Source organism: Streptomyces sp. NPDC107575 (assembly GCF_055657265.1).
This window is the reverse complement of sequence record NZ_JBVKBG010000004.1, coordinates 55,112-108,029: the sequence shown is the minus strand read 5'-3', so window position 1 is coordinate 108,029 and position 52,918 is coordinate 55,112. Positions and strand designations below refer to the sequence as shown.

The 52,918-nt window shown below is 71.4% G+C and carries 60 protein-coding genes and 1 tRNA gene (2 of these 61 cut by a window edge); 23 read left to right on the top strand and 38 right to left on the bottom strand.

The window, feature by feature from the left end:
- From ACZ7L4_RS20045 to ACZ7L4_RS20035, 3 genes are all read left to right on the top strand, one after another.
- Positions 1-812: the 3' portion of a sensor histidine kinase gene (locus ACZ7L4_RS20045; protein WP_472105593.1), read on the top strand. 463 nt of this gene lie to the left of the window's left edge; 812 of the gene's 1,275 nt are visible here — the last part of the coding sequence; the start codon falls outside the window, past its left edge; its stop codon occupies positions 810-812.
- The gene (locus ACZ7L4_RS20040; RefSeq protein ID WP_472104248.1) at positions 809-1,441 is read left to right on the top strand and encodes a response regulator; all 633 of its coding nucleotides are present in this window, start codon (positions 809-811) and stop codon (positions 1,439-1,441) included. Before ACZ7L4_RS20045 ends, ACZ7L4_RS20040 begins: the two co-directional genes overlap by 4 nt.
- An 80-nt stretch (positions 1,442-1,521) precedes the next feature.
- Positions 1,522-2,022, top strand: coding sequence for a hypothetical protein (locus ACZ7L4_RS20035; protein ID WP_422408638.1), 501 nt, complete (start codon positions 1,522-1,524; stop codon positions 2,020-2,022).
- A 24-nt stretch (positions 2,023-2,046) separates the two neighbouring features.
- Here ACZ7L4_RS20035 and ACZ7L4_RS20030 read toward each other — a convergent pair whose 3' ends face one another.
- Positions 2,047-2,757, bottom strand: coding sequence for a pentapeptide repeat-containing protein (locus tag ACZ7L4_RS20030; RefSeq protein ID WP_472104246.1), 711 nt, complete (start codon positions 2,755-2,757; stop codon positions 2,047-2,049).
- A gap of 145 nt (positions 2,758-2,902) precedes the next feature.
- Here ACZ7L4_RS20030 and ACZ7L4_RS20025 point away from each other — a divergent pair, with 145 nt between their 5' ends.
- Together ACZ7L4_RS20025 and ACZ7L4_RS20020 are read left to right on the top strand one after the other, a co-directional pair.
- Positions 2,903-4,087 (top strand): NAD(P)-binding protein, encoded by a 1,185-nt coding sequence (locus tag ACZ7L4_RS20025; RefSeq protein ID WP_472104244.1) that lies wholly within the window; start codon positions 2,903-2,905, stop codon positions 4,085-4,087.
- A 69-nt stretch (positions 4,088-4,156) separates the two neighbouring features.
- A complete protein-coding gene (locus ACZ7L4_RS20020) occupies positions 4,157-5,164 on the top strand; it encodes a zinc-binding dehydrogenase (protein ID WP_472104242.1) in 1,008 nt (335 codons plus the stop codon).
- Between the two features lie 7 nt (positions 5,165-5,171).
- Here ACZ7L4_RS20020 and ACZ7L4_RS20015 read toward each other — a convergent pair whose 3' ends face one another.
- The 4 genes from ACZ7L4_RS20015 to ACZ7L4_RS20000 form a co-directional block, all read right to left on the bottom strand.
- Positions 5,172-6,089, bottom strand: a complete 918-nt coding sequence (locus ACZ7L4_RS20015; RefSeq protein WP_472104240.1) for a bifunctional helix-turn-helix transcriptional regulator/GNAT family N-acetyltransferase — start codon at positions 6,087-6,089, stop codon at positions 5,172-5,174.
- A 38-nt stretch (positions 6,090-6,127) separates the two neighbouring features.
- Positions 6,128-6,604: a GNAT family N-acetyltransferase gene (locus ACZ7L4_RS20010; protein ID WP_472104238.1), complete on the bottom strand. Its 477-nt coding sequence runs from the start codon at positions 6,602-6,604 to the stop codon at positions 6,128-6,130.
- A 65-nt stretch (positions 6,605-6,669) separates the two neighbouring features.
- Positions 6,670-7,545, bottom strand: a complete 876-nt coding sequence (locus tag ACZ7L4_RS20005) for an aminoglycoside phosphotransferase family protein (protein ID WP_472104236.1) — start codon at positions 7,543-7,545, stop codon at positions 6,670-6,672.
- Between the two features lie 10 nt (positions 7,546-7,555).
- Complete coding sequence (locus tag ACZ7L4_RS20000; protein WP_472104234.1) at positions 7,556-7,921, bottom strand: thioredoxin domain-containing protein; 366 nt, start codon at positions 7,919-7,921, stop codon at positions 7,556-7,558.
- Between the two features lie 29 nt (positions 7,922-7,950).
- Between ACZ7L4_RS20000 and ACZ7L4_RS19995 the strand changes: the two genes are divergently transcribed.
- Positions 7,951-9,381: an NAD(P)/FAD-dependent oxidoreductase gene (locus tag ACZ7L4_RS19995; protein ID WP_472104232.1), complete on the top strand. Its 1,431-nt coding sequence runs from the start codon at positions 7,951-7,953 to the stop codon at positions 9,379-9,381.
- Here ACZ7L4_RS19995 and ACZ7L4_RS19990 read toward each other — a convergent pair.
- Together ACZ7L4_RS19990 and ACZ7L4_RS19985 are read right to left on the bottom strand one after the other, a co-directional pair.
- Positions 9,378-9,662 carry a hypothetical protein gene (locus tag ACZ7L4_RS19990; protein WP_472104230.1) on the bottom strand — a complete coding sequence of 95 codons (285 nt, stop codon included), beginning with the start codon at positions 9,660-9,662 and terminating at the stop codon, positions 9,378-9,380. The genes ACZ7L4_RS19995 and ACZ7L4_RS19990 overlap by 4 nt on opposite strands.
- A gap of 72 nt (positions 9,663-9,734) precedes the next feature.
- Positions 9,735-9,808, bottom strand: a tRNA-Thr gene (locus tag ACZ7L4_RS19985).
- 228 nt (positions 9,809-10,036) lie between these two features.
- Here ACZ7L4_RS19985 and ACZ7L4_RS19980 point away from each other — a divergent pair.
- The 3 genes from ACZ7L4_RS19980 (at position 10,037) to ACZ7L4_RS19970 (ending at position 12,701) form a co-directional block, all read left to right on the top strand.
- Positions 10,037-11,173 carry an ABC transporter ATP-binding protein gene (locus ACZ7L4_RS19980; RefSeq protein ID WP_472104228.1) on the top strand — a complete coding sequence of 379 codons (1,137 nt, stop codon included), beginning with the start codon at positions 10,037-10,039 and terminating at the stop codon, positions 11,171-11,173.
- Between the two features lie 215 nt (positions 11,174-11,388).
- Positions 11,389-11,847, top strand: coding sequence for a hypothetical protein (locus ACZ7L4_RS19975; RefSeq protein WP_399234097.1), 459 nt, complete (start codon positions 11,389-11,391; stop codon positions 11,845-11,847).
- A 98-nt stretch (positions 11,848-11,945) separates the two neighbouring features.
- A complete protein-coding gene (locus ACZ7L4_RS19970; protein ID WP_472104226.1) occupies positions 11,946-12,701 on the top strand; it encodes a nucleotidyltransferase family protein in 756 nt (251 codons plus the stop codon).
- A 79-nt stretch (positions 12,702-12,780) separates the two neighbouring features.
- Here ACZ7L4_RS19970 and ACZ7L4_RS19965 read toward each other — a convergent pair whose 3' ends face one another.
- From ACZ7L4_RS19965 to ACZ7L4_RS19915, 11 genes are all read right to left on the bottom strand, one after another.
- Positions 12,781-14,442, bottom strand: a complete 1,662-nt coding sequence (locus ACZ7L4_RS19965; protein WP_472105591.1) for a DoxX family protein — start codon at positions 14,440-14,442, stop codon at positions 12,781-12,783.
- Between the two features lie 100 nt (positions 14,443-14,542).
- Positions 14,543-15,493, bottom strand: coding sequence for a 23S rRNA (guanosine(2251)-2'-O)-methyltransferase RlmB (rlmB, locus tag ACZ7L4_RS19960; RefSeq protein WP_399234094.1), 951 nt, complete (start codon positions 15,491-15,493; stop codon positions 14,543-14,545).
- Between the two features lie 101 nt (positions 15,494-15,594).
- A complete protein-coding gene (cysS, locus tag ACZ7L4_RS19955) occupies positions 15,595-16,992 on the bottom strand; it encodes a cysteine--tRNA ligase (protein ID WP_472104224.1) in 1,398 nt (465 codons plus the stop codon).
- 123 nt (positions 16,993-17,115) lie between these two features.
- Entirely contained in the window at positions 17,116-17,520 is a 405-nt protein-coding gene (locus tag ACZ7L4_RS19950) for a PPOX class F420-dependent oxidoreductase (RefSeq protein WP_472104222.1), read from the bottom strand.
- A 4-nt stretch (positions 17,521-17,524) separates the two neighbouring features.
- The gene (locus tag ACZ7L4_RS19945) at positions 17,525-18,796 is read right to left on the bottom strand and encodes an MDR family MFS transporter (protein ID WP_472104220.1); all 1,272 of its coding nucleotides are present in this window, start codon (positions 18,794-18,796) and stop codon (positions 17,525-17,527) included.
- Between the two features lie 50 nt (positions 18,797-18,846).
- Positions 18,847-20,565, bottom strand: a complete 1,719-nt coding sequence (locus tag ACZ7L4_RS19940; protein WP_472104218.1) for an ABC transporter permease subunit — start codon at positions 20,563-20,565, stop codon at positions 18,847-18,849.
- Positions 20,565-22,040 (bottom strand): ABC transporter substrate-binding protein, encoded by a 1,476-nt coding sequence (locus ACZ7L4_RS19935; RefSeq protein WP_472104217.1) that lies wholly within the window; start codon positions 22,038-22,040, stop codon positions 20,565-20,567. The genes ACZ7L4_RS19940 and ACZ7L4_RS19935 overlap by 1 nt, the downstream gene beginning before the upstream one ends.
- Complete coding sequence (locus ACZ7L4_RS19930; protein ID WP_472104215.1) at positions 22,040-22,603, bottom strand: GNAT family N-acetyltransferase; 564 nt, start codon at positions 22,601-22,603, stop codon at positions 22,040-22,042. Before ACZ7L4_RS19930 ends, ACZ7L4_RS19935 begins: the two co-directional genes overlap by 1 nt.
- Positions 22,604-22,738: 135 nt before the next feature.
- Positions 22,739-23,248 (bottom strand): 2-C-methyl-D-erythritol 2,4-cyclodiphosphate synthase, encoded by a 510-nt coding sequence (gene ispF, locus ACZ7L4_RS19925; protein WP_472104213.1) that lies wholly within the window; start codon positions 23,246-23,248, stop codon positions 22,739-22,741.
- Positions 23,238-23,987, bottom strand: coding sequence for a 2-C-methyl-D-erythritol 4-phosphate cytidylyltransferase (gene ispD / locus ACZ7L4_RS19920; RefSeq protein WP_472104211.1), 750 nt, complete (start codon positions 23,985-23,987; stop codon positions 23,238-23,240). Before ispD ends, ispF begins: the two co-directional genes overlap by 11 nt.
- Positions 23,988-24,259: 272 nt before the next feature.
- Positions 24,260-24,742, bottom strand: coding sequence for a CarD family transcriptional regulator (locus ACZ7L4_RS19915; RefSeq protein ID WP_266712542.1), 483 nt, complete (start codon positions 24,740-24,742; stop codon positions 24,260-24,262).
- 620 nt (positions 24,743-25,362) lie between these two features.
- On the opposite strand from ACZ7L4_RS19915, the gene ACZ7L4_RS19910 reads away from it, so the two are divergent.
- Entirely contained in the window at positions 25,363-26,016 is a 654-nt protein-coding gene (locus ACZ7L4_RS19910) for a copper chaperone PCu(A)C domain-containing protein (RefSeq protein WP_472104209.1), read from the top strand.
- A 67-nt stretch (positions 26,017-26,083) separates the two neighbouring features.
- Here the strand turns inward: ACZ7L4_RS19910 and phoP are convergent, their stop codons facing one another.
- Positions 26,084-26,764, bottom strand: a complete 681-nt coding sequence (phoP, locus tag ACZ7L4_RS19905) for a two-component system response regulator PhoP (protein WP_306321454.1) — start codon at positions 26,762-26,764, stop codon at positions 26,084-26,086.
- On the bottom strand, positions 26,761-28,044 hold the full coding sequence (gene phoR, locus ACZ7L4_RS19900) for a two-component system sensor histidine kinase PhoR (RefSeq protein ID WP_472104207.1): 1,284 nt from the start codon (positions 28,042-28,044) through the stop codon (positions 26,761-26,763). Before phoR ends, phoP begins: the two co-directional genes overlap by 4 nt.
- 196 nt (positions 28,045-28,240) lie before the next feature.
- Here phoR and phoU point away from each other — a divergent pair, with 196 nt between their 5' ends.
- A complete protein-coding gene (phoU, locus tag ACZ7L4_RS19895) occupies positions 28,241-28,927 on the top strand; it encodes a phosphate signaling complex protein PhoU (protein WP_422475176.1) in 687 nt (228 codons plus the stop codon).
- A 360-nt stretch (positions 28,928-29,287) separates the two neighbouring features.
- Here phoU and ACZ7L4_RS19890 read toward each other — a convergent pair whose 3' ends face one another.
- Positions 29,288-29,560 (bottom strand): hypothetical protein, encoded by a 273-nt coding sequence (locus ACZ7L4_RS19890; protein WP_472104205.1) that lies wholly within the window; start codon positions 29,558-29,560, stop codon positions 29,288-29,290.
- A gap of 22 nt (positions 29,561-29,582) precedes the next feature.
- On the bottom strand, positions 29,583-30,128 hold the full coding sequence (locus ACZ7L4_RS19885; protein WP_472104203.1) for a GNAT family N-acetyltransferase: 546 nt from the start codon (positions 30,126-30,128) through the stop codon (positions 29,583-29,585).
- A 98-nt stretch (positions 30,129-30,226) separates the two neighbouring features.
- Here ACZ7L4_RS19885 and ACZ7L4_RS19880 point away from each other — a divergent pair, with 98 nt between their 5' ends.
- A complete protein-coding gene (locus tag ACZ7L4_RS19880) occupies positions 30,227-30,775 on the top strand; it encodes a GNAT family N-acetyltransferase (RefSeq protein ID WP_472104201.1) in 549 nt (182 codons plus the stop codon).
- Between the two features lie 19 nt (positions 30,776-30,794).
- Here the strand turns inward: ACZ7L4_RS19880 and ACZ7L4_RS19875 are convergent, their stop codons facing one another.
- A complete protein-coding gene (locus tag ACZ7L4_RS19875) occupies positions 30,795-31,556 on the bottom strand; it encodes a phosphoglyceromutase (RefSeq protein ID WP_422475182.1) in 762 nt (253 codons plus the stop codon).
- A gap of 135 nt (positions 31,557-31,691) precedes the next feature.
- Here ACZ7L4_RS19875 and ACZ7L4_RS19870 point away from each other — a divergent pair, with 135 nt between their 5' ends.
- The 3 genes from ACZ7L4_RS19870 (at position 31,692) to ACZ7L4_RS19860 (ending at position 33,523) form a co-directional block, all read left to right on the top strand.
- On the top strand, positions 31,692-32,954 hold the full coding sequence (locus ACZ7L4_RS19870; RefSeq protein ID WP_472104199.1) for an MDR family MFS transporter: 1,263 nt from the start codon (positions 31,692-31,694) through the stop codon (positions 32,952-32,954).
- 30 nt (positions 32,955-32,984) lie between these two features.
- On the top strand, positions 32,985-33,263 hold the full coding sequence (locus tag ACZ7L4_RS19865; RefSeq protein ID WP_385766360.1) for a hypothetical protein: 279 nt from the start codon (positions 32,985-32,987) through the stop codon (positions 33,261-33,263).
- 68 nt (positions 33,264-33,331) lie between these two features.
- On the top strand, positions 33,332-33,523 hold the full coding sequence (locus tag ACZ7L4_RS19860; protein ID WP_422482723.1) for a hypothetical protein: 192 nt from the start codon (positions 33,332-33,334) through the stop codon (positions 33,521-33,523).
- A 24-nt stretch (positions 33,524-33,547) separates the two neighbouring features.
- On the opposite strand, the gene ACZ7L4_RS19855 is transcribed toward ACZ7L4_RS19860, so the two are convergent.
- Both ACZ7L4_RS19855 and mshA read right to left on the bottom strand, forming a co-directional pair.
- Complete coding sequence (locus ACZ7L4_RS19855) at positions 33,548-34,048, bottom strand: type III secretion system chaperone family protein (protein ID WP_472104197.1); 501 nt, start codon at positions 34,046-34,048, stop codon at positions 33,548-33,550.
- Positions 34,041-35,384: a D-inositol-3-phosphate glycosyltransferase gene (gene mshA, locus ACZ7L4_RS19850; protein WP_472104195.1), complete on the bottom strand. Its 1,344-nt coding sequence runs from the start codon at positions 35,382-35,384 to the stop codon at positions 34,041-34,043. Before mshA ends, ACZ7L4_RS19855 begins: the two co-directional genes overlap by 8 nt.
- A gap of 169 nt (positions 35,385-35,553) precedes the next feature.
- Here mshA and ACZ7L4_RS19845 point away from each other — a divergent pair, with 169 nt between their 5' ends.
- The 3 genes from ACZ7L4_RS19845 to ACZ7L4_RS19835 all read left to right on the top strand — a co-directional run bounded on the left by ACZ7L4_RS19845 (position 35,554) and on the right by ACZ7L4_RS19835 (position 39,271).
- Positions 35,554-36,354, top strand: a complete 801-nt coding sequence (locus ACZ7L4_RS19845) for a class I SAM-dependent methyltransferase (protein WP_472104193.1) — start codon at positions 35,554-35,556, stop codon at positions 36,352-36,354.
- A 165-nt stretch (positions 36,355-36,519) separates the two neighbouring features.
- Complete coding sequence (locus ACZ7L4_RS19840; protein WP_472104191.1) at positions 36,520-37,581, top strand: C40 family peptidase; 1,062 nt, start codon at positions 36,520-36,522, stop codon at positions 37,579-37,581.
- Positions 37,582-37,882: 301 nt separating this feature from the next.
- Positions 37,883-39,271, top strand: a complete 1,389-nt coding sequence (locus ACZ7L4_RS19835) for a PP2C family protein-serine/threonine phosphatase (protein WP_472104189.1) — start codon at positions 37,883-37,885, stop codon at positions 39,269-39,271.
- A gap of 22 nt (positions 39,272-39,293) precedes the next feature.
- Here ACZ7L4_RS19835 and ACZ7L4_RS19830 read toward each other — a convergent pair whose 3' ends face one another.
- From ACZ7L4_RS19830 to ACZ7L4_RS19815, 4 genes are all read right to left on the bottom strand, one after another.
- Complete coding sequence (locus ACZ7L4_RS19830) at positions 39,294-39,632, bottom strand: DUF2516 family protein (RefSeq protein WP_472105589.1); 339 nt, start codon at positions 39,630-39,632, stop codon at positions 39,294-39,296.
- 113 nt (positions 39,633-39,745) lie between these two features.
- Positions 39,746-40,375: a hypothetical protein gene (locus ACZ7L4_RS19825; protein WP_472104187.1), complete on the bottom strand. Its 630-nt coding sequence runs from the start codon at positions 40,373-40,375 to the stop codon at positions 39,746-39,748.
- Positions 40,376-40,397: 22 nt separating this feature from the next.
- Entirely contained in the window at positions 40,398-40,811 is a 414-nt protein-coding gene (locus ACZ7L4_RS19820; protein WP_472104185.1) for a helix-turn-helix domain-containing protein, read from the bottom strand.
- Between the two features lie 79 nt (positions 40,812-40,890).
- Positions 40,891-42,375 (bottom strand): MFS transporter, encoded by a 1,485-nt coding sequence (locus ACZ7L4_RS19815; RefSeq protein ID WP_472104183.1) that lies wholly within the window; start codon positions 42,373-42,375, stop codon positions 40,891-40,893.
- Positions 42,376-42,493: 118 nt separating this feature from the next.
- Between ACZ7L4_RS19815 and ACZ7L4_RS19810 the strand changes: the two genes are divergently transcribed.
- A complete protein-coding gene (locus ACZ7L4_RS19810; RefSeq protein WP_472104181.1) occupies positions 42,494-42,985 on the top strand; it encodes a MarR family winged helix-turn-helix transcriptional regulator in 492 nt (163 codons plus the stop codon).
- Between the two features lie 9 nt (positions 42,986-42,994).
- On the opposite strand, the gene ACZ7L4_RS19805 is transcribed toward ACZ7L4_RS19810, so the two are convergent.
- From ACZ7L4_RS19805 to ACZ7L4_RS19795, 3 genes are all read right to left on the bottom strand, one after another.
- Positions 42,995-43,621, bottom strand: coding sequence for a TetR/AcrR family transcriptional regulator (locus ACZ7L4_RS19805; protein WP_472104179.1), 627 nt, complete (start codon positions 43,619-43,621; stop codon positions 42,995-42,997).
- Positions 43,622-43,660: 39 nt separating this feature from the next.
- Positions 43,661-44,593 (bottom strand): hypothetical protein, encoded by a 933-nt coding sequence (locus tag ACZ7L4_RS19800; protein ID WP_472104177.1) that lies wholly within the window; start codon positions 44,591-44,593, stop codon positions 43,661-43,663.
- A gap of 80 nt (positions 44,594-44,673) precedes the next feature.
- Entirely contained in the window at positions 44,674-45,759 is a 1,086-nt protein-coding gene (locus tag ACZ7L4_RS19795; protein WP_472104176.1) for a phosphotransferase, read from the bottom strand.
- 174 nt (positions 45,760-45,933) lie between these two features.
- On the opposite strand from ACZ7L4_RS19795, the gene ACZ7L4_RS19790 reads away from it, so the two are divergent.
- Positions 45,934-46,647 (top strand): HAD family hydrolase, encoded by a 714-nt coding sequence (locus tag ACZ7L4_RS19790; RefSeq protein WP_472104174.1) that lies wholly within the window; start codon positions 45,934-45,936, stop codon positions 46,645-46,647.
- A gap of 6 nt (positions 46,648-46,653) precedes the next feature.
- Here the strand turns inward: ACZ7L4_RS19790 and ACZ7L4_RS19785 are convergent, their stop codons facing one another.
- On the bottom strand, positions 46,654-47,532 hold the full coding sequence (locus ACZ7L4_RS19785) for a GntR family transcriptional regulator (RefSeq protein ID WP_472104172.1): 879 nt from the start codon (positions 47,530-47,532) through the stop codon (positions 46,654-46,656).
- 161 nt (positions 47,533-47,693) lie between these two features.
- On the opposite strand from ACZ7L4_RS19785, the gene ACZ7L4_RS19780 reads away from it, so the two are divergent.
- Complete coding sequence (locus ACZ7L4_RS19780) at positions 47,694-47,885, top strand: hypothetical protein (protein WP_472104170.1); 192 nt, start codon at positions 47,694-47,696, stop codon at positions 47,883-47,885.
- Here ACZ7L4_RS19780 and ACZ7L4_RS19775 read toward each other — a convergent pair.
- The 3 genes from ACZ7L4_RS19775 to ACZ7L4_RS19765 all read right to left on the bottom strand — a co-directional run bounded on the left by ACZ7L4_RS19775 (position 47,876) and on the right by ACZ7L4_RS19765 (position 50,534).
- Positions 47,876-48,763, bottom strand: a complete 888-nt coding sequence (locus ACZ7L4_RS19775; protein ID WP_472104168.1) for a winged helix-turn-helix domain-containing protein — start codon at positions 48,761-48,763, stop codon at positions 47,876-47,878. The genes ACZ7L4_RS19780 and ACZ7L4_RS19775 overlap by 10 nt on opposite strands.
- A 98-nt stretch (positions 48,764-48,861) precedes the next feature.
- Positions 48,862-49,698, bottom strand: a complete 837-nt coding sequence (locus ACZ7L4_RS19770) for an HAD family hydrolase (RefSeq protein ID WP_472104166.1) — start codon at positions 49,696-49,698, stop codon at positions 48,862-48,864.
- Positions 49,647-50,534 (bottom strand): GntR family transcriptional regulator, encoded by an 888-nt coding sequence (locus ACZ7L4_RS19765; RefSeq protein WP_472105587.1) that lies wholly within the window; start codon positions 50,532-50,534, stop codon positions 49,647-49,649. Before ACZ7L4_RS19765 ends, ACZ7L4_RS19770 begins: the two co-directional genes overlap by 52 nt.
- Positions 50,535-50,756: 222 nt before the next feature.
- On the opposite strand from ACZ7L4_RS19765, the gene ACZ7L4_RS19760 reads away from it, so the two are divergent.
- Positions 50,757-50,951: a hypothetical protein gene (locus ACZ7L4_RS19760; protein WP_422408600.1), complete on the top strand. Its 195-nt coding sequence runs from the start codon at positions 50,757-50,759 to the stop codon at positions 50,949-50,951.
- Here ACZ7L4_RS19760 and ACZ7L4_RS19755 read toward each other — a convergent pair.
- The gene (locus tag ACZ7L4_RS19755; RefSeq protein ID WP_472104164.1) at positions 50,941-51,900 is read right to left on the bottom strand and encodes a winged helix-turn-helix domain-containing protein; all 960 of its coding nucleotides are present in this window, start codon (positions 51,898-51,900) and stop codon (positions 50,941-50,943) included. The two genes, ACZ7L4_RS19760 and ACZ7L4_RS19755, sit on opposite strands and share 11 nt — an antisense overlap.
- A 165-nt stretch (positions 51,901-52,065) precedes the next feature.
- On the opposite strand from ACZ7L4_RS19755, the gene ACZ7L4_RS19750 reads away from it, so the two are divergent.
- A complete protein-coding gene (locus tag ACZ7L4_RS19750; RefSeq protein WP_356375748.1) occupies positions 52,066-52,251 on the top strand; it encodes a hypothetical protein in 186 nt (61 codons plus the stop codon).
- A gap of 71 nt (positions 52,252-52,322) precedes the next feature.
- Here the strand turns inward: ACZ7L4_RS19750 and ACZ7L4_RS19745 are convergent, their stop codons facing one another.
- On the bottom strand, positions 52,323-52,918 hold the 3' end of the coding sequence (locus tag ACZ7L4_RS19745) for a GNAT family N-acetyltransferase (protein WP_472104162.1). The gene runs 688 nt beyond the window's last position; 596 of the gene's 1,284 nt are visible here — the last part of the coding sequence; the start codon falls outside the window, past its right edge — the gene reads right to left on this strand; it ends in the stop codon at positions 52,323-52,325.

The window sequence follows — 52,918 nt, the reverse complement described above, 5'->3', positions numbered from 1 at the left end:
TGATCCGCACGCGCCGCGAACTGGCCGCCTCCGAGCGCCGCGAGGGCACGCTCGCCGAGCGGCAGCGGCTCTCCATGGAGATCCACGACACCCTCGCGCAGGGCCTGTCCAGCCAGCAGATGCTGCTGCAGGCGGCGCAGCGGGTGTGGGAGGCCGACCCCGGCAAGGCCCGCGCGCACGTCGGCACGGCCGCGTCGATCGCCGAGCACAACCTCACGGAGGCGCGCCGCTTCGTGCACGATCTGGCCCCCGCCGATCTGGCCCACGGCCTGACGGAGGCGCTGCGGGCGGTGGCCGCGCGGGAGTCGGGAGACCGGCTCGACGTGCGGGTCCGCGTCGACGACGACGGGCGCGCGGACCGGCTGCCCGACCGGGTGCAGTCGGCGCTGCTGCGGATCGCGCAGGGGGCGCTGGCGAATGTGCGGGAGCACTCGGGGGCGGGCAGTGCGGTGATCACGCTGACGTTGCTCGACGACCAGGTGGTGCTTGACGTCGCCGACGACGGGTGCGGGTTCGATCCGTCAGCCCTGCCCGCGGGGGCCTCCGGGGTGCGGGGGCACGGGATTCCGGCGATCCGGGCGCGGGTGCGGCAGCTTGGTGGCAGGTTGTCGCTCGAGTCGGCGCCGGGTGAGGGAGCGGTGGTCTCCGCCTCGATTCCGCTGTCACCTGCGACGGGGTTGCGCTCGCGGGGCTCCGCCCCGGACCCCGCGCCTCAATCGCCGGCGGGGCTTGAATTGCCCACCCGTCCCGGCACGGAGGCAGACGCGCCCAACCGGCACCGACGCTTGAATGATGAAACGGAGTCGTCATGACCCAGCCCATCCGCATCCTCCTCTGTGACGATCACGTCGTCGTGCGGGCCGGGTTGCTCGCGTTGTTGGACAGTGCCGCGGACATCGAGGTCGTCGGGGAGGCCGGGGCCGGGGAGGAGGCGCTGGCGCTGGTCGCGAAGCTCCGGCCCGACGTCGTCCTCATGGACCTCCAGCTGGGCGAGGGCATGGACGGCGTGGAGACGACCCGCCGCCTCACATCGGGTCCCGGACCCACCCCGCACGTCCTGGTGCTGACCACGTACGACACCGACGCCGACATCACCCGCGCCATCGAGGCGGGCGCGACGGGGTATCTGCTCAAGGCGGAGCGGCCCGAGGAGCTGTTCGCCGCGATCCATGCCGCCGCGGAGGGCCGCACCGCGCTGTCCGCCCCGGTGGCGAGCCGCGTCATGGCCAATATGCGCAAGCCGCGGCCCACGCTCACCGACCGCGAGCGCGACATCCTCGCCCAGCTCGCGCACGGCCTCGGCAACCGGGAGATCGCCAAGGCCCTGTTCATCAGCGAGGCCACGGTCAAGACCCACCTGGGCCGGATCTACGACAAGCTCGGCGTGGACACCCGGGCCGGTGCCGTCTCGGTGGCGAAGGAGCAGCGGCTGCTCCCGTGAGGCCCCGGGGACCGCGTCCGTGCCAGACCAGGGCCGGCTCTCGTGCGGGCCATGGCCCCCGCCCGTGACACCATCTCTACGTGCTCGACATCGGTTACGCCCTCTCCCGCCGCTTCCCGGACCCGCCGCAGACGGACTACCGGCGCGCGGACGTCCACGCGCTGCGCCACGACCTGTTCTGCGGCGACGTGTACCTGGCCGACACCAAGGCCGACCAGGAAGTGTCCACAGCCTGGGGATGGGTGCCGGTGCTCGACTTCGCGTGGGCGCTGTGCGACATCGTCGAGCAGCTGGACCGGGATCCGCGCGGCAGCCGCTCCGCCACCCCGCAGCTCGCCGAGCTGGACTTCACGGAGTCGAGCGACCGCATGCTGTTCGAGCGCCGCTTCGGCTGGGTGGACATCGAGGCCGACTGGATGCCGGCCGAGGAGCCCGCGCTGACCTTCTCCCACTCCGCGCTGCGCCGCGAGGCCCGCGACTTTCTGCACGACCTGCTCGCCGACCTCACGGACATGCACGAGGACCTGGCGGACAACCCGGCCCTGTGGGACCTGCAGGCCCGCTTCCCCCGCCTCCCGTAACCGGCTGCTCCCCCAGAGAAACGCCTACTCCACCCGCACCCCCAGCTCCGCCGCGAACACCCCGGCCAGATCCATGAGTTGGGCCGGTGAGATCACCGCGCCGCCCAGCCGGTCCACGCCCCGTGCGATCCCCAGCTCCGCCGCGTCCCGCAGGTCGACGTCCGTCAGGGTCGCCGCCGAGAAGTCGGCGCCCTTCAGCGCGCAGCCCGCGAACTCCACCCGCTCCAGGCGAGCGCCCCCGAAGTCCGGCTCCACCAGCACGCAGCCCTCGAACACGACGTCCTTGAGGCGCGCCTTCCGCAGGTTCAGGTAGTCGATCTTCCCGCCCCTGATCACCACCCGCTCCAGGGCCGCCCCGTGCAGCTGCACGCCGCCGAGCCGGGCGTCGACCACCTCCACGTCCCGCAGCGTCGCCTCCGCCAGGTTCGTCCCCACGCCCCGTACGTCGGTGAGCACGGAGTCGATGAATCTGGCCCGCGCGAGCCCCGCCTCGTCGAGCGCGCACGCCGCCAGCGCGCAGTCCATGAACCGCGCCCCGATCCCCTCCTGCCCGGCGAAGTCGACGTCCCGGAACTCCACCCCGTCGTAGTCCCCGTCGGGTTCGAGGCCGCGCCCCGTCCACGGCGCCAGCGGAGGCAGCCGCACCTGGGGCCGCCGCGCCTTCTTCACCTTCGCCGGAGCCCGGCCCGCCGTCTGCCCCGCGGACCGCCCCGCACCACCACGCCTGTCGCTCATGACCCCATGCTGCACGCCACCACTGACAATCCCCGCCCGACCCCAAGTGACCTGCGCGAACGGCGCGATGTCACATCCGCGCCCGCCCCGCACGTCGTATCCGTGAAGGCCGCCCGTACGCCCGACCACGCACCCAGGAGCGCCCATGCGTCACCCCACCCCCGCCCTCACCGTCATCGGCGGAGGTCTCGCCGGTCTCACCGCCGCGATCACCGCGGCGGAGGCGGGCGCGCGCGTCACCCTGCACGAAGCGCACCACACGCTCGGCGGCCGGGCCCGCACCGCCGAGGGCCCCCACCTCACCCACGAGGGCCCGCACGCCCTCTACAACGGCGGCCCACACTGGACCTGGCTGAAGCAACGCGAGCTGCTCGGGCCGCTCGCCCCGATCCCGCCGCTCGAAGGCGCCCGGCTGCGCTTCCACCGCGACGGCGCGCTGCGCCGCACCCCGCCCGCGGGGCTCCTCCGGCTCCTGCGCCACAAGCCCGAACGCGCGCCCGTGGACGAGGACTTCACCACCTGGGCCACCCGCCAGGCCGGCCCCGAAGCGGCCCGCGCCGCCGCCCACTACACGGCCGTCGCCCTGTTCCACCACGACCCCGGAGCGCTCTCGGCCCGCTTCGTCCAGGAGCGCCTGCGCCGCACCGCCAAGATGCCGCCCGAGGCGCAGTACCCGGTCGGCGGCTGGTCCTCGGTCGTCGACCGGATGGCGTCCCGCGCCTGGAACCTCGGCGTGCGCATGGAGACCCTGAGCCGGATCGACGCCGTGCCCACCGACACCCCCGTCGTCGTCGCGACCTCGCTCGACGCGGCCCGCAGACTCCTGAGGGACCCGTCCCTGACCTGGGGCAGCGGCCGTACGACGCTGATCGACCTGGCCGTCCGCAGCCGCCGCGGCGACGCCTTCGCGGTGTCGGGCCTCGACTTCCCCGCCTGGATCGAACGGTTCACCGCCCAGGACAAGTCCCTCGCCCCGCACGGCGAGAGCCTGATCCAGGGTCAGGTGCCGGTCGCGCCCGACGAGTCGAAGGCGGACGGTTCGGCGCGCGCCGACAGCCTGCTCGACCTCGCGTTCCCCGGTTGGCGCGAGCGCACGACGTGGCGGCGCGACGCCCTCGCCCAGGGGCGCACGGGAGCCCTCGACCGCCCCGGCACGACCTGGCGCGACCGCCCCGCGATCGACCGCGGCGAGGGCGTCTACCTGGCGGGCGACATGGTGGCGGCGCCCGGCGTGCTCAGCGAGGTCTCCTTCACCAGCGCCATCGAGGCGACGACGCTGGCGCTGCGGCGGCCCGCCCTCACCCGCGGCCTTGACCTCAACCGAGCTTGAGGTCGAAGACTGGCGCAGGCCACGGAAATCCGCCCGCCAGGGACCGCACACCGCCCACCAGGAGCTGTCATGCACGCCATCCGCCTGCACGCCTTCGGGCCCGCCGAGAACCTCACGTACGAGAGGACCGAGGACCCCGAGCCGGGCCCCGGGCAGGTGCGGATCGCGGTCGGTGCCGCGGGCGTGCACCTGCTGGACACCGCGATCCGCTCCGGAGTCAAGGGACCGCTGCCCGCCCTGCCCGAACTCCCGACGATCCCCGGCCGCGAGGTCGCCGGCACCGTCGAGTCGCTCGGCCAGGGCACCGACCCCGCCTGGCTCGGCAAGCAGGTCGTCGCCCACCTCGGCCTGGTTCCCGGCGGCTACGCCGAGCTCGCCGTCACGGACGCGGACCGCCTCCACGAGATCCCGGCGGGCCTGGACCCGGCGGCCGCCGTCGCCATGATCGGCACGGGCCGCACGGCGCTCGGCATCCTGAACTTCACCACCGTCACCCCCGACACGGTCGCGCTCGTCCCCGCCGCCGCTGGCGGCATCGGCACGCTCCTCGTGCAGTACGTGAAGCACGCGGGCGGCACCGTGATCGGCCTGGCCGGAGGACCCGCGAAGACCGCGGCGGTCGAGGCGAACGGCGCCGACCTCGCCCTCGACTACCAGGACCCCGACTGGCCGGAAAAGGCCCGGAAGTTCCTCGGCACCCGCGACGCCACCGTCCTCTTCGACGGGGTCGGCGGCCCGACGACCGGGCGCGCCCTCGACCTCCTCGGCCCCGGCGGCCACCACCTGATCTTCGGCTGGTCCGCCCAGGGCGTCGACCCCGACGGGGGCCCGCACCTCCTCGACGAGGCGGAACTCGTCCGCCGCGGCCTCACCCAGGAGCAGGTCCTCGGCCCGCCGATGATGCGCAAGGCGGGCGGCGCCAACCCGATGCGCACCCTCGAACTCGCGGCGCTCGACCACGCGGCCCGCGGCATCCTGACGCCCGCCGTCCACCGTTTCCCGCTCGCGGAGGCGGCCGCCGCGCACCACGCCCTGGAGACGCGCGGCACGACGGGCAAGGTGGTTCTGGAGCCGTGAGTCGCCCCTAGGAAGCGGGGCGCAGCCGCTTCTCGAACCAATGGTGGGCGTACGGCTCGTCGTTGAAGGCCGCGACCTCCTCGAACCCGTACGCGCGGTACAGCCCGATGGCCTCGGGAAGCGCCTTGTTGGTGTCCAGGCGCAGCAGTTCGGCGCCGTGCCGGACGGCCCGCGCCTCCAGCTCCGCCAGGAAGCGGCGGGCCAGCCCGAGGCCCCTGACCTGCGGCGCCACCCACATCCGCTTCACCTCGGCCGCGCCGCCCGGCGGCAGCTTCAGCCCGGCGCAGCCGACCGGCTCGCCGTGCAGCCGCGCCACGACGAACTGACCGCGCGGCGGCCGGAGTTCACCTGCGTCGGGCAGGAGGCTGTGCGCCGGGTCGAAGCCCGTGTCGAACCGCTCCTGGAGTTCGGCGAAGTAGCCGCGCAGGCACAGTTCCGCGTCGGGGTGGTCGGGCGCGACCTCGTCCAACGTGACCGTGCCCGCCGTGAGCAGCCGGTCCACCTCGGCCATCGCGGCGACCAGGCGGCCGCGCTGGGCCGGGCTCAGCGGGGCGAGCAGCGAACCCGCGGCCTCGTCGCTGCGCCGGTCGAGCACGGCCCACTCGGCGCGCCCGCGCTCCGTGAGCCGCGCGGTGCGCACCCGGCGGTCGCTCTCCAGCGGTTCCACCAGCACGAGGCCGTCCGCCTCCAGGGCACGCAGCAGCCGGCTGACGTACCCGGAGTCGAGCCCGAGCCGCTCCCGCAGCCTGCGCACGTCGAGCGGCGCCCCGGCCTCACCGATCTCCCACAGCAGGCGGGCCTGCCCGTAGGGCCGCTCGGTGCCGTGGAAGCGCTCCTGGAGCACGCCGACGCGCTCACTGACGACGCGGTTGAACCGCCGTACCCGCGCGACGTCGTCGACGCCGCCGTCCTCACCCTCACTCATTCTCTGACCTTAGTCAGAGAATGAGTCCGGACGCCACCCTAGGCGGCGCCCACCGACTTCAGCGCCTCGTCCGTCAGCCGGTACACCGTCCACTCGTCCTGCGGCCGCGCGCCCATCGCCTCGTAGAACTCGATGGACGGCGTGTTCCAGTTCAGGACCGACCACTCCAGGCGCTCGTAGCCGCGCTCCACGCAGAGCCGCGCCAGCTCCGTGAGCAGCGCCTTGCCGTGACCGCCGCCACGCGCCGAGGGGCGTACGTACAGGTCCTCCAGGTAGATGCCGTGCACCCCGCGCCACGTCGAGAAGTTCAGGAACCACAGCGCGAAACCGACCGGCTCGCCGGTCTCCGCGTCCTCGGCGATGTGCGCGTACGCCGCCGGGCGCTCGCCGAACAGCGCCTCGCGCAGCTGCTCCTCGCTCGCCCGCGCCTCGTGCAGCGCCTTCTCGTACTCGGCGAGCTCGCGGACCATGGCGTGGATGACGGGGACGTCGGCAGGGGTGGCGGTACGAATCATGGCGGAAGATTAATCCGCGGCACTGACAACCGGCCGCCGGGGGCCGACCGGTGAGACGGCACCCATCAGCGGCGCAGCCGCCGCGCGATCTCCAGGTCCACCGCACCGAGCTCCCGCCCGTCCTCGATGTCCCACAGCGCGTTCTGCAGCACCCGGCCGAGCGTCCACGCCCGCGCCCGCTCCCGGTCGAGCCCGAGAACCCCGCTCATCGCATCGAACCGCCACAGCGTCTCCTGCGGCTCGAAGCGGTTGTTCAGCGCCGGCCACAGATCGAACCCGGGATCGCCCGCCAGCGGCTTCGGGTCGATCGCCAGCCACGGTTCGCGCCCGGCGGCCAGCACGTTGTCGAAGTGCAGGTCCCAGTGCAGCAGCCGGTCCCCCGGCTCGTCCGCGACCTCCCGCACCGCGGCCGCGCAGTCCGCGAGCAGCGCGCGCTCGGCCGGATCGCCCACCCTCAGCAGCGCCTCCGGGGCGTCCGCGAGCATCCCCGCCGCGATGTCGCCGAGCCACCGCATGCCCTCCGGAGCGGGCCCCGCCGTGAGCCGCGCGAGTAGCTCGGCGATCACCAGGACCGCCTCGCGGGAGTCCTCGACGTCGCTCAGCATCCGGTCGGAGTCGAGCCGTTCGAGCAGCATCGTGCCCGTGCCGTCGTCGTACGCGAGGAGCCGCACGGCGCCGTCCCCGTCCCACGTCCGCAGCGCGACAGGCTCGCCCTCGGTCTCCTCGTCGAGCACCTGGAACTTGAGGGCCGCCCGCCGCCCCTCGCCCACCACGGGCACGACGAGCGCGGCCATCCCGTGCATCAGCGGCCCGTCGACCGTCAGCTCCCAGCGCCCCAGGAACTCCTCCACGCGCGCGGGCAGCGCCGCGACGAACGCGCGGCCCGCCTCCCCCGCGTACTCGTACTGCGACTCAACAAGGCCCACCGGTACGTCGATCACGCCCGCGACCCTAAGTCCTGCCCGGCCCGCGAGGCCCGTCAATTTCCGGGAACACCCGCGCCCTCGAGCACCTTCTCGAACGCGTAGACCGTCGGCGGGTCAGCGCCCCGGCGCCGCCCTGCTCGAACTTCTTGCAGTACGGGCAGCGCGGATCCTCGTACACCTTCACCGTGTGCGGGGCCTTCGCGTCGCCCACGACGATCACGTCTCCGCCCTCCACGCGCGCGTGAAGCTCCGCCGGCTCGTCGGCACCCTCGGCCGGCTTCACGGAGGCACCCGTACGTCCACGATCCGGCTCCCACTCGCCCCGCGCTCGTCCCGTGACCACCCCACAGGCGACAAATGCCACAAAACCAGCACCTCCCCCCTCCCGCATTCCGTCGCCGCCCAGTAACGTCCCGCGCCATGAGCAACGGCATCAGCGGCCCCGGTGGCCCCCGCGACACCACCGGCACGATCAACGGCGGCATATCGTTCTGGTACGCGGACGACGGCATCCCGCTCACCCGCGACCCCCTGCCCGGCGACACGAGCGCGGACGTCGTCATCGTCGGCGGCGGCTACACGGGCCTGTGGACGGCGTACTACCTGAAGAAGGCCGCCCCGTTCCTGCGCATCACGGTCCTTGAACAGAAGTTCTGCGGCTACGGCGCCTCCGGCCGCAACGGCGGCTGGCTCTACAACGGCATCGCGGGCCGCGACCGCTACGCCAAGCTCCACGGCCACGACGGAGCCGTCCGCCTCCAACAGGCCATGAACGAAACGGTGTCGGAGGTCATCGACGTCGCCCGCGCCGAATCGATCGACGCGGACATCCACCACGGCGGCGTACTCGAAGTCGCCTACACCCCGGCCCAGTTGGCGCGCCTGAAGTCCTTCCACGAAACAGAACTCACCTACGGTGAGAAGGACCGCACCCTGCACGGCGCCCGCGAGACCGCCGACCGCATCCGCGTCGCCGGCGCCGTCGGCTCCACCTGGACCCCGCACGGCGCCCGCCTCCACCCCGTGAAACTCCTCAAGGGCCTGGCGGCAGCGGTCGAATCCCTCGGCGTGACGATCCACGAATCGACACCCGTCACGGAGATCAAGCCCAAACACGCCATCACGCCCTACGGCACGGTCCGCGCCCCCTACGTCCTGCGCTGCACCGAGGGCTTCACCGCCTCCCTCAAGGGCCAGCGCCGCACCTGGCTCCCCATGAACTCCTCCATGATCGCCACGGAGCCGCTGACCGCCGAGCAGTGGGAGACGATCGGCTGGGAGGGCCGCGAAACCCTCGGCGACATGGCCCACGCCTACATGTACGCCCAGCGCACGGCGGACGACCGCATCGCCCTCGGCGGCCGCGGCGTCCCCTACCGCTACGGCTCGAAGACGGACAACGACGGCCGCACCCAGCCCAAGACCATCGAGGCCCTCTACGAGATCCTGACCCGCTTCTTCCCCCAGCTCACCGGCATCGGCATCGACCACGCCTGGTCAGGCGTCCTCGGCGTCCCCCGCGACTGGTGCGCCACCGTCACCCTGGACCGCTCGACGGGCCTCGGCTGGGCGGGCGGCTACGTCGGCTCGGGCGTCGCCACGACCAACCTGGCCGCCCGCACGCTGCGCGACCTCGTCCAGCAGGACTCCGGCCAGTCGGGCCCCACCGACCTCACCACGCTCCCCTGGGCCAACCACAAGGTCCGCAAGTGGGAACCGGAACCCCTGCGCTGGCTGGGCGTCCACGGCATGTACGCCACGTACTACGCGGCCGACCGCCGCGAACTGACCACCCACTCGCCCGACTCGTCACGCCTCGCACAGTGGGCGGACAAGATCGCGGGCCGCTAGCCCCGCGTGCACTTGGGGTACTTGGCCCCCTCGGCACACTGGTTGTAGTCGCCGAGACTGACGTCGACCTCTTCCCGGTCCCCACCCTTGGCACGGACCTGCAGCTCGTACTCGGTGTGACAGCTGCGGGTCCGCTTCGACCCCTTCTTCTTCGTCTTGCACTCACGGTCCGTGTTCTTGCTGACCACGGTGCCGCTGACGTTCTTCGACGAACTGCTGCACCCGGCCAACGGCACGGCGAGCACAGAAACGGTGACAAGAGCGGCCAGAACGCGCTTCATACGGTGATCTCCCCCGAGGACGTCACGGACAAAAAAGCCCAGGTTCACTGGTCGTGACCTGGGCTTTTCCCGAGCCCCCTGTCGGATTCGAACCGACGACCTACGCATTACAAGTGCGTTGCTCTGGCCATCTGAGCTAAGGAGGCAGCCCGAGCAGTGTAACCAACCCCAGCCGCGCGTCCGTCGAAAATTTCCTCGAAGGTCGCGTGGTCCCGGGTACTGACAAACCCACTGCCCTGCGCTTAAAGTCCGAGCAGTTCACCCGCGTGGACTACACCAGTGCTACACCGCCGTGGCGCTCCAGCCATGGCGGCTCACCTTCTTTACAACGGATCGTCCGGCACGTTCCTGCCGGTGAAGGGGGCTTCACAGCCATGGCTTCTGTCACGTTCGACAAGGCGACCCGTGTCTATCCCGGGTCCACCAAGCCCGCGGTCGACGGCCTGGACATCGAGATCGAGGACGGCGAGTTCCTCGTCCTCGTCGGCCCGTCCGGCTGCGGAAAGTCGACCTCCCTGCGGATGCTCGCGGGTCTCGAGGACGTCAACGGCGGTGCGATCCGCATCGGCGAGCGCGACGTCACGCACCTGCCGCCGAAGGACCGGGACATCGCCATGGTGTTCCAGAACTACGCGCTGTACCCGCACATGTCCGTCGCGGACAACATGGGCTTCGCGCTCAAGATCGCCGGCGTGAACAAGGCGGAGATCCGGACGAAGGTCGAAGAGGCCGCGAAGATCCTCGACCTCACCGAGTACCTGGACCGCAAGCCGAAGGCGCTCTCCGGTGGTCAGCGCCAGCGTGTGGCGATGGGCCGCGCGATCGTGCGTGAGCCGCAGGTGTTCCTCATGGACGAGCCGCTGTCGAACCTCGACGCCAAGCTCCGTGTGTCCACGCGTACGCAGATCGCGTCGCTGCAGCGCCGTCTCGGCATCACCACCGTCTACGTGACCCACGACCAGGTCGAGGCCATGACGATGGGCGACCGCGTGGCCGTGCTGAAGGACGGTCTGCTGCAGCAGGTCGACACCCCGCGCAACATGTACGACCGTCCGGCCAACCTCTTCGTCGCCGGCTTCATCGGCTCCCCGGCCATGAACCTGGTCGAGGTCCCGATCACCGACGGCGGCGTGAAGTTCGGCAACTCGGTCGTCCCGGTCAACCGCGACGCGCTGAAGGCCGCCTCCGACAAGGGCGACACCACGGTCACCGTCGGCGTCCGCCCGGAGCACTTCGACATCGTCGAGACGAACGGCGAGGCCGCGAAGTCCCTCGCCAAGGACGTCTCGGACGCCCCGGCCGGTCTCGCGGTCTCCGTGAACGTGGTCGAGGAGCTCGGCGCCGACGGCTACGTCTACGGCGCCGCCGAGGTCAATGGCGAGCACAAGGACCTCGTCGTCCGCGTGAACGGCCGCCAGGTGCCCGAGAAGGGTGCCCAGCTGCACGTCGTGCCGCGCGCCGGTGAGACCCACGTGTTCTCGACCTCCACGGGCGAGCGTCTCTCCGACTGACGGCCGGACGACCGGACGGTCGCGCAATCGGCCTTGAGGGCCCCGCACTTCGGTGCGGGGCCCTCGCGCGTTCCTCGCCATTGTCGACAAATACCCCGGCAACTCGGGCATTTGGCCCTGCTTCGTCAACACGTATGCAACAAAACCTCTTTGCTCGTCCCTCATCAGAGTGACCAAATGTCGCCAAATCATCACCGAGCGCTACGCTCACTCGCGTGACGCACTCTGCCAACTACACCCAGAAGTCGCGCCGAGCCCGGGGCCGGGGCCCCGCCCGCCGCGCCGCCCGTACGCTCGCCTTCGTCCTGCCGGTGATGCTGGTGCTCTCCGGGACGCTCGCGGTCACCCGAGTCAACTGGTCCGGGAGTTCCTCGGAATCGGTTCTCACGGCCTCCTCACAGGACGTCTCCAAGCGTGCCAAGTCGCGCGCTCCCCAGGACGTGCTGCGCGACCGCCTTCTCCTGGAGCTCCAGGAGGACAACCCCGGCGTTGCACTCACTCACCTCCAGCAGGAGATCGACCGCCGCCCCTCGCTCGCCCGGCACTGCATGGCGATCGCGAAGGCGCTCGGCCGTGCCGCCGTGGAGACGTACGGCCCTGCGCGCGCGCAGTCGTTCGCCCGCCCGGTCTGTGACACCTCGTTCGCCTCGGGTGTGGCCGGCTTCCGGGCCTGAGCACCGGACCGGCCCCGAGCCGCGAACCGGTCCCGAGCCGCGCTCGACCGCCGAGCCGCTGGCGCCCCCGCGGGTCGTGCGCACGTACAGTTCCGGTCATGACGACCGCTGAACCGTCCGCGCACGGCCCGCTTCCGTATGCCCACCGCCCCACCCAGGCCGTGGTCCTGGCGGGCGGTCAGGGCTCGCGGCTGCGCCCGTACACCGACGACCGGCCCAAGCCGATGGTGGAGATCCCCGGCACGGGCACGCCGATCATCGGCCATCAGCTGACCTGGCTCGCCGAGGAGGGCGTCACCGACGCGGTCGTCTCCTGCGGTCACCTCGCCGAGGTGCTCCAGGAGTGGCTCGACCAGGCGGAGTTGCCGCTGCGGGTGACCACGGTCGTCGAGAAGGAGCCGCTGGGCCGCGGCGGCGGCCTGAAGTTCGCTGCCTCCCACCTGCCCCACCAGGGACAGCCCTGGTACGCGACGAACGGCGACATCTGGACGCGGTTCTCGCTGCGCGAGATGGCCGACTTCCACCACGAGCGGGAGGCGACCGCGACCCTCGCGCTCGCCCGGCCGCGGATCCCGTGGGGCGCCGTGGAGACGGACGCGTTCGGCCACATCACCGACTTCATCGAGGCGCCGCCGTCCCCGTATCTGATCAACGCGGGCGTGTATGTCTTCTCCGCCGGGTTCGCCTCCCTGCTGCCGGACCTCGGGGACCACGAGCGCGCCACGTTCCCGCGCCTGGCCCGCGCCAAGCGGCTCGCGGGCTTCCAGCTCCCGCAGGGCGCGTACTGGCGGGCGATCGACACGGCGAAGGACCTCACGGAGGCCGCGAAGGAGCTTGCCGCCCAGGGCCGTTGAGAGCCCTTCCCGTTACGTCGATGGGGCCCCGCACGTGATTCGTACGGGGCCCCATCGGCGTACGGGGAGGATGTGCGCGCTACTCGCCCAGCAGTCCGCCCACCAGGCCCGGCTTCTTGCTGTCCGTGCCTCCGGACGAGGTGCCGCCCGAGCTCGGCGAGCCGCCGGTGCTGGACGGCGGCTGCTGCTGCGGCGCGGACTCCTGGGGCGGGGCTTCGCCGGCGGTGGTGCCCTGCGTCGGCGTCGTCGTGGTGGTGCCGCTCGTGGCGCTCGCGCCCGCGGTCGCCCCGGCGGAGGTGGGGGAACCGGACGGGCTCGCCGTGGTGCCCTGCGTCGGCGCGTCGGACGTCGAGGCCGAGGGGCTCTTGGTGTGCTGGCGCTGCGGGGACCGGCTGCCGGGCTCGGAGGGGAGCGGGGAGCCGGGCACCTCGTTGCGGGGCGCGTCGCCGGGGCCCGGGGCGGTGACCCGGTCGGCGTCGCGGACGGCGCCGCCGAGCACGGAGCCGATGAGCAGCGTGCCGCCGATGACCAGGGTCGCGACGACCATGCCGCGGCGCAGGACGTAGTTGCGCAGGTCCCACAGGGCGGCGCGCGGTCCGAGCCGCCGCCAGGCGCCGCCCGCGAGCCGTCCGTCGATGGAGTAGACGGGGGCACCGGCGATGATCAGCGGGGACCAGGCGGCGAGGTAGATGATGTCCGGCGCGTCGTAGGCGGGGACGGTCTTCCAGCTGACGGTGACGAGCAGCGCCGCGGAGAGCAGCGCGCCGACGCTCGCGGCGAGCCGCTGCCACAGGCCGAGGACCGTGAGGACGCCGACGATGACCTGGAGGAAGGCGATCACGAGTCCGGCGCCGACGGGGTGCTGGAGCGCCCAGTCGCGGAGCGGTTCGGCGAGGGCCCAGGGGTGCAGTGAGTGCAGCCACTTGACCATGGAGCCGCGCTCTCCGCCGTCGAAGTAGACGGGGTCGCAGAGCTTGCCCATGCCGGCGTAGATGGAGATGAAGCCGAGGAAGACGCGCAGCGGGAGCAGCACGACGCCGAGGTTCATCCGGCGGCCGGGATAGTAGGCGTGCCGGACTGGGCCGTAGCGGCGGGCGGCGGTGCTCTCGCCGTCGGCGCCGCCGTCCCTGCCGCCGTCCGGCGAGCCGATCCGCACGTCGAACTCGTCGTCCCCGTACGGGACTTGTTCGAGCTCGCCGGTCTCCTCGAAGGCGCTGCCGGACTGGCGCATGCGCGGCAGGATCCGCGTGGGCTCGTCCGTCTCGCCCTGCCAGGGGCCGACGGTGGGCGTCTCCTGGGTGGACTCGTCCGTGGGCGAGTCGCGGTAGAGGCCGAGGTCGTCGGCGAAGTCGCGCTCGTCCACGCGCGGGATGACCTGCGTGGCGCCGCCGTCGTCCGGTTCGCCGGAGCGGCGTGCGCCCTGCAGGAGCCCGCTGGTGTCGAGGCCTCCGCCGTTCATGACGACGGGGCGGCGCCGCCTGGCGCCGGGCGTCCCTGCGGCGGTGATGACGGGGATGCGGGTGGTCGCCGCGTCGGCTCCGGCCACGCCCGTGGCGCTCAAGTGCCGTGAGATGCGCGGGAGTTGCGACTGCTGCGCCGTGGGGAGCCGCACGCGGAAACTCGCGTGGTTGACGATGACCTGCGCCGGATCGCACGGAACCTTCACCATGCTCAGCGCGGGACCGTCGTCGAATCCCGACGTGCGGTCACCCGAGGGTGTGCGGGGCGTTCTGGTGTCCACACTCATCTAACCGAGTGATGTGTGTTTAGGACACTGCCTCGGCCCCACCGAAATGTCCGGGCCCCGTCAAGGTCGCGGGGCCCGAACACCGGGGTAAGGGTCAGGCGCGGCGGCGGGCCGCCTCGTAGAGCACGACGCCCGCGGCGACACCGGCGTTGAGCGACTCGGCGCCGCCCGGCATCGGGATGCGGACGCGGTAGTCGCAGGTCTCGCCGACGAGGCGGGACAGGCCCTTGCCCTCGCTGCCGACGACGATGACGACGGGGCCGCCGAGGGCCTCCAGGTCACCCACGGTGTGCTCGCCGTCGGCGGCGAGGCCGACCACGGCGATGCCCGCCTTCTTGTACTGCTCCAGGGCGCGGGTCAGGTTCGTGGCGCGCGCGACCGGCGTGCGCGCCGCGGTGCCGGCCGACGTCTTCCACGCACCGGCCGTCATCCCGGCCGCGCGCCGCTCGGGCACGACGACGCCGTGGCCGCCGAAGGCGGAGACGGAGCGGACGACGGCGCCGAGGTTGCGCGGGTCGGTGACCCCGTCGAGCGCGACGATCAGCGGGTCCTCGCCCTCGTCGTACGCGGCGGCGGCGAGGTCCTCGGGGAACGCGTACTCGTACGGCGGGACCTGGAGGACGAGGCCCTGGTGGTTCAGGCCGTTGGTCATGCGGTCCAGCTCGGGGCGCGGGGCCTCCATGAGGTGGATGCCGCCGCGCTCGCCGGCGACCTGCAGGGCCTCGCGGACCCGCTCGTCGTTGTCGATGAACTGCTGCACGTAGAGGGTCGTGGCGGGGACGCCGCCGCGCAGCGCCTCGACGACCGGGTTGCGGCCGACGACCATCTCGGCGGTGGACTTGCCGCGCGGGCCGCCGGTGCGGCTCGTCGGGCGGCTCTGGGCGCGCTTGGCCTTGGCGTTGGCGGCGCGCTGCTTGGCGTGTCCCTTGCGCATCTCGGCGGGCGGCGTGGGGCCCTTGCCCTCGAGGCCGCGGCGCCGATTGCCACCGCTGCCTACCTGCGCGCCCTTCTTGCCGGACATGCGGCGGTTGCTGTTGGCGGCCATGACCTACCTGTCTCTTACGACTGCGTCTACGGATGTGTGCGTACGTCTATGAAGTGTGCCGCCCGGAGCGCCGGGCGGCACATTCGGGCGCTCGGCCGCTGTCAGCCGAGCGTCCAGCGCGGCCCCGAGGGGCTGTCCTCGATGTTCAGACCGGACTGCTTGAGCCGGTCGCGGATGGCGTCGGCGGTGGCCCAGTCCTTGCGGGCGCGGGCCGCCTCGCGCTGCTCCAGGAGGAGCCGGACGAGGTGGTCGACGACGCCGTGCAGGTCCTCGCCGCCGTTGTCGGACGCTCCGGCCCACTGCTCGTCGAGCGGGTCGAGGCCGAGGACGCCGAGCATGGCGCGCACCTCGGCGAGGCGGGCGACGGCGGCTTCCTTGTCGTCGGCGGCGAGGGCGGAGTTCCCCTGCCGTACGGCGGTGTGCACGATGGCGAGGGCCTGCGGGACGCCGAGGTCGTCGTCCATGGCGTCGGCGAACGCGGGCGGCACCTCGTCGGAGGGCGCGACCGTGCCACCGGCCAGCTCGGTCACCCGCTGCACGAAGCCCTCGATGCGGCCGAACGCCGACTCGGCCTCGCGCAGCGCGTCCTCGCTGTACTCGATGGTGGAGCGGTAGTGCGGGGTGCCCAGGTAGTAGCGCAGGACGATGGGCCGCCAGTTCTTGACCATCTCGGAGACGAGGACCGAGTTCCCGAGGGACTTCGACATCTTCTCTCCGGACATCGTGACCCAGGAGTTGTGCACCCAGTAGGTCGCGAAGTCGTCGCCGAAGGCCTTGGCCTGCGCGATCTCGTTCTCGTGGTGCGGGAAGATCAGGTCGATCCCGCCGCCGTGGATGTCGAAGGCGCTGCCCAGGTACTTGTGGGCCATGGCCGAGCACTCCAGGTGCCAGCCGGGGCGGCCCCGGCCCCACGGCGTCTCCCAGCTGGGCTCGCCGGGCTTGGCGGCCTTCCACATCGCGAAGTCGCGGGGGTCGCGCTTGCCGGTCTCGCCCTCGCCGGAGGGCTGCAGCAGGTTGTCGAGCTCCTGGTTGGACAGCTCCAGGTAGCCGGGGAACGACCGGACGTCGAAGTACACGTTCCCGTCGGCCTCGTACGCGTGGCCGCGCTCGATGAGGCCGCGCATCATCTCGACCATCTCGGTCACGTGGCCCGTGGCCCGCGGCTCGTAGGTCGGGGGCAGGCAACCGAGCGCGGTGTACGCGTCGTTGAACGCCCGCTCGTTCTCGTACCCGATCGACCACCAGGGGCGGTCCTGCTCCGCGGCCTTCGTGATGATCTTGTCGTCGATGTCCGTCACATTGCGCACGAACGTGACGTCGTAGCCGCGGTACGCGAACCAGCGGCGCATGATGTCGAAATTGAGCCCCGACCGGATGTGGCCGATGTGCGGGGCCGCCTGGACGGTGGCGCCACACAGGTAGATCGAGACGCAGCCCGGAATGAGCGGGGTGAAGTCACGGATCTGCCGGGCGCTGGTGTCGTACAGGCGAATAGTCACCCCTCCAGGGTAGTAGGCCGGAAGGTGTGCCATGGGCCTCCGGCCGGTACCCGGCGATTGGGGTGCGGTCGCGGGGCTCTGCCCCGGACCCCGCGCCTCAATCGCCGGCGGGGCTTGAAATGGTCAGACCCGCCCGACCACCTTGCGCGCACGCACGCGGACGACCACCCGTTCGGCGTCCTGGCCGGACGACGGGTTGAAGTCGGCGTACTTCTTGCCCGTGTACTTCAGGGACAGCTCGTCGATGAGGTCCTGGCCGCCCTCCGTCGTGATCTCGACGGTGCCGCGGATCTCGGCGTACGCGTACGGGTTGTCGGCCGGCTGCACCATCACCGTCACCCGGGGGTCCGCCCGCAGGTTCTTCGTCTTGCGGCGGTCGACGGTCGTGGAGAACAGCACGTCGTCACCGTCGCGCTTCGCCCACACCGGGGAGACCTGCGGGCTCCCGTCGGGCTGGATGGTCGCGACAGCGATGAAGACCTTGCTGTCGAGCAGTGCCTTGAGCTCGTCGGACAGCTGGGCTGACATGGCCTCACTCCTTCTCGGGGGACGGTTGGCGCGTACCCGATCCTGGGGGAACGCACCCGAGCGGGCCGGTATTTCGGCGCTCTGTTCGCACAGGTGTCACGAAACGGGCGAGCCCCGCCGCCACCAGCGGCACCACCGCGAGCGCCGACCAGAGGACGGGTGTGGGAAGGGTGAGCAGTGCTCCCGTCCCCGCGCTCCCCGCCAGTACGGCCAGTCCCGACGCGGAGGACAGTGCCCCGGTGGCCAGACCCAGATGCCGTTCGTCCACCAGGTCGGGGACGAGCCCGCGCGCCGCCGGGACGAGCAGCATCTGACCGAGCGTGAGCAGCACGACCAGCGCGCAGGCGGGCAGCAGCGCGTACGGCGTGCGGTTCGGGACGTACGGGGACGTGGCCGCGACCGCCGCGAAGCCTGCCGCCACGAGCAGCAGGCCCCGGGTCAGGGCGGCCTGCGGCGCGATCCGCGTCGCGGACCAGCGGGTGACGGGCAGCTGGGCACCGACGACGAGCAGCGAGGACAGCGCGAAGAGGAGGCCCACGGCGTCCTGTGAGCCGGTGGCGCGGGTGAGCTCGACGGGAAGGGCGAGGTAGAGCTGGTTGTAGGCGATGAGGTAGCCGCTGTACGCGAGGCAGAGCGCGAGGAAGCGGGGGTTCGCGAAGACGGTGCGGGCGCCCCGCATGCGCCGGGTGCGCACCGGCTCGCGGCGCGGCATCAGGCGCGCGTGCCCGGCGAACACCCCCACGAAGACGAGCGCGCCCGCCAGGCACGCCGCCCGGAACCCGGCGTACAGCAGCGCGGTGCCGAGCAGCGGCCCGAGGAACGCGCCGGCCTGCCCTGCCGCCGAGAAGACGCCGAGCACCTGGGCGCGGGGGACGCCCGTGGCGTGCTCGTGGTGGACGGCCTCGCGAGCGGCCTCCGACTCGACGGCCGGCGAGAACAGCGCGGCGGCGAACCCGACGAGCACGACCGCGGCGACGACGGTGACCGTGCTGCCCGCGAAGGCGAGCCACACGAACCCGGCGATCCGCAGCAGACACCCGGCCAGCACGACGGGCCGCGGCCCGAACCGGTCGGTGAGCGCTCCCCCGACCACGAAGAGCCCCTGCTGACTGAAGGTCCGCAGCCCGAGCACCAGCCCCACGGCCCAGCCCGCGAGCCCGATCGTGTCGGCGAGGTGCGTGGCGAGGTAGGGCAGCACGGCATAGAAGCCGATGTTGAAGGCGAGCTGGGTGGCGGCGAGCAGCCGGAGGTAGCGCGGGAGGCCGCGGAAAATCAAGCCCCTGCGGCGATTGAGCAGCGGGGTCCGGGGCGGAGCCCCGCGGCCGGTCACCGTCGCCGCCCGAGGGAGCCGGACGACACCAGCACCACGATCGCGCCCACGCCGGCCAGGCCCACCGCCGGGGCGAGGACCGACCACGGCGCCCGTTCCGCGTACGGCAGGTTCTCCATCAGCAGCCGCCCCCACTCCGGCGTGGGCGGCTGCGTACCGAGCCCGAGGAAACCCAGGGACGCCAGCGCCAGGGTCGTCGGAGCGAGCCGCAGCACCGCGTGCCGCCCCACCGTGGGCAGCACCGCGCTCAGCACGTGCCGCCGCAGCACCTGCCACCGCCCCGCGCCGGAGGCGACCGCCGCCTCGACGTACCCGGCCCCGCGCTCCGCCTCCGCGACGGCCGCCGTGTGCGCGGCGAGCGGCGCCCACCCGACCGCCGCGACGGCGACCGCGGCCCCCGCGACCCCCGCCCCGAACAGGCCGGTGACCAGGAGCCCCGCCAGGATCGCGGGCATCGCGTTCGCCACCTCCGTGAGCCCGGCCGTCCACCGCATGAGCCCGAGCCCGACGCCCACCACGAAGCACACCGCGCAGACGGCCGCCGCGACGGCCAGCGTGCGCAGCGCCCCGTGCCCGAGCCGGGCGAGCACGTCGCGGCCGAGCGCGTCGGTGCCGAAGGGGTGCGCTCCGGAGGGACTCGTCAGCCTGGCGGCGAGGTCGACGTGGAGCGGGTCGCGGGTCAGCCCCCAGACGATGACGGCGAGCAGCACGGCGACCAGCGCCCCGGCGACGTAGAGCCGCCCGCGTCCGCCCCCGCGCACCGGCGCGAGCCCGGGGAGCGCGCCCGCTTCGAGCGCGGGGCCGAGCAGCCGGCGCCGGACGAGCCCGACGAGCACCGCCGCGACCACGCCCAGCGCGAGCAGCACCAGCAGGCAGCCCTGGAGCAGCGGCAGGTCGAGGTCGAGCGCCGCCGCGACGGCCGTGCCGCCGAGCCCCGGGATCGCGAAAACCGCCTCCACGGCGGCCGCGGCCCCGGTGAGCCCGACCACCGTGAGCCCCGCCTGCGGCAGCACCGCGGGCAGCGCGCGCCGCGCCGCGTGCCGGGCGATGCGCGAGCGCGGCATGCCGTTCGCCCGCGCGGCCCGCACCCACGGTTCGGCGAACGCGGCGGGCAGCGCGTCCTGGGCGAGCCGCCCGAGCACGGCGCCCGCCGGGATGCCGAGGGCGAGCGCGGGAAGCACGGCGGAGGCGGGCGAGGCCCAGCCCTGTGCCGGGAACCAGCCGAGGTGCACGGCGAACAGCGTGGCGAGGACGGAGGCCAGCAGGAACTCGGGGAGCGCGGCGAGGATCCCCGCGCCCACCCCGTGCGCGGGTTCGGGCCGCGCGCGCCGGAGCGTCGGCAGGCACAGTGCCACCGCGAGGACGACCGCGACCACCATCGCGTACGCCATGAGGGACAGGGACACCCAGAACGCGGAGCCCACGTCGGAGGCGACATCGGCGCCGGTCACCCACGACGTGCCGAGGTCCCCGTGCACGAGCCCCCGCACCCACTGCCCGAGGAACGTGAAAGGCCCCTCGTCCAGGCCGAGTTGGACCCGCACCTCGGCGAGCTGCTTCGGTGTCGTGGGCGCGTCGCCGTAGCGCGCGTGCAGCACGGTGAGCGCGGGGTCGGTACGGGTCAGCCACGGCAGCAGCGCGGTGAGCACGAGGAGCCCGACGGCGGCGCCCACCCGGCCCGCCGGCACGGACAGGCGATTGCCGGCACGTTTCATCAGGCGCGCGTCTCCAGACCGACGAACTGTCGCTCATAGGGGTCGAGGACGACCCCGCGCACCCCGGCCCCGACGCCCTGCAGATGCTGTTCGTGGACGATCGGCACGGCCGCGTCGGTGCCGAGGATCGCGGCCTCGGCGCGCAGCGTGGCCCGGTGCCGCGCCGCCCCTTCGAGCCCCGCGGCCTCGCGCACGGCGGCGTCGACCCCGCCGTCGCGCAGCTGCGAGATGTTGAAGCTGCCCCCGCTGGTGAAGTCGGAGGCGAAGTACGAGATGGGGTCGCCGGTGTCGAGCGCGGTGGACCGGGACATCAGGAACGCGTCGTACTCCCCGTCCAGCGCGCCCGTTTCGAGGCGCGCGTAGTCCTTCACGACGAGCCGCACCGCGAACCCGGCGCCGCGCAGCTGCTGCTGGAGCGCGGCGGCGACCTCGGGCAGCTCGGCCCGGTTGGTGTACGTGGCGAGGGTGAGCGCCTGCCCGTGCGGCTTCCCGGCCTTCGCCCGGCCCGTGACGGGGAGTTGCTTTCCTTCGGCCCAGGCGAACCCGGGCCCCAGCAGGCCCGCGCCCCGCGTGGCGTACCCCTCGTACACGCTGCGCGCGAGCGCGGAGGTGTCGACGGACTCCCGCACGGCGGCCCGCAGCCCGGCGTCCGCGAGCGGCCCGGTCCGCGTGTTCAGGTACAGCGTCGTGGTGCGCACGGTGGCGACCTGCCGCGCCCGGTCGCCGAGGACGAGCGCCTGGGCGGCGGGCACGAACTCGGCGATCTCGATCTGGCCGGAGCGCAGCGCGTTGGCGCGGGCGTTGTTGTCGGCGACGAAGGTGACGTCGAGGCCGCGCGCCGCGGCCTTCCCGCGCCAGTGCCCGTCGAACCGGTCGAGCGTCGCGGACACGGCCCCGTTCACCTTGGTCAGCGCGAACGGCCCGGTGGCGGTCCCGACGGGATCGACGCCGTCGCCCTTCCCGTCCTTCTTCCCGTACGCGGCCGGGGAGAAGATCGCGAGCGACGGGTTGGCAAGCCGCGCGGGCAGCAGCGGGTCGGCGCTGCCGGTGGTGATCCGGACGGTCCGCTCCCCCGCGGCGCGCGCGGTGAGCCGCATGTCGCTGAGCACGCGGGGCTGCGTCTTCGCCCGCCCGGCCCGCGTCAGCGCCCCCTCGACGGCCTCGGCGGTGACCCGTCCGCCGTCCTGGAACCGGGCGTCGCGCAGCGTGAACTCCCAGGTGGTGGCGGACGTCCGGGTCCACTTCTCGGCGAGCGCGGGATGCACGACGCCTTCGGTGTCCATGCGCGTGAGCCCGTCGACGACGGCAAGCCGGCTGAGCAGCAGTCCGTCGTCGCTGTACGGGGAGAGGCCCTGGGTGGGCGCGAAGGCGAGGTCGACGGCGATCCGGCCGCGGCGCGCGGTCCCGGTGAACGAGCCGCAGGCGGACGTCAGCCCGATCCCGGCCGCCGCCAGCAGAAAGCCGCGGCGCCGCATCAGCCGACGGGCAGGGGCGCGGGTACCGGCGCGGGCAGCGGCAGCTCGAAGTGCACGATGCCCTGGCCGCCGCCCGGCAGCTCCCGCTCGTCGCACACCTCTTGGGCGATCGAGCGCCAGAAGGGCTCGGCGCCGGGGACGGCGGGGTCGGTGTGCAGATAGAGCGCCTCGTACCCGCCGACCTCGGCCACGAAGCCGGTCAGCTCCCGCACGAGGTCCCGCGCGAGCCCGTTCCTGCGGTGCTCGGGGCGTACGTAGATCCGGCACAGCTGGGCGGTGGACCCGGAGGGGAAGCGGTCGGCGACCCACTGCGGGTTGGGCGGGGCGGCGGGCCCGCGGTCGCGGACGGCGCCGGTCGCGACGATCCGGCCGCTCTCCCGGTGCTCGGCGACGAGCAGGACGCAGCGCTCGGGGCGCAGGTAGTGGGTGACCGGGTCGATGATGTCGGCGTGCCAGCGCGGTACGTACCCGGAGCGCAGGTCGCGGTACACGGTGTCCAGCATGACGGCACGGGCCTCGTCCACATCGCCGTCCCCGGCCACGCGGATCACGTATTCACCCATCGCCGCCTCAGCCCGACCGAACCGTCATTGCCCAGCCATGCTAACTGCAAGCAGTGCGCAATAAGTGACCACCTCAAGCCCCGCCGGCGATTGAGGCGCGGGGTCCGGGGCAGAGCCCCGGGTGTGGCCGGCGGATTACCCGGCGACCGGCCCCCGCGCCACCAGCGCCGTCGCCACCGCCATCAACCCCTCGCCCCGCCCGGGAAACCCGAGCCCGTCCGTCGTCGCGCCCGAGACGGACACCGGCGCACCGGCCGCCTCTGACAGCACCTTCTGCGCCTCGTCCCGCCGCTTCCCGATCTTGGGGCGGGGTCCGACGACCTGCACGGCCACGTTCCCGATCACGAACCCGGCCGCCCGCACGATGCGCGCCGCCTCGGTCAGCAGCGCGACCCCGCTCGCCCCGGCCCACTCCGGCCGCCCGGTCCCGAAGTGCTGCCCGAGGTCACCGAGCCCGGCGGCCGAGAACAGCGCGTTGCAGGCCGCGTGCGCGACGACGTCCGCGTCGGAGTGCCCCGCGAGCCCGGCCCCGGAGTCCTCCCACTTGAGCCCGGCGCACCACAGCTCCCGCCCGTCCTCAAAGGCATGGATGTCGGTCCCGATGCCGACCTGCGGCAGCACGACAACCGGCGTCTCAGAACCCATCGTTGGCCCTCCTCCGGGCAAGCACGGCCTCGGCCAGGACGAGGTCCAGCGGCCGGGTCACCTTGAACGCCTCCTCGTGCCCGGGCACGAGAACCACCTGGTGGCCGAGGTGCTCGACCATCCCGGCGTCGTCCGTCACATCCTCGGTCACCGTCCCGTGCGCGCGCACGAGCGTCTCCCGGTCGAAGCCTTGCGGCGTCTGCACGGCCCGCAGCTTCGCCCGCGAGGGCGTCGCCACGACGGGTTCGGGCGAACCGTCGGTGGACGGCACGACCTCCTTGACCGTGTCCGCGAGCGGCAGCGCCGGGACGACGGCCGGAGCCCCGTCCCGTACGGCCTCGATGACCGCGTCGACCGTGTCGACCGGCACGAGGGGGCGGGCCGCGTCGTGCACGAGCACGATGTCGATGCCCTCGGGCAGCGCCTCGAGCCCGAGCCGCACCGACTCCTGCCGGCTCTCCCCGCCGGGCACGACCACGAAGTCCGTGCGCTCGGGCAGCGCGTGATCGGCGAGCAAGGACTTCACTTCGGCGGCGCCGTCGGGCGGCGCGACGACCACCACGAGCGACACGGCGCGGGACGCCGCCATCGCCCGGACCGCATGGATCAGCATGGGAGTACCGCTCAGCGCGCGCAGCGCCTTGGGAGCACCTGGGCCGAGGCGCACGCCCCGGCCGGCGGCCGGAATCACGGCCGCGGTGCGAACTGCGCTGCCTACGGGACGCGTTTCGTCAGACATCGGTTCCGTTCAGGTTTGTGCGCTCGGGAGAGGTGGGTATGGCCACAGCGTGCCGGGCGCGACGCCTTGACCGGACCCTTCCGTGACACCGGTCGAGCCAGCTGCCCGGGCCCGGCACACCAAGGGGACTCACACGAGGCATATGTGGGTACAAACATGCCGCAGCGCCCGGCGACACCATCAGGGTCATCGGGCACCACGGCATTGTTCTTTACGCGACAGCAGTCGTTACGTGCATGACCGTTACGTACATGGCGTCGCAGCAGCGCGTATCAGGACGCGAGAACCTCGTCGAGCAGGGCCTCGGCCTTGTCCTCGTTCGTGTTCTCCGCGAGCGCGAGCTCGCTCACCAGGATCTGGCGAGCCTTGGCGAGCATGCGCTTCTCACCCGCGGACAGTCCGCGCTCACGCTCCCGACGCCACAGGTCACGGACCACTTCCGCGACCTTGATGACATCACCGGAGGCGAGCTTCTCCAGGTTTGCCTTGTACCGGCGCGACCAGTTCGTGGGCTCCTCGGCGTACGACGCGCGCAGCACCTCGAAGACCCGGTCGAGCCCGTCCTGACCGACCACATCACGCACGCCGACGAACTCCGCATTGTCCGCTGGCACACGTACCGTCAAGTCGCCCTGGGCGACCTTCAGCACCAAGTAGGTCTTGTCCACGCCTTTGATCTGACGAGTTTCGATAGCCTCGATCAGCGCGGCCCCGTGATGGGGATAGACCACGGTGTCGCCAACCTTGAACGTCATGTGACAGGTACCCCTTCCGTGGCTATCCAGTCTAACACGGAAACTGCGGGTTCTGAATGGCGTTTTCGCAGGTCAGGGCATATCTCGGGGCTTGACAACTCCGTCCGGAACGTGCTGCGGAGGGGTAGTGGAGGGCGGTATTCGCAGGTCGGAGCCGTTCTTCGAGGAAGCCGAAACAAGTACGCTACGGCCTCCGCGGCGGCCCCTCCAGGGGCTGAAAGTCCCGGTTTGCGTGCTTCGAAGCGATGAACTTTCGCTACTCCGTTCAGGGACCCGGAGGCACGTTCGAGTCGAATCAGGAATTGATCTTCGCCAATCGCCGCCCGCCGTGATCGTTTTTCCGGACCCCCGCGCATTCCTTACCGGATATCCGCCCCGGCGGCCTGGACAGGCCTTATGTGAATGGTGAACAAGAGGCTCCGGTGACCCAATGACAACCGTGGGGAACATGGGGTGATCGGAGCGCGGAGGGGGCGGCCGGGGAGGGTGTCGGCACCGGAGGGGCGGGTCGGGTGCGGCGGCGCGGGAACGGCTCGGTAACCTAAGGCCGCTGACAGACCCTTAGGGCGGCTTTACACCCCGCCGCCTTGCCCGCCCACGTTCAAGGAGTTGCCGCCGCCGTGAGCAGCAGCCTTCGACGCGGCGCCCTCGCCGCCGCCGCCATCGCGTTCTCGATCGCCTCGCTCGCCGCGTGCGGCGCCGGCAACAACGCGCAGACACTTGAGGTCAAGCCGGACAACGCCGCGACCTCGGTCGGCGACATCAAGATCCAGAACGCCACCGTCATCACCCAGCCGGACCGCGAGTCCAAGGGCCCGGCCGTCGTCACGGGCACGCTCTTCAACAACGGGAGCACCGCCCAGACGCTCGACGCGATCACCGTCGACGGCGTCGGCAAGTCCGCCAAGCTGACGGACGCCAAGGGCGCCTCGAAGATCACCGTCCCGGCCGGCGGCTCCGTCGTCCTCGGCGGCAAGGGCAACGCCTCCGCCGAGCTGCCCAACAGCCGCACCGCCGTCCTCGACGGCAACGCGCAGCGGATCACGTTCTCCTTCAGCAAGGCCGGAGACGTGAAGCTGAAGGCGTTCGTGGTGCCGGCCGACAGCTACTTCAAGAAGTGGGGCCCGAGCGAGGTCCCGGCCGCGCCGGGCGCCTCCGCGTCGCCGTCCACGTCGGCCTCCACGTCCGCGACGCCGGACGACAAGGCCTCGGCCTCGACGGGGGCGTCCAGCTCCGCGACGGCCTCGGAGTCGGAGCACGCGGCGGGTCACTGACACACGCGTACGGCGGAGGGGCGGGACCCGATGGGTTCCGCCCCTCCGCCGTAGGTACGTCCGCTGTTTACGGCTCGAACTTGTAGCCGAGGCCGCGCACCGTGACCAGGTATCTCGGCGCGCCCGGGTCCGGCTCGATCTTGGCGCGCAAGCGCTTCACGTGGACGTCGAGCGTCTTGGTGTCGCCCACGTAGTCCGCGCCCCACACCCGGTCGATGAGCTGCATACGGGTCAGCACACGGCCCGCGTTGCGCAGCAGCATCTCCAGGAGGTCGAACTCCTTCAGCGGGAGATCGACCTTGCCGCCGCCGACCGTCACCACGTGCCGGTCGACGTCCATCCGGACCGGGCCGGCCTCCAGGGCCTGCGGCGCGACCTCCTCCGGCTCGCCGTGGCGGCGCAGGACGGCGCGGATGCGGGCGACCAGCTCCCGCGAGGAGAACGGCTTGGTGACGTAGTCATCGGCTCCTATTTCCAGACCGACGACCTTGTCGATCTCGCTGTCCTTGGCGGTCACCATGATCACCGGGACGTTGGAGCGGCCGCGCAGCTGGCGGCAGACCTCGGTGCCGGGCAGGCCCGGCAGCATCAGGTCGAGCAGGACGAGGTCGGCGCCGTTGCGCTCGAACTCGTCGAGTCCGTCGGGCCCGGTGGCCGCGATGGCGACCTCGAAACCCTCCTTGCGGAGCATGTAGGACAGGGCGTCGGAGAACGACTCTTCGTCCTCTACGACGAGCACTCGGGTCACGGAAGGACCTCCGGGGCGGCAGGAGTGGCAGGAATGGATTCGTATGCGGTTGTGTCGTCGGGCCCGTGTGCGTCGTCTTCGTCGCGTACGTCTCCGGGGCCACTGGTGCGGGGGTTCTTGGATGATCGGGTCGCGGCCGCCTCGGGCAGCCGGAGCGTGAAGGTGGAGCCCTGTCCTTCGGAGCTCCACACGGTGACCTCCCCGCCGTGCGAGGCGGCCACGTGCTTGACGATGGCGAGGCCGAGGCCCGTGCCGCCGGTCGCCCGGGAGCGGGCCGGGTCGACGCGGTAGAAGCGCTCGAACACGCGCTCCTTGTCCTTCTCCGAGATGCCGATGCCCTGGTCGGTGACGGCTATCTCGATGCGGTCGCCGCCGCCCGCCGTGACGCGGCGGGCGGCTATGCCCACGCGTGTACGGGCCGGCGAGTAGTTGACGGCGTTCTCGACGAGGTTGCCGAGGGCGGCGGCGAGCTGCCCCCGGTTTCCCCAGACGCGCAGGTCGGCGGTGCCTCCGGCGGCCATGGTGATCTGTTTGCTCGCGGCGGGCTGGCGGCAGCGGTCGATGGCCTCGGCGACGAGTTCGTCGACGCGCACGGGCTCGGCGTCCTCCAGCGGGTCGTCGTTCTGCACCCTGGAGAGGTCGATGAGCTCCTGGACGAGGCTGGTGAGCCGGGTCGCCTCGTTCTGCATGCGGCCGGCGAACCGCTCGACGGCCTCGGGGTCGTCGGAGGCGTCCATCACGGCCTCGGAGAGCAGCGAGAGCGCGCCCACCGGGGTCTTCAGTTCATGGCTGACATTCGCCACGAAGTCGCGGCGCACGGCCTCGATGCGGCGGGCCTCCGTGAGGTCCTCGACGAGCAGCAGCACGAGCCGGGAGCCGAGCGGGGCGACGCGGGCGGAGACCGCGAGGGCGTCGCCGCGGCCGGTGCCTCGGCGCGGCAGATCCAGCTCGACCTGGCGTATCTCGCCGTCCCTGCGCGTATCGCGGGCCATCTGCAGCATCGGTTCGACCGCGAGCTTGCCGCCGCGTACGAGACCGAGGGCGTACGCCGCCGAGCTGGCCTTGACCACGCTGTCCGCCTCGTCGAGGACGACGGCGGAGGAGCGGAGCACGGAGAGCACGGTGTCGACGCCGGGCGGCAGGACCGGGTCCGTGTGCAGGGAGGTGCGGGTGGGGCGCTTCTGGTCGCGTTCGCTCCAGCGAAACGCCAGCATGGCGATGACGCCGGTGCACACTCCGGCGATCGCTGCCGCTGCGGCGACCGCCGCGTTCACGTCCATGTCTTCAGGTTATGCGGCATGGACCGCTCCTCCACAGCCATCCGAGTGGCAGCTCGAACACTCGTCGCCCAGAGTTCACCTTGGGTACGGGGTCGATTCACTTGTGGTGCCGGATTCGGACGCGTACAGGACGGAACGTGGGAGCGTGGGGCCAACCGGGTTCCATACGTAGCCAGGTACAGAGAGGGAACGCCGTATGCGTGACGCGTACCACGAGGAACTTGACTCGATCGGCGAGGGCCTGGTCGAGATGGCCCGCCTTGTCGGGTCGGCGATCGGGCGCGCCACCACGGCCATGCTCGACGCCGACCTGAAGCTCGCGGAGACCGTGATCGCCTCCGACCAGAAGGTGGACGATCTCCAGCACGAGCTGGAGGCGCGGGCCATAGCCCTGCTGGCCCGCCAGCAGCCGGTCGCGACGGATCTGCGGATCGTCGTGACGTCGCTGCGGATGTCGGCCGACCTGGAGCGCAGCGGGGACCTCGCCCAGCACGTGGCCAAGCTGGCGCGGCTGCGCTTCCCGGAGCGCGCCGTGCCGCACGACCTGCACGCGACGATCCTGGAGATGGGTCAGCTGGCGCAGCGCCTGATGGCGAAGGCGGCGGAGGTCATCATCACCAAGGACGTCGATCTGGCGATGCAGCTGGAGCAGGACGACGACGAGATGGACCAGCTGCACCGCACGCTGTTCCAGCACCTGATGGACGAGAAGTGGAAGCACGGCATCGAGACGGCGGTCGACGTGACGCTGCTCGGCCGCTACTACGAGCGCTTCGCGGACCACGCGGTGTCGGTGGCGAAGCGGGTCGTGTACCTGGTGACGGGCGAACACGCGGACGAGGTGCAGGGGGCGCCGCAACCGCAGCCGGTCGAGGGCGCCTGACAGTCCTGGCGGTACGGGAGGGCCCCGCGCGGTGTGCTCGCGCGGGGCCCTCCTCCCCTCACGTTCGGATGCGTACGGTCAGCAGCTGCCGCCGCACTGGCACGGCGCGCCCGACTGGCAGCCACAGCCGCAGCCCGAGCCGCAACCGCAGGCTCCGAGCAGCACCAACTTCGGTACCGGCTGGCTCACTTCGACGGGCGCTTCAGGGCTCTGGCTCGGCTTCGGGGAGTCGGCGGCCATGGTTTTCCCTCCTCGACGGGGCTCCGGGGTGAAGCCCTTCCCCCATTGCATGCCCACCGGGACGGGCGCATCAACGGCGCACGTGTGCGCGGCAGTTGTCGCACGGGCTGCCGCCGTGCCTCACCCGAGGCTCAACCGCATCCGGCACTCGTCGTCCGCCGTCACCCGCACCGGCAGCCCCCAGTGCGCGCTCAGCCGCTGCCCCACCTCGACGAGGCGGCGGCGGTCTTCCGGGGTGTGGGCGGGGTACGTCGTCGTCCCGTGGTCGGCGAGCTGGTTGCCCAGGTCGCTGAACAGGATGTTCCGGTAGCGCCTCTCCTCTTCGTCGGTGAGCGGGGCGGGGCGGTCGTCGCCGGGGAGCACGCGCACGTTGTAGAGGTCACGGGTCGTCATGACGCGGAGGCTACGGGGCAGGTCACGGGCGGTCCAGGCCCCAGGTCTGCAGGGCGTAGGGGCGGCCCTTCTCCTCGCCGTGGATCAGGGGGACGTCGTCGAGGTGGCGGAAGCCCGTTCTGGTGGCCACGGCGACGCTGGCGGCGTTCTCGGCCTCCAGTTCCAGGATCACGCGGCTCGCGCCCAGTTCCGCGAAGGCGTACGCGGACACGACCCGCACCGCCCGCGCCGCGAGGCCCTGGCCGCGGTGGGCCGGGCCGACCGCGTAGCCGATCTCCATGCCCTCGGCGGAAGGCCGCAACATCACCTCGCCGAGCGGTGCGTCGCCGTCGACGGTGATGGCGAGCAGGATCGACGCGCCCTCCGCCCGTCGCAGCCGGCTCCGGTCCAGCTGGACGCGGGCCGCCGCGGCGTCGAACGGCGAGGCCATCGGCGTCCAGTACGCGACGTCGGGGTGGTCGAAAAGACCCGGCATCGCGGCGAGGTCCGCCTCGCTCCAGTCGCGCAGAACGAGCCCCTCCCCCGTCAGCTCCAACCGCTCGGGAAACGACGTGCTGACACTGCTCACGGTGACGGACCTCCCTGGCCTGTGCGGGACGACGCAGAATAACCAGCCCCCGCCCCGGCACACCCCCCATTTTCCGGGCTCCCGGCTACCATCCGCCCATGATCGAGGTGCGGGCGATGGAACCGGACGACGTGGACGCCGTTTCCGCGCTGCGGGTGAGCGGCTGGCGAACGGCGTACGCCGGCATCGTCCCGCGGAGCTACCTCGACGCGATGTCCGCCGAGGCCGACGCGGCCCGGCGCCGCGACCGCCTCCGGGCGCCCGACAACCCGGTCGACAACCTCGTCGCCACCGACGCCGGCACCGTGATCGGCTGGGCCGCCCTCGGCCCGCTCCCCGAGCCCGCGTCCGGCGAACTCCACACCCTCTACGTCCTGCCCGACCGCATCGGCTCCGGCGTCGGCCGCCTCCTCCTGGACGCCGCCCGCTCCCGCTCCGCCGCCCGCGGCTTCCGCCGCCTCGACCTGTGGGTCCTCGCGGCCAACACCCGCGCCCGCCGCTTCTACGAACGCGCCGGCTTCACCCCCGACGGCGCCGAGCGCACCGAAACGTACGACGGTGTACCGCTCCGGGACCTGCGGTACACCGGCCCCACCACGGCCCCCGACAACGAAGAAGCCCCCTACCAGCGGGGAAACCGCAGGTAGGGGGCTGAAGCAGGGGTGCTTACTTCTTCTTGCCCTGGTTCTTGACCGCCTCGATGGCCGCCTTCGCCGCGTCCGGGTCCAGGTACGTGCCGCCCGGGTTCAGCGGCTTGAAGTCGGCGTCCAGCTCGTACGAGAGCGGGATGCCGGTCGGGATGTTGAGGCCCGCGATGTCGGCGTCGGAGATGCCGTCCAGGTGCTTGACCAGGGCGCGCAGCGAGTTGCCGTGGGCCGCGACCAGGACCGTGCGGCCCGTCAGGAGGTCCGGGACGATGCCGTCGAACCAGTACGGGAGCATGCGGACGACGACGTCCTTGAGGCACTCCGTCTGCGGGCGCAGCTCCGGCGGGAGCGTCGCGTAGCGCGGGTCCTCGAACTGGGAGTACTCGGCGTCGCGGTCGAGCGGCGGCGGCGGGGTGTCGTACGAGCGGCGCCACAGCATGAACTGCTCCTCGCCGAACTCCGCGAGGGTCTGCGCCTTGTCCTTGCCCTGGAGGGCGCCGTAGTGGCGCTCGTTCAGGCGCCAGCTGCGGTGGACGGGGATCCAGTGGCGGTCCGCGGACTCCAGCGCGAGCTGGGCCGTGCGGATCGCGCGCTTCTGGAGCGACGTGTGGACCACGTCGGGGAGCAGGCCGGCGTCCTTGAGCAGCTCACCGCCGCGGACCGCCTCCTTCTCGCCCTTCTCGTTGAGGTTGACGTCCACCCATCCGGTGAACAGGTTCTTCGCGTTCCACTCGCTCTCGCCGTGGCGGAGGAGGATCAGCTTGTACGGTGCGTCGGCCATGGGGCCGAGCCTAATCGACCGCTCCGGCGCCCGCCGATTGACGGTCCCCGTCAATTGAGTGGCCCGGATGATTACCCGGTGCGTAAGTTACGTAAACCTGCCGCACCACTTACTTACGCCCCGGGGGATGCACCCATGTCAGTCGCCTCGCTCAGACGTGCCGCCACGGAGTCCGTCTCCGGGCTGCCGCGCGAATTCTGGTGGCTGTGGACCAGCACCCTCGTCAACCGGCTCGGTAATTTTGTTCTCACCTTCCTCGCGCTGTACCTGACCGCCTCGCGTGGCTTCTCCGCCGCGTACGCCGGTCTCGTCGCCTCGCTGATCGGGCTCGGCGGCGTCATCGCGTCCGTGCTCGGCGGCGTGCTCGCCGACCGGCTCGGGCGGCGGCCCACCCTGCTCGGCGCGCAGCTCGCCACCTCGGCGACGGTCGCCGCGCTGGCGTTCGTACGGGACCCGGTGTGGATCGCGGTCACCGGCTTCGCCCTCGGCCTCGCCTCGAACGCCTCGCGGCCCGCGATCCAGGCGATGATGGCCGACATCGTGCGCCCCGAGGACCGGGTGCGGGCGTTCTCGCTCAACTACTGGGCGATCAACCTGGGGTTCGCGGTCTCGTCCGTGTACGCCGGGTTCCTCGTCGCGCAGAGCTACACGCTCGGCTTCCTCGTCGAGGCCGGGATGACGCTCGCCTGCGCCCTGGTCGTCTTCGTGAAGGTGAAGGAGTCGCGGCCCACCAGCACGGTGGTGCCGGGAGCGCCGTCGAGCCCGGTGGTCACCATGGGGACCGTGCTGCGCGACGGGCGGTTCATGCTGATGGTGGGGCTTTCCTTCCTGGTCGCCGTCGTCTTCACGCAGAGTTCGGTCGGCCTGCCGATCGTCATGGGCGAGAACGGGCTGAGCAGCTCGGACGTCGGCCTCGTCGCCGCCGTGAACGGTGTCGTCATCGTCGCGCTGCAGATTCCGCTGACCCGGTACATCGAACGGCGTGATCCCGGGCGCCTGTTGACCGTCTCCTCGCTGCTCATCGGGTACGGCTTCGCCCTCACCGCCCTCGCCGGATCGATCGCCGCGTACGCGCTCACGGTCGTGGTGTGGACCCTCGGCGAGATGATCAACGCGCCCACGCAGTCGGGGCTCGTGGCCCGCCTCTCCCCCGCCGAGGGGCGCGGCCGCTACCAGGGCGTCTACACCATGTCGTGGTCGGCGGCGGCCCTCGTCGCCCCGCTCGCGGGCGGCTGGGTGATCGACTCGGCGGGCGCCGGATGGCTGTGGGCGGGGTGCGCGGCCCTCGGCACGGTGACGGCGATCGGCTACTGGGCGCTGATGCGCGGGCTGCCGGACGCCGGGCCCTCGACGCCGGTCGCGGCGGCGCCCGCGGCGGCGGAGAACAGCCCGGCTTGACCGGGCAGTTCGGCGGGTACGTGACCGTACATGGCCGAACCCCCAAGGACCTCCTCCAGAACTGACGAACCGCCCAGAACGCTGGTGGGCGGCGTCGAGGTCGACGTCCCCAACAGCATTCCGGCGATTCGCGCAGCGCTGGACGCGAAGCAGCGCGCCGAGTTCGACAGGGCGATCAACGCGGCGGGGGTCGGCGAGATCCACGCCGTCATGCGGCACTGGATGCTGGAGGCGGTGCCGGACCCCGAGGCCGACGCGATCCTCGCCCGGCTCGCCCGCGACGAGGCGGAGAGGCGGGGCCCGGCGTGAGCCGCAGACGCAGGCGCGCCGCCTGCCGCGTCGCCTACGCACCGCCCGCCGACGACACCCTCGCCAAGATGGCGAACCCGGACGCCTTCCGCGCGGAGATGGCCCGCACGCTGTCCCACGATCCGTACGGCCACGGCTCGACGACGGTGTGCGGCGAACGCGACCGCCGCGAGGCGACGGTCGGCGGGGCGATAGTCCTCTACTACGTCTCCGGATCGGTGCTGACCGTGACGGTGGTGCGGATGGTCGCGCTCGGCTAGCGAACAACCAGCTTGTTAAGAGGCCTACTTGGCGGGGCGCTGGGTCAGGTGCGTGAACGCGTCCAGGTTGCGCGTCGACTCGCCGCGCGCCACCCGCCACTCGTACTCCTTGCGGATCGCGCTCGCGAAGCCGAGTTCGAGGAGCGTGTTGAAGGAGCCGTCCGCGGCCTCCAGGACCGAGCCGAGGAGGCGGTCGATCTCGTCGGGGGTGACGGCGGCGAGCGGGAGCTTGCCGGTGAGGTAGATGTCGCCGAGCTGGTCGACCGCGTAACTCACGCCGTACAGGCGCAGATTGCGCTCCAGGAGCCAGCGGTGCACCCCGGCCTCGTTCTCGTCCGGGTGCCGGATCACGAAGGCGTTGAGCGAGAGGCTGTGCCGGCCCACGCGCAGGGACAGCGTCGTCGAGAGCTTGCGCGTACCGGGCAGCTTCACCACGTAGGACCCGGCCTCCGGGCTCTCCCACTCCAGCTCGGCGTCCTTCAGCGTGGACTCGATGACGTCGTGTGCCTGTCGCTGGTCAGCCATGGTGCGAGGGTACGTGACGGCGCCTCGCCTGCATCGCGGCCGTGTAGACGTCCGCCGTGGCGGAGGCCGCCGTGTCCCAGCCGAAGGAGAGGGCATGGCGGGCCGCCGCGTCGCCCATGGTGTCGACCAGGTGGGGGTGGTCGGCGAATTCGCGGAGCACGCGCGCGTAGCGGGCAGGTTCGTGGCCGTCGACCAGGAAGCCGGTCTTGTCGTGACGTACGGCCACGGGGAGGCCGCCCACGGACGCGGCGATCACGGGTGTGCCTGCGGCCTGGGCCTCTATGGCGACGAGGCCGAAGGACTCGTTGTAGGAGGGCATGACCAGGACGGATGCCGCGCGGAACCAGTCCGCGAGCTGCTCCTGGCCGACCGGCGGCTGGAAGCGGACCACGTCCGCGACGCCGAGCTTCGCGGCGAGCTTCTGGAGGGCCGCCGGCTTGGCGAGGCCGCTGCCGCTGGGGCCGCCGACCACAGGGACGACGATGCGGGAGCGGAGCTCCGGGCGCTCGTCCAGGAGGACGGCGACGGCCTTCAGGAGGATGTCGGGGGCCTTCAGGGGCTGGATACGGCCCGCGAAGAGGGGCACCAGGGCGTCCTGGGGCAGGCCGAGGCGGGCGCGGGCGGCGGCGCGGCCGTCGGCGGGGCGGAAGCGGTCGAGGTTCACGCCGGGGTGCACGACCGCGACGTTCCCGGGGTCCGCCTCGTAGTGGCGGACCAGCTCGTCGGCCTCCTCCGCCGTGTTCGCGATGAGGCGGTCGGCGGCGCGCACGATCTGGGTCTCGCCGATGACGCGGGCGGCCGGCTCGGGGGTGTCGCCCTCCGCGAGCGCCGCGTTCTTGACCTTGGCCATGGTGTGCATGGCGTGCACGAGGGGCGCGCCCCAGCGCTCGGCGGCCAGCCAGCCGACCTGTCCGGAGAGCCAGTAGTGCGAGTGGACGAGGTCGTAATAGCCGGGCCGGTGGCCCGCCCACGCCTGCATGACGCCGTGCGTGAAGGCGCACAGCTGGGCGGGCAGGTCCTCCTTGGCGAGGCCCTCGTAGGGGCCGGCGTCCACATGCCGTACGAGGACGCCGGGCGCGAGCTCGACCTCCGGCGGCAGGCCACCGGAGGTGGCGCGGGTGAAGATCTCGACCTCTATGTTGATCGCCGCGAGCCGCTTGGCGAGCTCGACTATGTAGACGTTCATGCCGCCCGCGTCGCCCGTGCCGGGCTGGTGGAGGGGCGAGGTGTGCACGCTGAGCATCGCGATGCGGCGCGGGCGCCGATGCGCACCGGGGAACCGCAGCAGGGCCGGAGCAGCCCCGGAGCGGCGGAACCTGGTCACGTACTGGCTCACGTGGCGGGCCCTCCTTGGTGGGCGTACTGCGGGCACGACGACCGGAGGGCACAGGCCCTCTTCCAAGGGGGCAACGCCGGAGTCGGCTGCTCCATTTCCACTTTGCCGAATCATTACCGTACGGATCTCAACCAAAGCGGCGTCCGGCGCAGCGCATACCCTCTTGGTCATGAGCCCGCGTTCCAGTTCTCGCCCCGTGGGAACCGTGACGCGAGGCACCACCAACCCGAATCGGCTGCGCCGCATGGACCGCTGGATCGCGGCCACCCACGGCGTCGCGCTGCGCCGCGCCGACAACCCGGTGGCGGTGGACCTGGGGTACGGGGCGGCGCCCTGGACGGCCGTCGAGCTGCTGGCCCGGTTGCGGGAGGCGGCGCCGCACGCGCGCGTGGTCGGCATCGAGATCGAGCCTGCGCGGGTCGCCGCCGCGAAGCCGTACGAGCGGGAGGGTCTTGAATTCCGGCACGGCGGCTTCGAGGTGCCGCTGAGCGCTCCCCCGCTCCTGATCCGCGCCGCGAACGTGCTGCGCCAGTACGACGAGGAGCAGGTCGCCGCGGTGTGGGAGCGGCTGTGCGCGCGCCTTGCGCCGGAGGGTCTCCTCGTGGAGGGCACCTGCGACGAGATCGGGCGCCGGCACGTGTGGGTGGCGCTCGGCCCGGAAGGCCCGCGGACCGTGACGTTCGCGACCCGGCTCGGCTCCCTGCACACCCCGTCCGACCTGGCCGAACGGCTCCCGAAGGCACTCATCCACCGCAACGTCCCCGGCGAGCCGGTGCACGCCTTCCTGCGCGACTTCGACCGGGCGTGGGCGGCGGCCGCGCCCTACGCCTCGTACGGCGCGCGGCAGCGCTGGATCCGGGCGGTGCGGGATCTCGCCGCGGACTGGCCGGTGGTGGATCGGCCGGGGCGCTGGCGGCAGGGCGAAGTGACCGTGGCGTGGGGGGCGTTGGCGCCGCGAGGGAACGTCTGAGATTCGACGGGTCCAGGGGAACGATCTCGGCGTCCCGTTCGTCGGAGCGTTCGGGGAATGTCGTACGGGTCTGTCGCATTCGGGACGCGCGTGGCACCATCCCCCGAACGTGCGCGAGTTACTGACGGTAAATCAGGTTTGTCTCGGCTGTGGGGGCAGGAGCAGATGAGCAAGCGGAGCACGACGACGATGGCGGCCCTGGCGCTGGTGTGCGCCGTGACCGTACTGGCGCCGGCGGGCGTGGCGTACGCCGATCCCTCGCCTTCACCCTCACCCTCAAGTACCCCGAAGACCGCGGACCTTGAGGCAGTGCGCAAGAAGATCGACAAGCTGTACCACCAGGCCGCGGTCGCCACGGACGAGTACAACGCGGCGGAGGAGAAGGCCGCCGACCAGTCCGACCAGATCGTGAAGCTGGCCCGGAAGATCGCGGACGGCCAGGCGGAGCTCGACAGCCTCAAGGGCCGGGCGGGCGCGGCGGCCCGCGAGCAGTACCGCACGGGCGGGATCTCCCAGGAGGCCCAGTTCATGCTGGCCGGCGACCCGGGCCGCTTCCTCGACAACGCGGGCCGGGCGTACCAGGGACAGCAGGCCACGCGGAACCTGATCTCGCGCCTCGACCGGACGCAGGACGAGCTGGAGAAGTACGCGGACGTCGCCTCCGCCAAGTGGAAGGCGCTCGACGAGGGGCGCAAGAAGAAGGCCGCCGCGAAGAAGCGGATCGAGAAGCAGATCAAGGCGGCGCAGAAGATCGAGGACAGGCTCGCCAAGAAGGAGCGCGAGCAGCTGCGGCAGCTGGAGGAGGCGGCCGAGCAGAAGGCCCAGACGGAATGGCTCTCCTCGGGCGTCCTCAAAGAGATCGACGGCAAGGCGTCGGCGGCCGGCAAGAAGGCCGTGCGCTACGCCTCGGAGCAGCTGGGCAAGCCGTACGTGTGGGGCGCCGAGGGGCCGAAGTCGTTCGACTGCTCGGGCCTGACCTCGCAGGCGTGGGCGTCGGCGAAGCGGCCGATACCGCGCACGTCGCAGGAGCAGTGGAAGCAGCTCAAGCACATCGACATCAAGGACATGCGCCCCGGCGACCTGATCATTTACCACGACGACGCCAGCCATGTCGGGATGTACATAGGCAAGGGCGCGATCATCCACGCGCCCCGTCCGGGGCGGAACGTGACGGTCGCGGGGGCGGGTTCCATGGCGATGCTCGGGGTGGTCAGGCCGGACGCCTGAGCCCGGGGGCCGCAGGCACGGCGCGGCATGCCGGATTTGGGCCCGGACGGGTGACGTGTCCCACGTGACCCACGGCACGCGCGGCCCCGCGGTTCCGGTGCCCCGGCGTGACCTTCGTCATCTTCGACCCGCCCGACCAGGGACGGAACCCACTCAATTCCGGTGCCGGGGGCGGCATATGACGCGGGCCCTTCGCCGCTCACCATTCCGTTCGGACGTCGGCTACCGCTAAGGTCCCCGTCGGTGGTGCGAGGACCTTCGTCCCACCGTGCCCTCGGGGGGAGGGAAGGAAACCGAAGCGATGCCCGTACCCGTACCGCGGCAGAGAGCGATCCCGGCCGCGGAAAGTGGTCAGGCTCAGGACGCGCACACCACGACCGACATGTACGACCCGCAGGACGAGCGGCCGACCACCGAGCGCCCTGCCGCCAACGACATACAGAGCGCCGAGCACGAGCAGGAGACGCCGGCCGACGAAGCCGCTCACGCGCCGGCACCCGCCGACCGTGACGCCACCGGTCTGACGATCCTGGTCATAGAGGACGACCCGGCGGGCTCCCTCAGCATCCCCGAGGTGCCCGACGCCGCGGGCAAGCCGATCCGCGTGCGCACCGCGCGCAACCTCACCGAGGCCGAGCGGCTGCTCACCGACGACGTCAGCTGCATCCTGCTCGACCTCGCGCTGCCCGGCGCGAAGCCGGACCGGTCGGAGCCCGAGCACCACGACGAGCTGCGCACGCTGCGGCACCTGCTGCGGCTTGCCCCGCGCCGGGCCGTGCTCGCCCTGACCACGTCGGGCGACGCCGAGCGCGGCGCCGAGGCGGTCCGGGTGGGCGCGCAGGACTATCTGTTCCGCGACGAGCTGGACTCCCGGCTGCTCGGCCGGGCGATCCGGTACGCGGTCGAGCGCAAGCGCGCCGACGTCGCGCAGCAGGGGCTCACCGAGTCCCGGATCCGCGCGCAGGAGAACGCCCGTCTGGAGCGCGGCCTGCTGCCGAAGCCGCTGCTCGACGGTTCGACGCTGCGCTTCGCCGCCCGCTACCGCCCGGGCCGCTCGCGCGCGCTGCTCGGCGGCGACTTCTACGACACGGTGCGCACGCCCGACGGCACGGTCCACGCGATGATCGGCGACGTCTGCGGGCACGGGCCCGACGAGGCGGCGCTCGGCGTGGAACTGCGCATCGCGTGGCGCGCGTTGACGTTCGCGGGCCTGTGCGGCGACGAGCTGCTCTCCACGCTCCAGCAGGTCCTCGAGCACGAGCGCTCCGACGACGAGATCTTCGCGACGCTGTGCACGGTCGACATCGCGCCGGACGGCCGGCGCGCGGGCCTGTGCCTGGCGGGCCACCCGTCACCGCTGATAGCGACGCCCGGTCGCCCCGCGGTCCTGCTCCCGTACGAGAACAACGGCCCGGCGCTCGGGCTGCTGCCGAAGGCCCGGTGGCCGCGCATGCAGGTCGAGTTGGGCCCCGAGTGGAGCCTGATGCTCTACACGGACGGGCTGATCGAGGGCCGGATCGGCGAGGGCAGGAAGCGGCTCGGCCAGGAGGGCATGGTGGAGATGATCCGCCGCCAGCGGGCGCAGGGCCTGTCCGGCGAGGGGCTGCTCGAGGCCGCGATGAACGAGGTGCGCGATCTCAACGGGGGCGATCTGACGGACGACGTGGCGGTGCTGCTGCTCGACCGGTGAGGAACCGGTCGGGCGGGGTCGGTCAGCGGCCGCCGTTGTACGGGCCGTACGGTCCGTCGCTGCTGGAGCCGCGGCCCTTGCGGCCCCCGCCGCCACCGCCGATCTGCTTGACGGCGGGCCGCACGTCCACCATGTAGACGATGGTCGCGATCAGGCCGATGATCGGCAGGAACGACAGGATCGGGAACAGCAGGTTCACGACGAACGCGATCCCGAGGATGATCAGCCAGAACGGCTTGGTCTTCTTGTCGGCCGCCCGGTAGGCGTCCTCGCGCCGGATGGCGGCGTCGACGAGCGCGAAGCCACTGAAGACGATCAACGCCATGCTCAGCAGCCACATCACATTGGCGAAACCCTGCATCAGCACAACGCCACCACCAGAATCGACTTGCTTACGGAACCGTCCGACGACGGCCACGGTACCCGTACAACGGGCCGGGCACTCCACAAGTGCCCGGCCCGTCGGCGCAGGTCCTACTTGGCGGGCGGCGTGGAGCCGGAGCCGGTCTTCTTGGCGGGGGTCGTGGTCTTCTTCGCCGTGGCGGTCTTCTTGGCCGGGGCCTTCTTGGCGGGGCCCGACTTGGCCTCGGCGGCCGGAGCGTCCTTGCTCTCCGCCTCCTTGGCCTGCGTCTGGCCGGCCTCCGGCTCGGCGTCGGGCTCGACGACCTCGGCGAGCTCGCCGAGCTCCTCGGCGGCCTCGCCGCGCCAGGCCTTCACGGCCTCCTCGCCGTGCTCGGCGACCTTCTCGTACGTCTCGCGCGCCTTGACGGCGTACTCCGCGGCGTAGCCGACGCCGCGCAGCGCGAACTCCTGGGCGCTCTCGCCGAACTTCTTCAGGTCGGTGTCGAGGGTGGTGACGATCTCGTTCACCTTCGCCGTGAGGGTGGCCTGGGCCTCCTTGGCGCGGGTGGTCGCCTTCTCCTGCACGTCCTTCGGGTCGGTCTGGCGCACGGACTCGAAGCGGGCGGGCGCCTCGCTCCGCAGCTGCTCCACGATCCCCGGCACCTTCTTGGCCTGCTGGTACGCCAGCTCGGCGGTGCCGGCGGCGAAGTAGAGCGGGGTCGGGTCGGTGAGGGTCTTGCGCAGGTCGTCCTTGATGGCCATGGCGTGGTCCTCCCGGATCACATCAACTGCTGCTTGAGGGCTGGGCATCGCCGCTGTCGGGCTCACCGCTGTCGGGTTCGCCGTCGCTGTCGCCGTTCTCGTGCCTGAAGGCTTCGTAGATCTGCAACAGCACCTGCTTCTGACGCTCGTTGAGCGAGGGGTCGGCGAGGATGACGGCGCGCGTCTCCACCTCGGTCCGCTCCCGCTCGGCGTCGAGAATGCCGGCGTGCACGTACAACGTCTCCGCGGAGATCCGCAGCGCCTTGGCGACCTGCTGCAGAACCTCCGCGCTCGGCTTGCGCAGCCCACGCTCGATCTGGCTCAGGTACGGGTTGGACACCCCGGCGGCGTCGGCGAGCTGACGGAGCGACAACTGCGCGTTGCGACGCTGCTCGCGCAGGTATTCGCCGAGACTTCCGACGTTGAGCGATGCCATGCCTCGATGGTGCCGCAACCGCGCTAACTTTTGCAAGCGACTGCTTGCAAAAGTGTCCCGCGCCACGTGGAGACCCGGATCAGGGCGCCGCCACGGGTGTGGTGGACGCCGCGCGGCCGGCCTCGGCGGCGGGGGCTGCAGGCCGCCTCAGCAGGACCAGTGCGACCAGGAACGCGAGCCCGATCAGCCCGGCCCCGACCAGGAACGCGAGCCGGTAGCCGCCGGTCAGCGCGGCCGCCCGCGAGCTCCCGCTCACGACGAGGACGTCGGCGCGCGCGGCGGACAGGGTCGACAGCACGGCGACACCGAGCGCCATGCCGATCTGCTGCGTGGTGTTGAACAGGCCGGAGGCAAGACCCGCGTCCTCCCCGCCCGCCGCGGACATCCCGAGGCCGGCGAGCGCGGGCAGCACGAGCCCGCCACCGGACACCAGCAGCATCACGGGCAGCAGATCGGCGACGTACTCCCCCTGAACAGGAACCCGGGCGAGATACCCGAGGGCCCCGGCGAGCAGGACGAGCCCGGCGAGCAGCACCCGCCGCTCCCCGAACCGCGCGGCCAGCCGGGCCGAGACACCGAGCGAGACCGCGCCGATCAGCACGGCGGCGGGCAGCATCGCGAGGCCGGTCTCCAGGGCCCCGTAGCCGAGGACCTGCTGCATGTAGAGCGCGGCGAGCACCTGGAAGGCGAACATCGCGGCGAGGGTGAGGATCTGCGTGACGTTGGCGCCGACGACGGCGCGTGAGCGCAGGATGCGCAGCGGCATGAGCGGCGTACGGGCCCGCGCCTGACGCACGACGAACGCGGCGACGAGGACGAGCCCCGCCACGACCGTCCCGGCCGTCCGCCACGACCCCACCCCGTACGCCTCGATGTTGACGACGCCGAGGATCGCGAGCATCAGACCCGCCGTGATCAGCAGCGCACCCCACGCGTCGGCACCGGCGCGCAGCCCGAGGCCGCGGTCGCCCGGCAGGGCGGTGACCGCGAGGGCGAGGACGGCGGCGCCGATGGGCAGGTTGATGTAGAAGATCCAGTGCCAGTCGAGGACGTCGGTGAGTACGCCGCCCAGGACCTGCCCGATCGAGGCACCCGCGGCGCCGGTGAAGCTGAACACGCCTATGGCGCGGGCCCGTTCGCGGGGATCGGTGAAGAGCGTGACGAGGATCCCGAGCCCGACGGCGGCGGCCATCGCGCTCCCGACACCCTGGAGGAAACGCGCCGCGAGCAGTACGGCGGGGGTGGCGGCGAGCCCCGCGACGAGCGATGCGGCGGTGAACACCCCGGTACCGGCGAGGAACATCCGCTTGCGGCCGAGCAGGTCGCCGAGCCGCCCGGCGAGCAGCAGCAGGCTGCCGAAGGCGATGAGATAGGCGTTCACGACCCAACTCAGGCCGCTGGTCGAGAAGTTGAGGTCGCGCTGGATGGCCGGCATCGCGACGGTGACGATCGACCCGTCGAGGATGATCATGAGCGTGCCGGTGGCGATGACGCCGAGGGCGAGCCAGCGGGAGCGGGTGGCTTCGCCGGCGGGCGGCGCGAGTGGAGCGGGCAGTGCGGACATGACGGTGCCCTTCTGTCGATCCGCCGCCCCTGTCGGGCGGCGTCGATGAAACGACCGTAGCAGATAGTTTCGTTGCAGACGATATTCTTCGGAACGACTTATCGGCTACCCTGAGCCCATGACCGCCATGACGCCCGCCCCCACCCGGACCAGGCCCGACCTCTCGTACCTCCTGGACCACACGAGCCATGTGCTGCGCAGTCGGATGGCCGCCGCGCTCGCCGAGATCGGGCTGACGGCGCGGATGCACTGCGTGCTCGTGCACGCGCTGGAGGAGGAGCGCACGCAGAACCAGCTCGCGGAGATCGGCGACATGGACAAGACGACGATGGTCGTCACGGTCGACGCCCTGGAGAAGGCGGGGCTCGCGGAGCGGCGGCCGTCCAGCACGGACCGGCGGGCGCGGATCATCGCGGTGACGGAGGAGGGCGCGCGGACGGCCGCGCGCAGTCAGGAGATCGTGGACCGGGTCCACGAGGAGGCCCTCGCGGCGTTCCCGCCGGGCGACCGGGAGGTGTTCCTGCGCCTGCTCACGCACCTGGCCGAGGGCCACCTGAGCGCTCCGTCCCCGAGCCCGGCGGGGGCGCGGCGGGCTCGGCAGCGGGGGTAGCGGGGGCGCTCACCCGTACCAGCGCCCGAGCCCCTCCGTCAGCTGCCGGAACCCCTCCTTCGCGGTGCGCACGGCGGCCGCCTCCAGCGCGTCGGCGGACTCGCCGGCCACGATCCGCCGCACGTTCTCCTCGGCGAGGATCCGCTGCGTGGCGACGATCTGCCCCGCGGCGATCCGGGCCCGCACCCCGGGCCCGCCGAGCGCCTCGGCGAGGGCCCGCTCGGACCGCTCCTGGTACCCGTACAACCGGGCCACCAACTGGGGCGTCCCGTACAGCAGCCGGTGATACGCGAGCACGGCCGGGTGATCGCAGAGGCCGGTCACCGGGTCCCGCCGCCGCAGCCCCTCCAGAAAGTGCCGCCGCAACGCCCCGAGCGGCGCCTCCCCGTCCTCCCGGCCCGCCACGACCCGCGCCGCCTCGTCCTCGTGGTCCGCGAACCGGTGGAGGACGAGGTCCTCCTTCGCGGCGAAGTACCGGAACAGGGTCGGCTTCGACACCTCGGCCGCGGCGGCGACCTCGGCGACGGACACGCTGTCGTACCCCTTCTCCATGAACAGCCGCACGGCGGTCTCGGAAAGCGTCTGCCGGGTGCGCTGCTTCTTGCGTTCACGGAGGCCGGGGGCGCGGTCGGTCATAGGGCGAGGATATGCGCCGCCATGAAGGTGCCTGCGACGCTACACATTGCCCTCGATCCAACCCCAGTCCGCGGCCCGGGCGACCGTCCACATCCCCTCGAAGCGCCCGACCCACGCAGCGGCATGCGGTTCCCGAAGCACGAACATGTCAGTGCTGTGGCCCTTGGGGTCGTAGAAGGCGACACCCTGGTAAAGCATCTGTGTGGTGAGGTCGTAGAAGCCGTGGACCACAAGGCTGTTGTTGATGACGCACAGCTTGTCCATCGGCATACCGGTGTACACGCGGCACTCGTAGTTGACCGAAAGTCCTCTTCGCTCGGGAATCGCCTGGCACACGTCTCTCAGTTGCCGGTCATTGCGGCGGCACTGGCTTCCCAGCCTCTTCCGGAACGCTACGAAAGCGCTGCTCCCACTTGCCGGCGTCACTTCGGCAGGGACCTGCATCGGCACCGACAGGTCCGGAACAAGGAGTCGGACGGTCACCGTCTTGCGAGCACGCCCAGGGCTCTGTCGCAGGCGATCCAACCCTTGGTAAATGCCGGCGAGGAAGGTCTCCCCCGTGTAGGCCAGCACATCGATGGTCACGCGTTCGGCAGCGAAAGCCTCTCGGAGGGCCAGTGAAAGCCGATCCGGCGAGCAGCGATCCACCGTGTCGGTGAACGCTACTCGCACGGCGTCCGCCAGGCGCTCGGACGAGAAGCGCGCCTCTGCGGCCCGGTCGACAGCCGCCAGGGAGTCCGCCAGTCGCTGGATCGAGTCGTACAGGGCGAAGGCAACGAGACTCAGGAGCGCGCTCGCCACGAAGGCCCGGTCCGCGAGCCAGTCGCCCACAGGGGGAACCCAGTTCGCAACGAGCCCCGTGATCGAGATGCAGATCAACAGCACCCGCACCCCGCGAGACTCGAATCGCACCCGGGCCCGCCGCAACCACGTCATGCCATCGTCCGCTCCGGCATCCCCACCACTCACCATGAGTACATGGTCAAGAGGACAGGATTGGTGGGCAATAGGACGCAGTATGCCAAGTCGGCTTCTCGCGGCTGCCGTTGCGGTCAGTCGGCGTGCGAGGCGAGCCATCTCCGCAACGCGCCCACAACCTCTTCGACCGACGGCGGAGACGTCAGCCCCAGAGGCTCTCTCGCCCGACGCAGCACACGGTGGATCCGCAAGCCCGTATCGGCCAACTGGCCATCGAGGGAGTCAGCCAGCGCGTCTCGGAGCGTGAGCGCGCACCGGATGACATCCGTGAACACCGACTGCGCACGTTTGTAGTCGAGCAGCAACGGCAGATCCTCACGCCAGCCGAACGAAGCTCCCTCGCGGACCCGCTCCACGGTTGCGCACCATCGTTCACACAGTCGATGCCGTTGCCATACGGGGTAGCGCATCAGGTAGAGATGTGTGGCCAGGTCGTACAGAGGGTCGCCGAACATGGCCAACTCCCAGTCGATGACCCAGAGCTGTCGGTGATGGTCGATGACCAGATTCTCCCGGTGCAGATCCGCGTGCAGGAGGGAGAAGGGACGCGTGTGCAGTCGGTCCGCGAGAACATGCAAGCGCTTGAAGGAGCGGTCGTCGATGCCCAACTCGTGGAAAAGACTCCCGAATTCGGCGATATGAGGCTGATAAACCTTGTTCTCGATGAAGTGGATGAGGCGGTCCAGGAACGGTCCGGTCTCCCCGTCTGCAGGCATGTCCTGAGGCGAGCACGTCCGGCGAATGGGCACCGACGAGGGATCGATGACGACCAGATCCCGGAAAACGTCGAGAATCTGGTCGACGAGCCGACCGGGGACCGTCTTCCCGAACGGGTGCAGCGCTCCCAGCGTGAAGCCCTCGATGAAGCCCTGCAGGGTCAACCCGCTGCCGGAGTCGAAGACCGGCGGAACCCGGGTGACCCGCCCGGCCAGCGCACGGACCAGCTCGTCCTCGGAAGCGAAACAACGTCGGTCGTACCAGAACAGACCGGGCCGCGGCTCGCGACACTTCCAGCGAGCAGTCGCAGCAATGTCGCTCACGGCCAGCGGAATGACGTACGTCTCGTGGTGATGCCCCTTGAGGGGGCCCTCGATCACCGCACCGCCACCAGTGAGCGCTACGGCATCCCGCCAAGCCCCCGAAACCGCGTCCGACTGCATAGACCGTTTCTCCCGCCAAGCGTGACACTCATGTCACTCAGGTGCGGAGCTACGCTATCCCGCACGACGACCGGCCGCGGACCAACTCTTGGATATGTCTCAACTGATGCACCGCACGGGCTAATTCGAGCTTCGCCGTGCGAGGCGTGTACGAAGCTGTTCCACACTTGGGGGATGAGCGAAAGCGAGCCTGCTCCGCAGGCCGAGCATCTGCGTCGGCTGCTGACAGAAGCCGACGGCGTCATCTTCGACTTCGACGGACCGATGTGCGATCTGTTTCCTGGCGGGACCGTAGGCCAGGCGGACGAGATGAAGCAGCGGTTGAGGGACCTGTGGGGGAACGTTCCCGACGCCATCGACAAGCTCTACGACTCCCACGACATTCTCAAGGAGCTCCGCGACAGGCCTGCGGACGACGTGGCCGAGATCGCCGATCTCGTCACGGCCCACGAACTCGATGCGGTACATGATGCCCCCGCAGCCCGTCACCTGTTCGAGCTGACCGATCAACTCACACGGCTCGACAAACCCCTTGCCATCGCCAGCAACAACGCGGAAGGACCGATTCTCAAATTTCTGCAGATCCACGGGCTTGACGTCCTCTTCGCGTCCCGCGTCCATGGGCGCAGTTCGCGCGCACTACGGCGGATGAAGCCGGATCCTCATGCCGTCTCCCGCGCAGTGGAGGACTTGGGGATCGCCCCCGGCAGCTGTCTCATGCTGGGAGACAAGGCCTCGGACCTGGAAGCAGCGCAGGCGGTCGGCACCCGTTTCGTGGGTTGCACGTCCGACGCGGAGGAACGGGCTCGCATGGAGATGCTGGGTGCCGACGCGGTAATCGAATCCTTGAAGCTTCTGCACATGGCAGCGGCGCGGATGACCAGATGAACCGGGTCAGCAAGCCAAGTGGTTCCACAGCGAGTCGAACCACGCCTGCCAGCTCTCCAGGAAGACCGACCCCCGCGAGTTCGGGTTGCCGTCCTTGACGTAGTGCGTGAGCTTGGCGCCGAGGCCCAGCACGTCCAGCGCACGGACCGTCACCTCGTCGTCCAGGACGATGGGCCGCTCGATGACCTCGTACGGGCCGTGCAGCGCCTGGTCGCCGCCGACCAGGTACAGCTTCGACGTCGGCGTGAGCTTCACATGCCGGATCTCGATGCTCGCGGACTCCACGAGCCCCTCGGCCTCCAGCTGCCGCAGCTCTGCCTTCATGGACGAACTGTGCCGACGCGTGATGTCCAGCAGTCGGTCCTTCAACTCCGCAGTCAGCCGCCCGTCCGGGTCGTCCAGGGCCCGCGGGTAGGGGAGGTCCTGCGACTCGTCGGGCAGCAACATCCGGATGGCGATGCGGCTCGGCCGCACATCATGGGACCTGATCCGCTCGATCTGGCCCTTCACCTGCATGTCGAGCGACTCGGACGTCAGGGTGAACACGTCGAGCAGGACCTCGGGCCCCACGAACGCCTCGTCGAAGAATCCGCGCAGCGTCACCCGCCCCTCTATCGCCTTCCGTGCGGTGTACGACTGGACCGCCTGCGCGCGGACGACGCGGGTCCCGCTGCCCTGCTTCGACTCGACCCAGCCCTCGGCGCGCAGTTGCTTGAGCGCGCGCTGCACCGTGTCCCGGGACACGTCGAACTCCTCGGCCAGGGACCGCTGGGCCGGCAGCGGGGCTCCCAGCGAGTACACGCCGCCGGCCATCCGCGAGCGCAGCTCCTCCACGACACGGAAGACCTCCTTGCCGCCGCTGGCTCCGCTCCGGCTGTTCGTCACGGGAAGAAACGTACCTACGTCAGCCCAACGGCACGCCAAACTCGGTCAACTTACGCACATTTACGCGGTGTTGATTAACGATCGGCCGTACCGGGGGAGCCCAATCCAAGTCCAGCAGGCCAATTGGGCTGGTTAGCACGACAGTTGAAGGGCGGGAAACCGTGAATCCGATACCGCAGTTGCTGGCGACCGTGCTCGGCCACGGTCTGGAGCTGTTCGTCCAGTCCGAGTACGGGGGCCTCGGACTCTTGGCCCTCGCCGCCCTCACTCTGCTCCGGTCGGCCCAGCGGAGGTCGACAGCCTGGGCGCTGACCGGGGTCGCGCTTGTGTGCTTCACTCTGACTCAGGTCTGACCTCGCCGCGCGACGTGCTCCCACAAGCCATCGAACATCGCCTGCTCGCCCTCCACGAAAGCCGCCTGGTCCTGGCCGTTGGAGCGGGCGAAGGGGAACATCTCCGTCTCGAAGCCCTCCACGTCCACGAGCTCGACCGTGTCGCCGCCCTCGTAGTCGTCGATCTCCCGCTCGAACCGGCCCGGAATGTAGTGGCCGACCAGCACCTCCTGGCGGTTCAGGAGATAGACCTTCCGGGTCGGCACGCCGGAGACGAAGCGGAACTCGAAGCTCGCGTCGATGCCGTGGTCGCGCAGGCCCCTGAAGGCGTTGTCCAGCACCATGCGCTGCGAGGCCCACTGGATCCGGCCGCGCCGCCGCACCGCCTCGTCGAGCTTGTCGTCGGCTCCCCAGCCGGTCACGGGCGCGGGGTAGTCGACGTCCTTGCCCGGCCTCGGCACCACCATCCGCACCCGCACCGACTCCGGGCGCAGCACCCCCTCGTACACCTTGCCCAGCGGCTCCCCCAGGGCCGTCATCAGCGTCTCCCCGGTCAGGCTCGCCACGTCCACGTAGACATGCGGCGCCTCGAACGCCGCCACCAGGCGCGGCCCCAGGATGCTTCTGGCCGTCTGCGCGCCGGGGAGCGACGCCTGCTCGGGGCGGGACACCGTGGGCGGGCTGCCCTTGCCCAGGTTGGTCAGCAGGCCGTCCACGCGGAGGAGCTGGAGTGCGTTGCGGACCGTGCCGCGTTCCACGCCGAATTCGCGGGCGAGTGCGGCCTGGGTCGGGAGGCGTTCGCCGGGGGTGAGTTCGCCGCCGACGATCCGCTTCCGCAGGGTGTCGGCGATGTCGTCGGCGGTCGGTCTGGGGGCGTTCTCCGTTCGGGCGTTCGTCACGACGATCTCCCCTCACCCCCCGACCAAGTCCGTACAACTCTACGGCAGTTGGCTGCCAACTCCACCCGATATGCGGGAAGGGATGAGGGAAGCGCAGGTCAGCCGCGGGCCCGCAGGATGTCGACGATCGGCTCCAGGGAACCCGTCACCTGCCGCGCCCCCGCCTCCCGCAGCACGCTCTCCTTGCGGGCATGACGCGCGTAGCCCAGAAACGCGACGCCCGCCTGCCGCGCCGCCACCAGGTCCGTCGCCGCGTCGCCGATCATCAGCGTGGTCGCGGGCGACGCCCCCATCGCCGACATGGCGCGGTTGAGGCAGTACGGGTCCGGTTTGAGGAGGGCGAGGTCCCGGGTGCGGCCGTAGATGTGCGGTTCGAAGCAGTCGGACAGGCCGCGGCCCGCGATGTAGCGGCGGGCCGCCTCGGCCGAGTTGTTGGTCGTGATGGCGAGGCGCGCGCCGACCGCGGTCCAGGTGCGGATCAGCGGGTCCGCGTGCTGGGTGGGCCAGGCCGAGGCGACGGCGCGCAGCTCCTGTTCCGTGAGCCGGCTCTCCATCTCCTGGACCAGGTCGCTGTCAGGACGCGCCCCGCCGAGGCGCCGCAGGGCCGCGTGCGGGTCCACGTCCGCACGTTCCTCGTCCGTCAGTACGTCGCCGAGCCCCTGCGCGTCCAGCCACTCCACCTGCTGCCGCGCGATCCCCGACGCCGGGCGGCCCGCGAACAGCCGGCAGATCGGCCCGTCGAAGTCGAAGAGCACATGGCGGGCGCCCGCGATCAGCTCGGCGAGGGTGCCCGACTCACGAGCGTCACCCGGTTCGGTCGTTTCCCGATGTGATTCGGTCTCTTCTGCCACCGGAACAGTCTGCTTCGTCGTCTCTGAAGTCACTAGGAGAGTGTCAGGTCGGACGTGATGGTTTCCCATAGGGCGTCGAACCACTTCTGCGACTCCTCCACGAAGGTCCGGTCCCGGTGGCCCGCCCGCTCCTCGAAGGAGAAGAGCAGGGCCTGCGTGCCGGTGGCCGAGAACATCTCCAGCTTGGTGTCGTTGTCGATCTCCTCCTCGCGCCGCGTGACCATGTAGTACGAGAGGAGTGCCTCGGACTGGTTCAGCAAGTACAGCTTGACCGGCGGGGTGAAGGGGAGCGCGCGGAACGTCACCCGTACGTCGATGTCGTGCGAGGAGCGCAGGGAGCGCAGGTTGTGGCGCAGCACCTGGCCCTGCGCGTTGCGCGTGGCGAGCCAGCGGTTGTGCACCGCGACCGACTCCTCGTGGTCGACGCCCTCGCTGTCGTCCGGGACCGGCACCGGGAAGGCGAGGTCGATGTCGCGGCTGGGCAGCAGGATCCGTACGTCGAGGGTCTCGGGGCGGATGCGGCCCTCGTGGATGTGGCGCAGCGGCTCGCCGAGGGCCAGCATCAGGGTCTCCGAGGTCATGCAGACCGCGTCGATCCGGACGTGGGGGGCGTGGAAGGCCTCGACCAGGCGGGGGGCGAGGGCGACCATCGAGGGCTGCGGCTCGTCCCGGGCGGCGGTCCCCGGGGCGATGCGCGGCGGGCTGCCCTTGCTGCGCTTGCTCAGCAGGCCGTCCGTCTCCAGGAGCTGGAGCGCCTGACGGACCGTGCCGCGCTCGACGCCGAACTCGTCGGCGAGCGTGGCCTGCGTGGGCAGTTGGTCGCCCGGCCGCAGCGTGCCCTCCCTGATGCGCTCCCGGAGCCGGTCGGCGATCTCCTGGGCCGTGAGCCTTCTCCTGCCGTTCAGTGTCGCGTCTGCCATGTCCGCCACGCCCTGCTCCCCTGTTTCCCCGGGATCCCGCCAAACGCAACAACTCCCCTGGATTTGGCAAGAGTTGTCGCCCTCCCGTTTATATACCACGACCAAGTGGGGACAACTCCAGTGCAGTTGGTCGCCAACTTGGAAGAAGGTGGCCAATGGTGGCAGCGAAGGAGACCAGGCAAGGCCCATCAGCGAAGCAACGCCGAAGCAGGAGGAACCACCATGTCCGTACTGAGCCTCCTCTCCGCGGTGGTCGTGATCACCTTCGAGCAGCTCGCACAGTGGCACTACGGCCCCGCGGGACTCGCGGGCCTGCTCCTCCTCGCCATCGGCGCCAAGGCCAGGAACGCCACCTGCAGTTCGATGGGTGGCGTCCTGCTCGCCCTCACGGTGGCCGGGCCCGCCCTCACGAACTGAGCGTCAGGTCCTGGCTGATCGTGTTCCACAGGCCGTTGAACCACAGATGGGACTGCTCCACGAACGTCGTGTCCCGCAGCCCGGCCCCGTGCTCGAACGCGAAGAGCATCTGCTGCACGCCCTCGGCGTCGTACACGTCCACCCGCTCGTGGTCGATCTGTTCGCCACGTCTGGTGAGCGTGTAGTACGCGAACAACGCCTCGTTGCTGTTGAGCAGGTAGAGCTTGACCGGGGGCGTGAACGGCAGCGCGCGGAACTCCACCGTGACGTCCATCTTGTGCGTGGCCCGCAGGGCCAGCAGGTTGTGGCGCAGCACCTGCCCCTGCGCGTTGCGCTGCGCCAGCCAGTCGCGCCGCAGCCAGTCGCCCACCGCCTCCTCCACCCGCGACGCCTCCGCCGCCCGCGACACGGGCGGGGCGGCCGGCGGCGGCGCGGGCGCGGGGAACGCGAGGTCGATGTCCCGGCTCGGCAGCAGCACCCGCACGCGCACCCTGGCCGGTTTCGTACGTCCCTCGTGGATGAGGCGCAGCGGCTCGCCCATCGCGAGCGTCAGGGAGACCGCCGTCAGGCACAGCGCGTCGATCTCCACGTCGGCCTGCTCGAACGCCGCGGCGATGCGCGGGGCGAGCGCGACCATGGTCGGCTGCGGCGGCGCCTCGGGGCCGGGCACCCCGGGCCGCGGCTGCCGTGCGACCGTGGGCGGGCTGCCCTTCGAGGCGTTCACCAACAGATGCTCGGTCTGCAGAATGCGCAGCGCCTGGCGTACGGCGGAGCGCTCCACACCGAACTCGCCCGCCAACTGTGCCTGTGTGGGCATCCGTTGGCCGGGACTCAGGCGACCGGACGTGATCCGGTCGCGCAGCGCGTCGGCCACTTCGCGGTACGTGGGTCGTGCCCGCTGTGACCTGGGCCGTCCATTGACGGCTGTATGCTCCCCACTCACAACCAAACCGTACAACTTCCCGCCATCTTTGGGGAGTTGAGGTGAAGGTGGTTATGAGCCGCTCTTCAATGGAGATAACTACCTTTGAGTTGGTGGCCAACTTCCCGGACATGGTCGGGGGACCTGAAGTTGGTGACCACGAGGACCACTGGTCCTGAAGGAGGTAGGACAATGCCGCTCTTCGCCATCGTCGTCGCCGCACTCGCCATCGGGTTCGAGCAGCTCATCCAGTGGAAGTACGGGCCGATGGGCATCATCGCCTTCATCGTTCTCTCCGTCGGCCTCAAGGCCAAGAACACCGTGATCAGCGGCATCGGGGCCGTCGTCCTCGTCATGCTGCTCGCCCAGAGCGGCTGACCGGGCTCCCTTCCGGAGGGGAGCCGGGAGCCCGGTCGGTCAGTACGTCCGTACGCGCGCGGGGTCGTGGCTCAGAACACGTCGGGGCACCACGGCCGCCGCGCCGTACGCAGCAGGGCGCCGAACCCGGCGGCGGCGCCCGCCTCGTGCTCCACGAGCCGCCCCAGGGCCGCGAGCCGCACCGCGGACTCGTCGCCCAGCCACAGCGCCCCCAACTCGCGTACGTCGACCGTGAGTTGCGGGGAGGCGGCGCCCGGCGAACAAACCGCCCCGCCGGGCGCCGCCGTCAGCGTGAACCGTCCGCCCGCGAGCCCCGCCGGGTCGAGCACCTCGAACGCGAACTCCCCGCTCGTCTCGTACGAGCGCGCCTCCAGGGCCCGTACGACATCCAGGATCCGCACCCACAGGAAGTCGGCCTGCGTCACGACGCGGGCGGCGCGCGGGTCGGGCAGCAGGTGCGGCAGCAGGTCGTCGGGGGCGCGCATGCCGGAGCGCACCGTGGTGATCCAGTCCACGGAGCAGACATACGTCCACAGGGCGCGCTCGGCGGCCGGCGTGACGGCGATCAACTGCTGCACCTGCGCCGTGTTCCGCGGCTGCTTGCCGTCGCTCCAGTCGCTGTCGGCCCGGTACGCGACCAGGCCCTCCACCTCGCCGCGGGCATTGC

Excerpts from the sequence above, each read along its gene's own strand:
- ACZ7L4_RS20020 (WP_472104242.1), top strand. The coding sequence starts at position 4,157 with ATGCACGCCATCCGCCTGCACGCCTTCGGGCCCGCCGAGAACCTCACG.
- ACZ7L4_RS20030 (WP_472104246.1), bottom strand. The coding sequence starts at position 2,757 with ATGAGCGACAGGCGTGGTGGTGCGGGGCGGTCCGCGGGGCAGACGGCG.
- ACZ7L4_RS19930 (WP_472104215.1), bottom strand. The coding sequence starts at position 22,603 with ATGGGTGAATACGTGATCCGCGTGGCCGGGGACGGCGATGTGGACGAG.
- ACZ7L4_RS19865 (WP_385766360.1), top strand. The coding sequence starts at position 32,985 with ATGGCCGAACCCCCAAGGACCTCCTCCAGAACTGACGAACCGCCCAGA.
- ACZ7L4_RS19870 (WP_472104199.1), top strand. The coding sequence starts at position 31,692 with ATGTCAGTCGCCTCGCTCAGACGTGCCGCCACGGAGTCCGTCTCCGGG.
- ispF (WP_472104213.1), bottom strand. The coding sequence starts at position 23,248 with ATGGGTTCTGAGACGCCGGTTGTCGTGCTGCCGCAGGTCGGCATCGGG.
- ACZ7L4_RS19840 (WP_472104191.1), top strand. The coding sequence starts at position 36,520 with ATGAGCAAGCGGAGCACGACGACGATGGCGGCCCTGGCGCTGGTGTGC.
- ispD (WP_472104211.1), bottom strand. The coding sequence starts at position 23,987 with ATGTCTGACGAAACGCGTCCCGTAGGCAGCGCAGTTCGCACCGCGGCC.
- ACZ7L4_RS19815 (WP_472104183.1), bottom strand. The coding sequence starts at position 42,375 with ATGTCCGCACTGCCCGCTCCACTCGCGCCGCCCGCCGGCGAAGCCACC.
- ACZ7L4_RS19915 (WP_266712542.1), bottom strand. The coding sequence starts at position 24,742 with ATGACGTTCAAGGTTGGCGACACCGTGGTCTATCCCCATCACGGGGCC.
- ACZ7L4_RS19980 (WP_472104228.1), top strand. The coding sequence starts at position 10,037 with ATGGCTTCTGTCACGTTCGACAAGGCGACCCGTGTCTATCCCGGGTCC.
- ACZ7L4_RS20040 (WP_472104248.1), top strand. The coding sequence starts at position 809 with ATGACCCAGCCCATCCGCATCCTCCTCTGTGACGATCACGTCGTCGTG.
- ACZ7L4_RS19805 (WP_472104179.1), bottom strand. The coding sequence starts at position 43,621 with ATGACCGACCGCGCCCCCGGCCTCCGTGAACGCAAGAAGCAGCGCACC.
- phoU (WP_422475176.1), top strand. The coding sequence starts at position 28,241 with ATGCGTGACGCGTACCACGAGGAACTTGACTCGATCGGCGAGGGCCTG.
- ACZ7L4_RS19890 (WP_472104205.1), bottom strand. The coding sequence starts at position 29,560 with ATGACGACCCGTGACCTCTACAACGTGCGCGTGCTCCCCGGCGACGAC.
- ACZ7L4_RS19860 (WP_422482723.1), top strand. The coding sequence starts at position 33,332 with ATGGCGAACCCGGACGCCTTCCGCGCGGAGATGGCCCGCACGCTGTCC.
- ACZ7L4_RS19825 (WP_472104187.1), bottom strand. The coding sequence starts at position 40,375 with ATGGCCATCAAGGACGACCTGCGCAAGACCCTCACCGACCCGACCCCG.
- ACZ7L4_RS19970 (WP_472104226.1), top strand. The coding sequence starts at position 11,946 with ATGACGACCGCTGAACCGTCCGCGCACGGCCCGCTTCCGTATGCCCAC.
- rlmB (WP_399234094.1), bottom strand. The coding sequence starts at position 15,493 with ATGGCCGCCAACAGCAACCGCCGCATGTCCGGCAAGAAGGGCGCGCAG.
- ACZ7L4_RS19830 (WP_472105589.1), bottom strand. The coding sequence starts at position 39,632 with ATGCAGGGTTTCGCCAATGTGATGTGGCTGCTGAGCATGGCGTTGATC.
- ACZ7L4_RS19875 (WP_422475182.1), bottom strand. The coding sequence starts at position 31,556 with ATGGCCGACGCACCGTACAAGCTGATCCTCCTCCGCCACGGCGAGAGC.
- ACZ7L4_RS19810 (WP_472104181.1), top strand. The coding sequence starts at position 42,494 with ATGACCGCCATGACGCCCGCCCCCACCCGGACCAGGCCCGACCTCTCG.
- ACZ7L4_RS20010 (WP_472104238.1), bottom strand. The coding sequence starts at position 6,604 with ATGATTCGTACCGCCACCCCTGCCGACGTCCCCGTCATCCACGCCATG.
- ACZ7L4_RS19950 (WP_472104222.1), bottom strand. The coding sequence starts at position 17,520 with ATGTCAGCCCAGCTGTCCGACGAGCTCAAGGCACTGCTCGACAGCAAG.
- ACZ7L4_RS19990 (WP_472104230.1), bottom strand. The coding sequence starts at position 9,662 with ATGAAGCGCGTTCTGGCCGCTCTTGTCACCGTTTCTGTGCTCGCCGTG.
- ACZ7L4_RS19765 (WP_472105587.1), bottom strand. The coding sequence starts at position 50,534 with ATGGCAGACGCGACACTGAACGGCAGGAGAAGGCTCACGGCCCAGGAG.
- phoR (WP_472104207.1), bottom strand. The coding sequence starts at position 28,044 with ATGGACGTGAACGCGGCGGTCGCCGCAGCGGCAGCGATCGCCGGAGTG.
- ACZ7L4_RS20000 (WP_472104234.1), bottom strand. The coding sequence starts at position 7,921 with ATGCGGGAGGGGGGAGGTGCTGGTTTTGTGGCATTTGTCGCCTGTGGG.
- ACZ7L4_RS19835 (WP_472104189.1), top strand. The coding sequence starts at position 37,883 with ATGCCCGTACCCGTACCGCGGCAGAGAGCGATCCCGGCCGCGGAAAGT.
- ACZ7L4_RS20025 (WP_472104244.1), top strand. The coding sequence starts at position 2,903 with ATGCGTCACCCCACCCCCGCCCTCACCGTCATCGGCGGAGGTCTCGCC.
- ACZ7L4_RS19760 (WP_422408600.1), top strand. The coding sequence starts at position 50,757 with ATGTCCGTACTGAGCCTCCTCTCCGCGGTGGTCGTGATCACCTTCGAG.
- ACZ7L4_RS19935 (WP_472104217.1), bottom strand. The coding sequence starts at position 22,040 with ATGCGGCGCCGCGGCTTTCTGCTGGCGGCGGCCGGGATCGGGCTGACG.
- ACZ7L4_RS19880 (WP_472104201.1), top strand. The coding sequence starts at position 30,227 with ATGATCGAGGTGCGGGCGATGGAACCGGACGACGTGGACGCCGTTTCC.
- ACZ7L4_RS19820 (WP_472104185.1), bottom strand. The coding sequence starts at position 40,811 with ATGGCATCGCTCAACGTCGGAAGTCTCGGCGAATACCTGCGCGAGCAG.
- ACZ7L4_RS19845 (WP_472104193.1), top strand. The coding sequence starts at position 35,554 with ATGAGCCCGCGTTCCAGTTCTCGCCCCGTGGGAACCGTGACGCGAGGC.
- ACZ7L4_RS19790 (WP_472104174.1), top strand. The coding sequence starts at position 45,934 with ATGAGCGAAAGCGAGCCTGCTCCGCAGGCCGAGCATCTGCGTCGGCTG.
- ACZ7L4_RS19940 (WP_472104218.1), bottom strand. The coding sequence starts at position 20,565 with ATGAAACGTGCCGGCAATCGCCTGTCCGTGCCGGCGGGCCGGGTGGGC.
- ACZ7L4_RS19995 (WP_472104232.1), top strand. The coding sequence starts at position 7,951 with ATGAGCAACGGCATCAGCGGCCCCGGTGGCCCCCGCGACACCACCGGC.
- ACZ7L4_RS19855 (WP_472104197.1), bottom strand. The coding sequence starts at position 34,048 with ATGGCTGACCAGCGACAGGCACACGACGTCATCGAGTCCACGCTGAAG.
- ACZ7L4_RS19795 (WP_472104176.1), bottom strand. The coding sequence starts at position 45,759 with ATGCAGTCGGACGCGGTTTCGGGGGCTTGGCGGGATGCCGTAGCGCTC.
- ACZ7L4_RS19800 (WP_472104177.1), bottom strand. The coding sequence starts at position 44,593 with ATGGTGAGTGGTGGGGATGCCGGAGCGGACGATGGCATGACGTGGTTG.
- ACZ7L4_RS19750 (WP_356375748.1), top strand. The coding sequence starts at position 52,066 with ATGCCGCTCTTCGCCATCGTCGTCGCCGCACTCGCCATCGGGTTCGAG.
- ACZ7L4_RS20015 (WP_472104240.1), bottom strand. The coding sequence starts at position 6,089 with ATGAGTGAGGGTGAGGACGGCGGCGTCGACGACGTCGCGCGGGTACGG.